At 73.6% G+C, this 57,671-nt stretch carries 50 protein-coding genes and 1 pseudogene (2 of these 51 running past the window's edge); 30 read left to right on the top strand and 21 right to left on the bottom strand.

Translation table 11 applies throughout. The features are described 5' to 3' along the window. The 10 genes from ABZ783_RS16370 to ABZ783_RS16325 form a co-directional block, all read left to right on the top strand. Nucleotides 1-729, top strand: the 3' portion of a protein-coding gene (locus ABZ783_RS16370; protein WP_357438476.1) for an alpha/beta hydrolase. The gene continues 63 nt to the left of window position 1, outside the view; the window shows 729 of its 792 coding nt (coding positions 64-792); its start codon lies beyond the left edge, outside the window; its stop codon occupies nt 727-729. After that, nucleotides 722-1,288 (top strand): WHG domain-containing protein, encoded by a 567-nt coding sequence (locus ABZ783_RS16365; protein ID WP_357438473.1) that lies wholly within the window; start codon nt 722-724, stop codon nt 1,286-1,288. Before ABZ783_RS16370 ends, ABZ783_RS16365 begins: the two co-directional genes overlap by 8 nt. Nucleotides 1,289-1,701: 413 nt before the next feature. Further along, entirely contained in the window at nt 1,702-3,039 is a 1,338-nt protein-coding gene (locus ABZ783_RS16360) for a hypothetical protein (RefSeq protein WP_357438470.1), read from the top strand. Nucleotides 3,040-3,080: 41 nt separating this feature from the next. Beyond that, complete coding sequence (locus ABZ783_RS16355) at nt 3,081-4,466, top strand: HlyD family efflux transporter periplasmic adaptor subunit (RefSeq protein WP_357438468.1); 1,386 nt, start codon at nt 3,081-3,083, stop codon at nt 4,464-4,466. After that, complete coding sequence (locus tag ABZ783_RS16350) at nt 4,463-5,374, top strand: ABC transporter ATP-binding protein (RefSeq protein ID WP_357438465.1); 912 nt, start codon at nt 4,463-4,465, stop codon at nt 5,372-5,374. Before ABZ783_RS16355 ends, ABZ783_RS16350 begins: the two co-directional genes overlap by 4 nt. Next, the gene (locus ABZ783_RS16345; RefSeq protein ID WP_357438462.1) at nt 5,371-6,555 is read left to right on the top strand and encodes an ABC transporter permease; all 1,185 of its coding nucleotides are present in this window, start codon (nt 5,371-5,373) and stop codon (nt 6,553-6,555) included. The genes ABZ783_RS16350 and ABZ783_RS16345 overlap by 4 nt, the downstream gene beginning before the upstream one ends. A gap of 234 nt (nt 6,556-6,789) precedes the next feature. Then, nucleotides 6,790-6,999, top strand: coding sequence for a helix-turn-helix domain-containing protein (locus ABZ783_RS16340; RefSeq protein WP_073834429.1), 210 nt, complete (start codon nt 6,790-6,792; stop codon nt 6,997-6,999). A gap of 221 nt (nt 7,000-7,220) precedes the next feature. Next, entirely contained in the window at nt 7,221-7,322 is a 102-nt protein-coding gene (locus ABZ783_RS16335) for an AURKAIP1/COX24 domain-containing protein (RefSeq protein ID WP_007465623.1), read from the top strand. Between the two features lie 120 nt (nt 7,323-7,442). Next, a complete protein-coding gene (locus tag ABZ783_RS16330; RefSeq protein WP_357438459.1) occupies nt 7,443-8,513 on the top strand; it encodes an NAD-dependent epimerase/dehydratase family protein in 1,071 nt (356 codons plus the stop codon). A gap of 292 nt (nt 8,514-8,805) precedes the next feature. Beyond that, on the top strand, nt 8,806-9,663 hold the full coding sequence (locus ABZ783_RS16325) for a lysophospholipid acyltransferase family protein (RefSeq protein WP_357438539.1): 858 nt from the start codon (nt 8,806-8,808) through the stop codon (nt 9,661-9,663). 10 nt (nt 9,664-9,673) lie between these two features. Here ABZ783_RS16325 and ABZ783_RS16320 read toward each other — a convergent pair whose 3' ends face one another. From ABZ783_RS16320 to ABZ783_RS16310, 3 genes are all read right to left on the bottom strand, one after another. Then, the gene (locus ABZ783_RS16320) at nt 9,674-10,552 is read right to left on the bottom strand and encodes an HAD-IB family hydrolase (RefSeq protein ID WP_357438456.1); all 879 of its coding nucleotides are present in this window, start codon (nt 10,550-10,552) and stop codon (nt 9,674-9,676) included. Between the two features lie 318 nt (nt 10,553-10,870). Then, on the bottom strand, nt 10,871-11,740 hold the full coding sequence (locus ABZ783_RS16315) for a DUF5667 domain-containing protein (RefSeq protein WP_357438453.1): 870 nt from the start codon (nt 11,738-11,740) through the stop codon (nt 10,871-10,873). Nucleotides 11,741-12,018: 278 nt separating this feature from the next. Continuing rightward, the gene (locus tag ABZ783_RS16310) at nt 12,019-13,056 is read right to left on the bottom strand and encodes an ECF subfamily RNA polymerase sigma factor, BldN family (RefSeq protein ID WP_357438450.1); all 1,038 of its coding nucleotides are present in this window, start codon (nt 13,054-13,056) and stop codon (nt 12,019-12,021) included. Nucleotides 13,057-13,604: 548 nt separating this feature from the next. Here ABZ783_RS16310 and ABZ783_RS16305 point away from each other — a divergent pair. Genes ABZ783_RS16305 through ABZ783_RS16295 form a run of 3 tightly spaced genes read left to right on the top strand, consistent with a single transcriptional unit; the run spans nt 13,605 to nt 16,155 of the window. Further along, nucleotides 13,605-15,239, top strand: a complete 1,635-nt coding sequence (locus ABZ783_RS16305) for an AMP-binding protein (RefSeq protein ID WP_357438447.1) — start codon at nt 13,605-13,607, stop codon at nt 15,237-15,239. Continuing rightward, on the top strand, nt 15,226-15,483 hold the full coding sequence (locus ABZ783_RS16300) for a glutaredoxin family protein (RefSeq protein WP_357438445.1): 258 nt from the start codon (nt 15,226-15,228) through the stop codon (nt 15,481-15,483). Before ABZ783_RS16305 ends, ABZ783_RS16300 begins: the two co-directional genes overlap by 14 nt. A gap of 21 nt (nt 15,484-15,504) precedes the next feature. Then, entirely contained in the window at nt 15,505-16,155 is a 651-nt protein-coding gene (locus tag ABZ783_RS16295) for an HAD hydrolase-like protein (RefSeq protein WP_357438442.1), read from the top strand. 123 nt (nt 16,156-16,278) lie between these two features. Here the strand turns inward: ABZ783_RS16295 and ABZ783_RS16290 are convergent, their stop codons facing one another. Further along, nucleotides 16,279-16,938: a response regulator transcription factor gene (locus tag ABZ783_RS16290; protein ID WP_357438536.1), complete on the bottom strand. Its 660-nt coding sequence runs from the start codon at nt 16,936-16,938 to the stop codon at nt 16,279-16,281. 52 nt (nt 16,939-16,990) lie between these two features. Further along, nucleotides 16,991-18,295 (bottom strand): sensor domain-containing protein, encoded by a 1,305-nt coding sequence (locus ABZ783_RS16285; protein WP_357438439.1) that lies wholly within the window; start codon nt 18,293-18,295, stop codon nt 16,991-16,993. Between the two features lie 387 nt (nt 18,296-18,682). On the opposite strand from ABZ783_RS16285, the gene ABZ783_RS16280 reads away from it, so the two are divergent. The 6 genes from ABZ783_RS16280 to ABZ783_RS16255 all read left to right on the top strand — a co-directional run bounded on the left by ABZ783_RS16280 (nt 18,683) and on the right by ABZ783_RS16255 (nt 25,594). After that, on the top strand, nt 18,683-19,453 hold the full coding sequence (locus ABZ783_RS16280; RefSeq protein ID WP_357438436.1) for a redox-sensing transcriptional repressor Rex: 771 nt from the start codon (nt 18,683-18,685) through the stop codon (nt 19,451-19,453). Further along, nucleotides 19,450-20,823 (top strand): glutamyl-tRNA reductase, encoded by a 1,374-nt coding sequence (locus tag ABZ783_RS16275; protein WP_357438434.1) that lies wholly within the window; start codon nt 19,450-19,452, stop codon nt 20,821-20,823. Before ABZ783_RS16280 ends, ABZ783_RS16275 begins: the two co-directional genes overlap by 4 nt. Continuing rightward, on the top strand, nt 20,820-21,815 hold the full coding sequence (gene hemC, locus ABZ783_RS16270) for a hydroxymethylbilane synthase (protein ID WP_357438432.1): 996 nt from the start codon (nt 20,820-20,822) through the stop codon (nt 21,813-21,815). The genes ABZ783_RS16275 and hemC overlap by 4 nt, the downstream gene beginning before the upstream one ends. Then, nucleotides 21,812-23,392: a uroporphyrinogen-III synthase gene (locus tag ABZ783_RS16265; protein ID WP_357438429.1), complete on the top strand. Its 1,581-nt coding sequence runs from the start codon at nt 21,812-21,814 to the stop codon at nt 23,390-23,392. Before hemC ends, ABZ783_RS16265 begins: the two co-directional genes overlap by 4 nt. 12 nt (nt 23,393-23,404) lie before the next feature. Beyond that, the gene (hemB, locus tag ABZ783_RS16260) at nt 23,405-24,388 is read left to right on the top strand and encodes a porphobilinogen synthase (RefSeq protein WP_357438426.1); all 984 of its coding nucleotides are present in this window, start codon (nt 23,405-23,407) and stop codon (nt 24,386-24,388) included. Nucleotides 24,389-25,024: 636 nt separating this feature from the next. Then, on the top strand, nt 25,025-25,594 hold the full coding sequence (locus ABZ783_RS16255; RefSeq protein ID WP_357438423.1) for a helix-turn-helix transcriptional regulator: 570 nt from the start codon (nt 25,025-25,027) through the stop codon (nt 25,592-25,594). Nucleotides 25,595-25,627: 33 nt separating this feature from the next. Here the strand turns inward: ABZ783_RS16255 and ABZ783_RS16250 are convergent, their stop codons facing one another. From ABZ783_RS16250 to ABZ783_RS16240, 3 genes are all read right to left on the bottom strand, one after another. After that, nucleotides 25,628-28,900: a lamin tail domain-containing protein gene (locus tag ABZ783_RS16250; protein ID WP_357438420.1), complete on the bottom strand. Its 3,273-nt coding sequence runs from the start codon at nt 28,898-28,900 to the stop codon at nt 25,628-25,630. A gap of 94 nt (nt 28,901-28,994) precedes the next feature. Continuing rightward, a complete protein-coding gene (locus ABZ783_RS16245) occupies nt 28,995-30,011 on the bottom strand; it encodes a GNAT family N-acetyltransferase (protein WP_357438534.1) in 1,017 nt (338 codons plus the stop codon). A gap of 73 nt (nt 30,012-30,084) precedes the next feature. Further along, nucleotides 30,085-31,437 carry a lytic murein transglycosylase gene (locus ABZ783_RS16240; RefSeq protein WP_357438417.1) on the bottom strand — a complete coding sequence of 451 codons (1,353 nt, stop codon included), beginning with the start codon at nt 31,435-31,437 and terminating at the stop codon, nt 30,085-30,087. 56 nt (nt 31,438-31,493) lie between these two features. Here ABZ783_RS16240 and ABZ783_RS16235 point away from each other — a divergent pair, with 56 nt between their 5' ends. Continuing rightward, nucleotides 31,494-31,715: a zinc ribbon domain-containing protein gene (locus ABZ783_RS16235; protein ID WP_073834410.1), complete on the top strand. Its 222-nt coding sequence runs from the start codon at nt 31,494-31,496 to the stop codon at nt 31,713-31,715. Nucleotides 31,716-31,870: 155 nt separating this feature from the next. Further along, nucleotides 31,871-34,672, top strand: coding sequence for an adenylate/guanylate cyclase domain-containing protein (locus ABZ783_RS16230; RefSeq protein WP_357438414.1), 2,802 nt, complete (start codon nt 31,871-31,873; stop codon nt 34,670-34,672). Nucleotides 34,673-34,733: 61 nt separating this feature from the next. Here ABZ783_RS16230 and ABZ783_RS16225 read toward each other — a convergent pair whose 3' ends face one another. The 7 genes from ABZ783_RS16225 to ABZ783_RS16195 form a co-directional block, all read right to left on the bottom strand. Further along, nucleotides 34,734-35,276: a phospholipase gene (locus tag ABZ783_RS16225; protein WP_357438412.1), complete on the bottom strand. Its 543-nt coding sequence runs from the start codon at nt 35,274-35,276 to the stop codon at nt 34,734-34,736. A 166-nt stretch (nt 35,277-35,442) separates the two neighbouring features. Continuing rightward, a complete protein-coding gene (locus ABZ783_RS16220) occupies nt 35,443-37,101 on the bottom strand; it encodes a family 10 glycosylhydrolase (RefSeq protein ID WP_357438409.1) in 1,659 nt (552 codons plus the stop codon). A 304-nt stretch (nt 37,102-37,405) separates the two neighbouring features. Further along, nucleotides 37,406-38,308, bottom strand: coding sequence for a glycoside hydrolase family 43 protein (locus tag ABZ783_RS16215; RefSeq protein WP_357438406.1), 903 nt, complete (start codon nt 38,306-38,308; stop codon nt 37,406-37,408). Between the two features lie 101 nt (nt 38,309-38,409). Then, complete coding sequence (locus ABZ783_RS16210; protein WP_357438403.1) at nt 38,410-39,234, bottom strand: carbohydrate ABC transporter permease; 825 nt, start codon at nt 39,232-39,234, stop codon at nt 38,410-38,412. A gap of 10 nt (nt 39,235-39,244) precedes the next feature. Beyond that, complete coding sequence (locus tag ABZ783_RS16205) at nt 39,245-40,210, bottom strand: sugar ABC transporter permease (protein WP_357438400.1); 966 nt, start codon at nt 40,208-40,210, stop codon at nt 39,245-39,247. 6 nt (nt 40,211-40,216) lie between these two features. Beyond that, nucleotides 40,217-41,548, bottom strand: a complete 1,332-nt coding sequence (locus tag ABZ783_RS16200; RefSeq protein ID WP_357438398.1) for an ABC transporter substrate-binding protein — start codon at nt 41,546-41,548, stop codon at nt 40,217-40,219. A 37-nt stretch (nt 41,549-41,585) separates the two neighbouring features. Further along, nucleotides 41,586-43,097 carry an alpha-N-arabinofuranosidase gene (locus ABZ783_RS16195; protein WP_357438395.1) on the bottom strand — a complete coding sequence of 504 codons (1,512 nt, stop codon included), beginning with the start codon at nt 43,095-43,097 and terminating at the stop codon, nt 41,586-41,588. A gap of 138 nt (nt 43,098-43,235) precedes the next feature. On the opposite strand from ABZ783_RS16195, the gene ABZ783_RS16190 reads away from it, so the two are divergent. Further along, complete coding sequence (locus ABZ783_RS16190; RefSeq protein WP_357438393.1) at nt 43,236-44,237, top strand: LacI family DNA-binding transcriptional regulator; 1,002 nt, start codon at nt 43,236-43,238, stop codon at nt 44,235-44,237. 142 nt (nt 44,238-44,379) lie between these two features. Here the strand turns inward: ABZ783_RS16190 and ABZ783_RS16185 are convergent, their stop codons facing one another. The 3 genes and pseudogenes from ABZ783_RS16185 to ABZ783_RS16175 all read right to left on the bottom strand — a co-directional run bounded on the left by ABZ783_RS16185 (nt 44,380) and on the right by ABZ783_RS16175 (nt 47,255). Further along, nucleotides 44,380-45,105, bottom strand: a complete 726-nt coding sequence (locus ABZ783_RS16185) for a methyltransferase domain-containing protein (protein WP_357438391.1) — start codon at nt 45,103-45,105, stop codon at nt 44,380-44,382. Nucleotides 45,106-45,333: 228 nt separating this feature from the next. Continuing rightward, nucleotides 45,334-45,579, bottom strand: a pseudogene (locus ABZ783_RS16180) (hypothetical protein); the annotation flags it as partial. Nucleotides 45,580-45,617: 38 nt separating this feature from the next. Further along, nucleotides 45,618-47,255, bottom strand: a complete 1,638-nt coding sequence (locus ABZ783_RS16175; protein ID WP_357438389.1) for an ABC-F family ATP-binding cassette domain-containing protein — start codon at nt 47,253-47,255, stop codon at nt 45,618-45,620. Nucleotides 47,256-47,345: 90 nt separating this feature from the next. Here ABZ783_RS16175 and ABZ783_RS16170 point away from each other — a divergent pair, with 90 nt between their 5' ends. From ABZ783_RS16170 to ABZ783_RS16160, 3 genes are all read left to right on the top strand, one after another. Beyond that, nucleotides 47,346-48,116, top strand: coding sequence for an ROK family protein (locus tag ABZ783_RS16170; RefSeq protein ID WP_073834397.1), 771 nt, complete (start codon nt 47,346-47,348; stop codon nt 48,114-48,116). Nucleotides 48,117-48,207: 91 nt separating this feature from the next. After that, on the top strand, nt 48,208-48,576 hold the full coding sequence (locus ABZ783_RS16165; protein ID WP_357438385.1) for a tetratricopeptide repeat protein: 369 nt from the start codon (nt 48,208-48,210) through the stop codon (nt 48,574-48,576). A 91-nt stretch (nt 48,577-48,667) separates the two neighbouring features. Continuing rightward, a complete protein-coding gene (locus tag ABZ783_RS16160; RefSeq protein ID WP_013736060.1) occupies nt 48,668-48,922 on the top strand; it encodes a Smr/MutS family protein in 255 nt (84 codons plus the stop codon). An 82-nt stretch (nt 48,923-49,004) separates the two neighbouring features. Here ABZ783_RS16160 and ABZ783_RS16155 read toward each other — a convergent pair whose 3' ends face one another. The 3 genes from ABZ783_RS16155 to ABZ783_RS16145 all read right to left on the bottom strand — a co-directional run bounded on the left by ABZ783_RS16155 (nt 49,005) and on the right by ABZ783_RS16145 (nt 52,880). Further along, nucleotides 49,005-49,751, bottom strand: a complete 747-nt coding sequence (locus ABZ783_RS16155) for an MBL fold metallo-hydrolase (protein ID WP_357438382.1) — start codon at nt 49,749-49,751, stop codon at nt 49,005-49,007. A 107-nt stretch (nt 49,752-49,858) separates the two neighbouring features. Next, entirely contained in the window at nt 49,859-50,308 is a 450-nt protein-coding gene (locus tag ABZ783_RS16150) for a hypothetical protein (protein ID WP_357438380.1), read from the bottom strand. Nucleotides 50,309-50,501: 193 nt separating this feature from the next. Next, on the bottom strand, nt 50,502-52,880 hold the full coding sequence (locus ABZ783_RS16145; protein WP_357438377.1) for a M28 family peptidase: 2,379 nt from the start codon (nt 52,878-52,880) through the stop codon (nt 50,502-50,504). A 276-nt stretch (nt 52,881-53,156) separates the two neighbouring features. Here ABZ783_RS16145 and ABZ783_RS16140 point away from each other — a divergent pair, with 276 nt between their 5' ends. The 5 genes from ABZ783_RS16140 to ABZ783_RS16120 all read left to right on the top strand — a co-directional run. Further along, entirely contained in the window at nt 53,157-54,317 is a 1,161-nt protein-coding gene (locus tag ABZ783_RS16140) for a fused response regulator/phosphatase (protein WP_357438374.1), read from the top strand. Further along, nucleotides 54,314-56,050: an ATP-binding protein gene (locus ABZ783_RS16135; protein ID WP_357438371.1), complete on the top strand. Its 1,737-nt coding sequence runs from the start codon at nt 54,314-54,316 to the stop codon at nt 56,048-56,050. Before ABZ783_RS16140 ends, ABZ783_RS16135 begins: the two co-directional genes overlap by 4 nt. Beyond that, complete coding sequence (locus ABZ783_RS16130; RefSeq protein ID WP_357438367.1) at nt 56,047-56,499, top strand: response regulator; 453 nt, start codon at nt 56,047-56,049, stop codon at nt 56,497-56,499. Before ABZ783_RS16135 ends, ABZ783_RS16130 begins: the two co-directional genes overlap by 4 nt. Then, a complete protein-coding gene (locus ABZ783_RS16125; RefSeq protein WP_357438365.1) occupies nt 56,492-57,301 on the top strand; it encodes an inositol monophosphatase in 810 nt (269 codons plus the stop codon). The genes ABZ783_RS16130 and ABZ783_RS16125 overlap by 8 nt, the downstream gene beginning before the upstream one ends. Nucleotides 57,302-57,553: 252 nt before the next feature. Further along, nucleotides 57,554-57,671, top strand: the 5' end (the start) of a protein-coding gene (locus tag ABZ783_RS16120; protein WP_357438532.1) for a hypothetical protein. Its footprint extends 872 nt past the window's final position; only the first 118 of its 990 coding nucleotides appear in the window; the start codon lies at nt 57,554-57,556; the stop codon falls past the right edge of the window.

Raw genomic sequence — 57,671 nt, 5'->3', positions numbered from 1 at the left:
CCGCTGGTGGTCCTCTCGCACGGTATGGGGGAGAACCGGGCGGCCTTCCGGCACCTGGTGCCCCGGCTGGTGGCGGCCGGCTACCGGGTGGCCTCGGTCGACGTCCGGGGGCACGGCGACTCCAGCGCCCACTGGCCCACGTACGCCCCGGCCGAGGTGGGCGCCGACCTGCTCGCCGTGGTCCGGGCGCTCGGCGGCCCGGCCACCCTGGTCGGCAGCTCGTCCAGCGCGGCGGCCGTGGTCTTCGCTGCCGCCGACGCGCCCGAGCTGGTCAACGGCATCGTGCAGGTCAGCCCCTTCGTCGCCCCGCCGAACCCTAACCCGGTCATGCGCCTGGCGCAGGCGGTCGTCCTGCGCAGCCCCCGACTGTTCGGGATGTTCCACCGCACGCTCTTCCCGTGCGGGCGGCCGGACGACGACGCCGCGTACCGGAAGGAACTGGTCGCCAAGCTGCGCGGCCGGATGGCCGCGGTGCGCGGCGTGATCGCGCCGGTCGAGCCGCACTGGACCGCGCGGACCCGGGACGTGCGGCAGCCGGTGCTGGTACTGATGGGTACGAAGGACCCGGACTTCCCGGACCCGGGCGCCGAGGCGCGGGCCGCCCGGCGGCTGTTCGCCACCGCCGAGGCGCGCATGATCGCCGACTCCGGTCACTACCCGCACGCCGACCAGCCCGACGCCACCGCCGCCGACCTGGTCGAGTTCCTGGCGGTGACGTTCCGTGCCTAGGGCCGGCCTCACCCCGGCGGCCGTGGTCCGGGAGGCGGCCGTGCTCGCCGACGAGGTCGGCTACGACCGGCTCACCCTGGCCGCGCTCGCCGGCCGGCTCGGGGTCGCGCTGCCCAGCCTCTACAAGCACGTCAAGGGCGTGGACGACCTGCACCGGAAGCTGGCCGTGCTGGCGACCGCCGAGATCGCCACCGAGCTGACCGCCGCCGCCGCGGGCCGGGCCGGCGACGACGCGCTCCGCGCGGTGGCCGCGGCATACCGGGGGTACGCCCGCCGGCACCCCGGCCGCTACCCGGCCATCCAGCGGGCGCCGGATCCCGCCGACCCCGAGCATGTCGCCGCCGCCGAGCGGGCCGTCGGCGCGATCTACGCGATCCTGCGCGGATACGACCTCACCGGCGGCGCGGCCGTCGACGCCACCAGGATGTTCCGGGCCGCTGTGCACGGCTTCATCACCCTCGAGGCGGCCGGTGGGTTCGGCCTGCCCCGGGACATCGACCGCTCCTTCGACCAGATGGTGGCCGCGCTGGACACCGCGTACCGGGGTTGGCGGCCCTGATGAAGGCGCCGCTGCTGATCGCCGTGGTGTGGGGCCGGCGACCCGGTCTGAGCCGGCCCGCATGCTGCCCGCTGCCGGCGCGCCTCGCGGGCGGGCTCTGCGCCCGGCAGCACCATCGCCCCGCACCGCGGTCTCCCGTGGTGGCCTGGCTCGCGCCGAGCGGGGGCGTGACCGGGTCGGCGGAGGCCCGGCGGAGCGGGACGACACCTTCGGGTGCCTACAGAGCTGATGTCGAAAACGACTCACGCGCGGGTCGGTCGGGGGCGGTCACCCACGAGGCGGGTGAATCGTCTGCGACATCAAGTTCGTAGGTGTCGGGAACACTTCGTTCGGGCGGACAGAAAGTGGGGTGGAACCGTCGCCGACGCGCGGGGCCTCTGGCCGGAGCCCCCGATTGGTCGTACCCTTCGCCGGTGACCGACGGTGACGAGCAGGCCCCGGGCCCGGCGGTGAGCGACGGCGAGCAGCCCGATCCGGCCGTCGCGGCGAGCAGCGGAGCGCTGCGTCGTCGTCGGGGCTGGCCGCTCTGGACCGCGCTGGCGCTGGTGCTCGCCCTGGTGGCGTGCGGTGTTCCGGGCGTACTCCTGCTCGGTCTGGTGGGGGATGCGGCCGGGCGGCCGGCAGCGGGCCGGGACGATCCGGCCGCGGCGGCGGCGCGGCGACTCGGCGTGCGGATGACGGCGCAGCTCGACCGTCAGGCGAGCGCGCTGCTCGGCGGCGACCGGGCCGGCTTCCTCGCCGTCGCCGAGCCGGCCGCCCGCCCCGACCTCACCCGCCGGTACGCCGCGCTGCGCGCGCTGCGGGTCACCGTGTGGCAGCCGACGGCGGACGGGGTGCCGGCGGCGGTCGACGGGCGACCGGGGGAGTGGCGGCTGGCGGTGACGGTCCGCTACTGCTTCGTGGTGCCCGGCTGCACCCCGAGCACGGTGGAGATCGGCACCCGGTGGCACCTGGTCGGGGAGGAACCCCGACTGCTCGCCGTCGAGGAGTCCCGGGCGAAGCCCGCCGGTGCCCGGCCCTGGGAGGTGAGTGACCTGGCCGTGGCGGTCGGGAAGCGGACCGTCGTCGCCACCACGCCGGCGCTGCGGGCCAAGCTTCCCGGGCTGCTCGCCCAGGCCGAGGCCGCCGCGACGGTCGCCGACCGCTACGCGGTCACCGGCACCCCACCGGACCGCTACCTGGTCTTCTACGCCGGCCGGGCGGAGTGGCAGCGCTGGTACGGCGGTGGCCGCCCGAAGTGGACCGCCGGGTACGCGGTCGGCGTCGGCGGTGGACACCACGACGTCGTGCTGAACGCGCCGAGCCTCACCTCGGCCGGGGTCGACGAGCTGCTCCGGCACGAGCTGACCCACGCCGCGTCCCTGCCCGACCACGGCTACTCCGACCGGTCCAGCTGGTGGCTGGTGGAGGGGCTGGCCGAATACGCGGGTGCGGACGGCCAGCCGGTGGGCCGCTACGAGGGCCTGGCCGAGGTGCGCACGCTCGTGCACGGCGGGTGGACCGGCCGGCTCGACTCGCTGGCCCCCGCCGACGACGCGGCCGACGACCGGGTCGGCGGCAGCTACGGTGTCGGCTACCTGGCCGTACGCCACCTGGTCGACCGATACGGGGAGCAGCGGGTGCTCGACTTCTTCCGGACGGTGGTGCACGAGCACCGCTCCTTGGACGACGCCGCCGACCAGATGTTTGGTGAGCGGTGGTCCGCCCTGCACGACGACTGCGTCGCCTACGTCCGCGCCGTGGCGGGTTGAGCGGCGGGTCGGCGGTCGACGTCGGCTCGTAGCATGGGCCGGTGGCCCGCCCCGACCCGCCGCGGCTGCCCGCGGCCACCCGCCCCCGCCTCGTCACCGCCCTGCTCGCCGTCGTCGTCCTGACCGGCACCACCGCCGCCTCGTGCGGCGACGACAACTCCCCGATCGCGGTGGCCCAGGTGGGCCGGTCCCCGGTCGCCGAGGTGATCGACGCGCCGGCCACCGTGACCGCCCGGGCCGCCGCCACGCTCACCGCGCCCGCCGATGGCACCCTGGCCAGCCTGCGCGTCCAACCCGGGCAGCGGGTCAGCCGCGGCCAGGTGCTCGCCGTGATCGACTCGCCGTCCGCGCAGGACCGGCTCCGGCAGGCCCGCGCGGCGCTGCGGGCGGCGAAGCAGGCCGGCCGGGGCGTCGGCGTCGGTGACCTGGGCGGCAGCCGGCGCGGCACCGACCGCGCCGCCGCCGAGGCGTTCGACGCCGCGCGCCGGGCGGCCGGGAAGATCGGCGATCCGCAGCTGCGGTCCGCGCTGCTGCTCCAGGTCGAGTCCGCCCAGCGGCAGTACGAGTCGGCCGCCCGCGCCGCCGACCGGGCGGTCGCCGCCGTGCAGCGCGGGATGGCCGGGCTGAACAGCGCCGTCGGCGCCCTGTCGACCGCGCAGCGCCTCCAGGCCCAGCAGGCGTACGACCTGGCGAAGGCGACCGTCGACGCGTTGACGCTGCGTGCCCCGATCGGCGGGGTGGTGCAGCCGGGCGGCACCCGGGCCGCGGCGCCAACCGACCTCACCGGCCTGCTCGGGGCGGCCGGTGGTGGCGCGGCGGGGATCGACCCGTCGGCGTTCGGGTCCACCGGGCAGGGCGGCCCGCCGGCGGGCGTGGACGACGCGGTGCCGGCGGGCGGCCGGGTCACCGCTGGCACGCCGGTCCTCACCATCGTGGACACCGGGCAGCTCGGCCTGCTCGCCGAGGTCGACGAGACCGACGTGCTGCTGGTCCGGGCCGGTCTCACCGCCGCCGTGGAGTTGGACGCGGTCACCGGGGCGACGTACGACGCCACCGTCCGCTCGGTCGACGTGCTCCCCACCAGCTCGGCCCGCGGCGGCGTCACCTACCGGGTCCGCCTCGGCCTCGGCGCCGGGCGGCTCGGCGAGGGCGAGTCGGCGCCCACGCCCCGCCCCGGCATGAACGCCGTGGTGCACCTCCGGGTCCGCGAGGCCGCCGACGCGGTGGCCGTACCCGCCTCCGCGGTCTTCTCCGCCGACGGCCGGGACGCGGTCTGGGTGCTGCGGGACGGCCGGGCCGACCGGGTGCCGGTGACCGTCGGCGTGCAGGGGCCGGATCTGGTGCAGATCGTCAGCGGAGTGCAGGCCGGCGACCGGATCGTGGTACGCGGGACCGACCAGGTCCGCGACGGCCAGGAACTGAAATGACCCTGCCCGCCGGGGTGCCGGCCATCGAGGCGGTCGACGTGTCCCGGACGTACCAGCTCGACGGGGTGTCCGTGCCCGCGCTGCGCGGGGTGTCGCTCACCATCGACCCCGGCGAGTACGTGGCGGTGGTCGGGCCGTCCGGCTCGGGCAAGTCGACGCTGATGCACCTGCTCGGCGGGCTGGACCGACCCACCGACGGCCGGCTGGTGATCGGCGGCCGGGACGTCGCCACGCTCTCCGCGCCCGAGCTGGCCACGCTGCGCAACGAGACCATCGGCTTCGTCTTCCAGGCGTTCCACCTGCTGCCCCGGACGTCCGCGGTGGACAACGTGGCGCTGCCCCTGGTCTACCGGGGGATCGGGGCGCGGCAACGGCGCGACCGGGCGGCGGCGACGCTCGGCCGGGTCGGGCTCGGGCACCGGCTGCACCACCGGCCCAACCAGCTCTCCGGCGGTGAGCAGCAGCGGGTGGCGATCGCCCGCGCCCTGGTCACCGACCCGGCGGTGCTGCTCGCCGACGAGCCCACCGGCAACCTGGACAGCGTCACCGGGGAGGCGGTGCTGGAGCTGCTCGAACGGTTGAACGCCGAGTCCGGGGTGGCCCTGGTGATGGTGACCCACGACCAGGAGGTGGCCGCCCGGGCCCGCCGACAGATCGCCGTACGCGACGGCCGGGTGCGGTCGGACGTCGTTCATGATCGGCCGCTGTCCGGTGCCGCCGGTCGACCTGCGACACTGGACGGCGCTCCCAGCGCGGGGCCCCGGTCCGTGTCCGGAAGCGGCCCGGGGCACCCGTCCGGTGGCTCCGGTGGCGCCGCCGGAGCCACCGGACGCCTTTCCCGCCCGCCCTCGGGCCGTACCGCCGAGGGCGCCGGCGGCGACGAACCCCAGGCTGGAGGCGGGTCGTGAGGCTCGCCGAGGCGTGGCGGGTGGCGCTGGACGCGCTGCGGGCCAACCGGATGCGCAGCGTGCTGACCATGCTCGGGGTGATCATCGGCGTCGCGTCGGTGGTGCTGCTCGTGGCCATCGGCACCGGCACCAAGCAGAAGGTCGAACAGCAGGTGGAGGGGCTCGGCTCGAACCTGCTCCTGGTGGTCCCCGGCAAGCTCGACGTCGGCACCGCCCCGGTGGTCTCGCCGCTGACCCTCAAGGACGTGGACGCGGTCTCTCGGGTGGTGGGCGACCCGGGACGGGTGGCCGTCACCATCGCCTCCGGCGCGACCGCCCGAGCCGGCGCCCGCTCCGACTTCACCACTGTGCAGGGCGTGCTGGAGACCACCCCGACCGTCTTCACCCGCTCGCTGGCCCGGGGCCGCTACCTCACCGGCGCCGACGTGGACACCAGCCGCCGGGTCGCGGTGCTCGGGGCGTCGGTGGCCCGCGCGCTCTTCCCCGACCGGGACCCGCTCGGCCAGCAGATCGCCCTGGCCGGGGTCCGGTTCCGGGTGATCGGCGTCTTCACCCCGCTCGGCCAGAGCCTCGGGGTGGACCGGGACGGCGAGGTGCACATCCCGGTGACCGCCGCGCAGCGGCTCTGGGGCACCCAGCGGGTCGACGGCATCGCGGTCAAGGCCCCCGACCGGGAGCGGATCGACCAACTCGGCGACCGGATCGTCGCCGAGTTGTCCCGCCGGCACCCGGACACCGAGTTCAGCGCCGTGACCCAGCAGCAGATCCTCGGCGTGCTCGGCGACATCCTCGGCGTGCTGACCGGCGTACTGGCCGCCATCGCCGGCATCTCGCTGCTGGTCGGCGGCGTCGGGGTCTCCAACATCATGCTCGTCTCGGTACGCGAGCGGACCCGCGAGATCGGCCTGCGCAAGGCGGTCGGCGCCCGGCCCCGGGACATCGGGGTGCAGTTCCTGCTGGAGGCGGTGCTGCTCACCTCGATCGGTGGGTTGACCGGGATGGCGCTCGGCGTGGGCACCGCGCTCCTGGTCGACGCGGTCTCGCCGATCCCGGCCGCGATCACCTGGTGGTCGTTGGCGCTCGCCTTCGGAGTCTCGGCGGCGGTCGGCATCGTCTTCGGGGTGGTTCCGGCCCAGCGGGCCGGCCGGCTGGATCCGGTGGTGGCGCTGCGGGCCGAGTGACGCGTGCGGCGCCCCGGCCGCGGGCTGGCTGCAAGGAACCGGACGTGGCACCCGTACGGGCGGAAAACGGCAGGTCAACGGCGGTAAAACGGCGAGCGGCCCATGATCAAACGGAGGAAGGGATCGCGCCGGTCACAGCCGTCCCGCTACCGTACTGGTAACACGCGCGTCGCTCGCCCGGCCGGATCAACCGGCCCGGCGGCACGCGCCGGGCATGGGATTGGTCGGTGAGCCATGGCCGGGTCGCAGTCCGACGGTCGGCTGTCGGATGTCAGGTTCCTGACCGTCGCCGAGGTGGCGACGGTGATGCGGGTGTCCAAGATGACGGTCTATCGCCTCGTGCACAGCGGTGAGCTGACCGCGGTCCGGGTCGGCCGCTCGTTCCGGGTGCCCGAGCACGCGGTGCACGAGTACCTCCGCGGCGCGTTTCAGGAGAGCGCCTGACCGCGGCGCCGGCCGCGCCGCCGAGTGCGACGTAACGGGCATCGACGGGGGCGCGTTGGTCCTGCTGACGCACTCCGGCTACCCTGGACCCCGACCGTGACCGCACCCTGGTGTGCCCTGCCCACCACGCTGGTCCGGTCCATTGTCCGCAAGCGGTCACCGACGCCACCCGCGGTGGTGTCATCCGGTCCGCCCCGCACGTTGCATCGAAAGGCTGTCGTATGGGCTCGGTGGTCAAGAAGCGCCGCAAGCGCATGGCTAAGAAGAAGCACCGCAAGCTGCTGCGCAAGACCCGCGTCCAGCGTCGCCGTCTCGGCAAGTGACCGGGGCCGGGCCCCGGCCCGGCGCTCGGCAGCACTTGCCAACTGTCGACCCTCGGAGGCTCAGGTGATCAGGCCGTGGATGTCCCGGCTCGATCCCGCCTGCCGCGCAAGGCGCACGACATGACCCCCGGTGGCACCTCGGGTGCTCCGGGGGTCGTCGTCGTGACCGGGGTCGGCCGCTACCTCGGCGCGCACGTGGCCGCCCGCCTCGCCGCCGACCCCCGCATCGACCGCGTCATCGGGGTCGACCCAACCCCCAACCCCGAGTTCGCCGACCTGCTCGACGGCGTCGAACGGATCCGTCTCGATGTCGACTCCCTCGGCGGTCTCCTCGCCGACCTCGATGTGGACGCGGTCGTGCACCTGGCGCTGGTCACCGCCCCTGACCCGCAGCACGGCGGCCGGGCGGCGATGAAGGAACAGAACGTCATCGGCACCATGCAGCTGCTCGCCGCCTGCCAGCGGGCGCCCCGGCTGCGCAAGCTGGTGGTCCGGTCGTCGACTGCCGCGTACGGCGCGTCGTTCCGCGACCCGGCGGTCTTCACTGAGGAGACCGAGCCGCGTGAGGTGCCGCGCGGCGGGTTCGGCCGCGACATCCTCGACATCGAGGGGTACGTTCGCGGGTTCCGCCGCCGCCGGCCCGACGTCACCGCGACCGTGCTGCGGTTCGCGCCGTTCATCGGCTCCACCGCGGACACCACCCTCACCCGTTACTTCGCGCAGCCGGTCGTGCCCACGGTCTTCGGCCGGGATCCCCGGCTCCAGTTCGTCCACATCGACGACGCGCTGGAGGTGCTTCACCGGTCGGTCGCCGAGGAGCACCCGGGGACCTACAACGTCGCCGGGCCGGGGGTGCTCTCCCTCACCCAGGCCATCCGGCGGGCCGGTCGGGTGGCCGTACCGGTGCTGGAGCCGGGCCTCTCCGGGGCTGCCGCGATCGCCCGCAGCCTGGGCTTCGGCCGGTACGGGTTGGACCAGGTCGACCTCTTCGTGCACGGTCGGGTGGTGGACACCAGCCGACTGGAGCGCGAGTACGGCTTCACGCCCCGCTCGACCGCCGCCGCCTTCGACGATTTCATCCGCGCGCACCACGGCGGCGTCGTGGTGACCCGGGCCCAGCTCGCCGCGGCCGAGGAGCTGGTGCTGGAGAGCATCCGGCAGGTCCGGTCCGCCGTCCGGGAGCGGCCGTGAGCGAGCGGAGCGAGCGAACCATCAGGCGCAGTAGCGCGGCGCCTCGCGCCGCCGCGGAGCAGAGCGAGGCGGCGGCGTGAGCGGCGCCGAGGAGCGGGGCGAGTCCCGCTACGACGTACCCCTGACCGTGCCGAGGCCGGACGGGGAGCCCGCGCGGCGCAACGGGCACCGGCGCTCGACGGCGGCCGCCACCGACCCGGTGTCGCTGGACGAGCCGGACACCTCCGCCGACGAGCCGGCCGCCGCCGGGCCGGGCGAGGGGGCCGGGGCGGTCGCGAGGCCGGGGCCGGCCGTGGCGGACCGGCCCGGGGACCACTGGGACGGGAAGGTCGCCAAGGGGCTCGCCTTCCTGCGGCGGCGGCTCTCCGGCGACTACGAGGTGGACGAGTTCGGCTTCGACCCGCACCTGACCGACGCGGTCTTCCACCCGCTGCTGCGGGTGCTCTACCGGGACTGGTTCCGCACCGAGGTCAGCGGCGTCGAGCACGTGCCGGACGCCGGCGCCGGCCTGGTGGTCGGCAACCACTCCGGCACGGTGGCGCTGGACGCGCTGGTGCTGTCCGCCGCGCTGCACGACCGGCACCCGGCGCACCGCTACCTGCGGCTGCTCGGGGCCGACCTGGTCTTCCGGATGCCGCTGGTTTCCGAGATCGCCCGCAAGACCGGCGGCACGGTGGCGTGCAACCCGGACGCCGAACGGCTGCTCGGCAACGGCGAACTGGTCGGCGTCTTTCCGGAGGGCTTCAAGGGGGTCGGCAAGCTCTACGCCGACCGCTACAAGCTGCAGCGGTTCGGCCGGGGCGGCTTCGTCTCGGCGGCGCTGCGTACCGGCACGCCGATCGTGCCGGTGGCGATCGTCGGCGGCGAGGAGATCTACCCGATGCTCGCCGACATCAAGCCGCTCGCCCGGCTGCTCAAGCTGCCGTACTTCCCGGTGACCCCGACCTTCCCCTGGCTGGGTCCGCTGGGCATGGTGCCGCTGCCGAGCAAGTGGCTGATCGAGTTCTGCCCGCCCATCCCCACCGCGCACCTGCGCGAGTCGGCCGACGACCCGCTGGTCGTGTTCAACCTCGCCGACCAGGTGCGGGAGACCATCCAGCAGACCCTGCACAAGCTGCTCGAACGCCGCCCCGATCCGTTCGGCCCCTGACCCGGCGGGTTCAGCCGGTGCGGTGGCGTCGGCGGTGCAGCGCCAGGCCGGCGGTGACCGCGCCGGCGACCAGCCCGGCGGCGGCCGTCGACGGTACGGCGATCTTGACTGCCCGGCGCCCGGTGCGGAAGTCGCGGACGACCCAACCACGCTGGCGAGCCTGCCGCAGCAGCGCCGGGTCCGGGTTGACCGCCACCGGGTGCCCCACGATGGACAGCATCGGCAGGTCGTTGGCGGAGTCGCTGTAGGCGGTGCAGCGGCCCAGGTCCAGCCCCTCGACCCCGGCGAGCTGCGTGATCGCCTCGGCCTTGGCCGGGCCGTGCATGAGGTCGCCGGCCAGGCGGCCCGTGTACGCCCCGTCGACCACCTCGGCGACCGTGCCGATCGCCCCGGTCAGCCCGAGCCGGGCCGCGATCACCCGGCCGATCTCCACCGGGGCGGCACTGACCAGCCACACCCGCTCACCGGCGTCGAGGTGCCGCTGGGCCAGCCGGCGGGTGCCGGCCCAGATCCGCGGGGCCATCAGCTCGTCGAAGATCTCCTCGGCGAGGCGTTCCACGTCGTCGACCCGCCAGCCTTGGACGAAGGCGAGCGCCGCCTCCTTCGCCTGGGACATGTCCCCGGCGTGCTCGGTGGCGAGCAGCCGGAACTTCGCCTGCTGCCAGGCGAACCGGGCCAGGTCACCGGTGGTGAAGTACTTCCGGGCGGCCAGCCCCCGGGCGAACCAGTAGATCGACGCGCCCTGCATCATCGTGTTGTCCACGTCGAAGAAGGCGGCGGCGGTGGGGTCGGGCGTCGGGGTGGCCGGGGCCGCCCCCAGGGTCTCCGACCAGCCGGCGGTGTGGCCGTGGACGTCGGTGCTGATCGTCACCTTCCGGGCCCGGGCCATGGCGACCTCCCTCCCGTCGGCGACCGCGAACGTGCTCCCCGGCGAGCCTATCCGGCGCGCTGTGACGGCCGGGTGTCCGCGCGGCGAAGTGTGGCGCGAGCGGCTCCGGCCACCACGCGGGAGCGCTTACGGCTCAGCGCGGTGGCGCGGCCGGCTCAGCGTGGTGGCGCGGTCGGCTCGGCGGGGTAGGCGCGAGACGGCTCGGCGCGGTAGCGCCAAACGGGTCGGCGCGGTGGCGCGAAACGGCTCCGCGGGGGAGCGAACGGCTCGGTGCGGTGGCGCCGGTTGCCGCCGCCGCGCCGGACCGGCCGCCGGCGGTCAGCGGTCGCCGGGGCAGCTGACCGGGGCGGGGCCCAGCGCGTCGCTGGCGGCCGGTGCCGGAAGCCCGCAGGCGATCGCCGCGCGGAGCCCGTCAGCGCGCCGGCCCACCACGTCGAGCAGGGCGAGCGACCGGCGGGTGCGGTCCTGGTAGGTGTGATCCACCCGGTCGAGCAGGCCACTGACCGCGTGCCGCTGGCCGGTCAGGAACGCGTCGATCGCGTCCAGCGGGGCCGGGTCGGAGCGTTGCGCGGCCACCGTGGTCAGCAGGCGGATGCCCTGCCGGGTGTCGGCGTCCATGTCGTCCAGGACGGTGCTGAAGCCGAACCGGTCACCGTGGACGGTGGCCGCCTCGTCGAGCCGGGTCCGGGCGAAGTCGAGGAAGAGCTGTCCGCGGCTGATGTCCGAGCTGGTCAGGGCGAGCTGAGCGCGTTCGGTCGAGCGCTTCATGCCGTAGAGGGCGTCGCCGGGCAGCGCGTTCTCGCTGGCGAAGGAGATGCCGGAGAGGGCGATCGCCCCGGCGGCCACGCCGACCAGGATGGCCCCGCGGGCGCGGACCCGCCGGCCGGTCGCCGCCGGCAGCAGGGAGCCGCGAGCGCCGGTGCTCGCCGGGGCGGTCCCGGCCTGCGCCGGAGTGCCCACGCCCTCCCGCTCGGCGGTGGCGACCAGCATCGCGCGCAGCCCGGCGCGGAAGTCCGGGTCGACCTCCACGGCCGGCCGGTCGGTGGCGAGCCGCTGGCCCACCGCGACGAGTGGGGCGAGTTCGTCGTCGGCCCGGGAACGGACGTGGTGCCGCCGGCCGCCGTTGGCCTCGTCGAGGAGTTGCGCGAAACGCTCGGCCCGCCGACGGGAGAAGAGGTTGCTGTCCACCGCAGGCACCCCCTCTCACTGGTCACGGCCGGACGGCCGTCGTCGTCACCAGCGACCGGTGGCAGCGAACGCTGACGGCTGGCCCAGCGGGCCGACCGTGCGCACCGGACCGGGTGGCCCGGGGGACGCCGGACAACCACTGGTCGCACCCGGAGAAACGGACCGCGCCGGTCGGCGGTTACGGGGCGGCCGGTGGCGAAATCACAAAGCGTGATCGTCGTCACGGGCAGCGGAGCCCCGCGGCACGGTGTCCCGCCGGGGCGGGGGAGCGGGCTGGATCAGGGCTGGAAGCCGTCGGGCAGCAGCCGGGCCAGGGCCCGCACCGCCCGGTACTGCAACGCCTTGATGGCGCCCTCGTTCTTGCCCATGGCACGGGCGGTCTCGGCCACCGAGAAGCCCTGGAGGAAGCGGAGCACGATGCACTCCTGCTGCTCCGGGTTGAGCTGCTTCACCGCGGTGAGCAGCGCGACGTTGGTGATGTGCTCGACGACTGCGGCCTCCGGGCTGCCCTCCGGCCCCCGGTCCTCCCGGTCGGCGTCGAGCACGTCCCCCGTGGTGACCTCCAGCCGGTAGCGGCCGGACTTGAAGTGGTCGGCGACCAGGTTGCGGGCGATGGTGACCAGCCAGGCGCCGAGGTCACGCCCCTGCCAGGTGAAGCTGCCGATCCGCTTGAGCGCGCGGAGGAACGTGTCCGAGGTGAGGTCCTCGGCGAGCTGACGGTTGCCGACCCGGAAGTAGACGAAGCGGAAGACCGTGTCGACGTACCGGTCGTAGATCAGGCCGAACGCCTCGGTCTCGCCGGCCTGCGCCCGCTCGACCAGGGCCCAGACCTCGGTGGCCGGGTCGGACGGGTCGGGGCGGCTCGGGTAGCCGGTGGCCGGGGCCGCGGTGGCTGGCACCGCGGGCAGCACCGCGGTGTCGGCGGCTGGCACCGCCGGCAGGATGGCGGTCTCCCCGGCCGACGGGTCGGCGGTGGTCGGGCCGTCGCCCGGGCGCCGGCCCTGCGCCGGCATGGTCGGCCGGGACGGGGCGCCGAGCCGGCCGGCGGCCGGCTTCGCGTTGCCGCCGGGCACCGCAGGGCGCGGCGGCGCCTCGTTGTGGTGGGAGCGGTTGCGGACCCGCCGGGCCTCCTCGCCCCGCACCGCGAGGCCCCATCCGTCGGGCGCGGTGCGTGGGGCCTGCGACAGCTCCAGCTCGGCGCGCCGGACGCCGCGCGGGGACCGGGCGCCGTCGGGCTCCAGCCGCTCGTTGACCGGGATCCGCTGGGTCGGGCCGGTCACCCCGGTCGGTCGTTCCGCGTAGCCGAAGGTGGTCACCGCGCCTCCCCGATCCAGGCGGGGCACGGCCGCACCGGCCGCCGCGGCGTCGCGGCGGGACCGGGTACGCCCCGGCCGGGCAGGGTCGTCCCGGGACGTGCCGACGGGCGGCAGATCCCCTTGAGGTGCTGGTCCAATGCGCTCACAGGCACGGGGGCCTCCTCGGGCTGAGGGGTGTCGACTCACGGCAAATCGGGTGAGCCGACCCGAGTGATGATAGGGCCAACGTCACCCGCGCGTGGCAAGTCCGTTACACAGGGCGGAAGTATTTCCGCTCGGGTCGCACCGATGGCGGACCCGTTGTCCGTCGTGTGCGGTTGACTTTCGCATCGGAACCTGGTTCTGAGTGGAAAGTCCTGGTCGGAGCGGTTTCATACCGCCCTCGGCGTGTCGCGGCGGCCGTCCGGAGGGGACGTCCCCGCGTGCCCGGACAGCGGGCCGGACGGCCACCGTGCGGTCCCGTCCGCAGGACCGGGGTGGGCGGGCCGGCGCGGGCCGGCGTTCAGGGGCGTGGCCGGGTGGACGTGGCTGTGCCAGACTCAGCCACCGTGCAGGACGCAGTCGACAGTTCCGCGCCGAACCTCGCCGACCGGCTCCGCCGGGCGGCCGTCGCTCACGGTGACCGCCCCGCGTTGCACTGGCGCGACCGGACCCTGACCTGGTCCCAACTGGACACGGCGGTCACCGCCACCGCCCACGCACTGGCCGGAGCGGCGCGGCCGGTCGCCGGCGACGAGCACCCGCCCCGGATCGCGGTCGCCTTCGGCAACACCCCCGACTTCGTGGTCACCTACCTCGCCGCGCTCCGGGCCGGCCTGGTGGCGGTGCCGGTCAACCCGGGCCTCACCGCCCGGGAACTGCGGCACGTGCTCGCCGACTCCGGGGCCGCCGTGCTGGTCTGCGCGGCCGAGGTCCGCGACCGGGTGAACCGGGCCGACCTGCCCGCGCTGGCCGCCGTGTACACCGCCCCGCCGGTCACCGACGGTGACGACCCGGTCGACCTCCCCACCCGGGGCGGGGACGACCTCGCCGTCCTGCTCTACACCTCCGGCACCGAGGGCCGGCCCAAGGGCGCCATGCTGTCGCACCGCGCCCTGGCCGCCAACCACGGGCAGGTCGGCCGGATCGACCCGCCGGTGGTCGGCCCCGACGACACCGTGCTGCTCGCCCTGCCGCTGTTCCACGCGTACGGCCTGAACTCCGGGCTCGGGGCCGTGCTGCACCACGGGGCGACCGGGGTGCTGGTCGACGAGCTGGGCCCGGACGGGGCGCTCGCCGACCTCGCCCGGCACCGGGTCAGCGTGCTGGTCGGCGTACCGTCGATGTTCCTGACCTGGGCCGAGGCGGGCGCGGCGGGGGCGGCGGCGCTGGCCTCGGTGCGGGTGGCGGTGTGCGGGGCGGCCCCGCTGCCGCCGGCGGTCGCGGCGCGCTTCACCGAGACCACCGGGCACCGGGTGCACGTCGGGTACGGCCTCACCGAGACCGCTCCCGTGCTCACCTCCACGCTGGTCGGCGGCCAGCCGAAGGCCGGGTCCATCGGCCGCCCGCTGCCCGGCGTGGGGCTGCGCCTGGTCGGGCCGGACGGCGTGGACCTGTGGCGGGACGGCGTGCCCACCGTCGAGGCGGACGTCGACGAGCTGGACCTCGCCGACGGCGCGGAGGGCACCGACCCGGGGCAGATCGTGGTCCGGGGCGACAACCTGTTCGCCGGCTACTGGCCGGACGGGCGAGGCGGGCCGGACGCGGACGGCTGGTGGGCCACCGGCGACGTGGCGTACGCCGACGCCGACGGGGACCTGTTCCTGGTCGACCGGCTCGGCGAGTTGATCCTGGTCAACGGCTTCAACGTCTACCCGCACGAGGTGGAGTCGGTGCTCCAGGCGCATCCCGGGGTGGCCGAGTCGGCCGTCCTCGGGGTGCCGCACCCGCGAACCGGCGAGACTGTCCGGGCGTACGTGGTGCGGGCGGCCGGCTCGACGGCGACGGCGGAGGAGCTGCTCGGCCACTGCGCGCGTAACCTGGCCCGGTTCAAGTGCCCGACCGCCGTCGAGTTCGTCGACAGCCTGCCTTACTCGGCGATCGGCAAGGTACGCAAGACCGAGCTCCGCCCGGCGGCGCCCCCGGTGCCGTCACCGGCCCCGCCGACCGAGAACCGCACGGAGGTACCCGATGTCCAGCCGTGACGCCCGGCTCACCCTGATCACCCGGCCCGGCTGCCACCTCTGCGAGGACGCGAAGGCGGCGCTCGACCGGGTGGTGGCCGTCACCGGCGACCGCTGGATCGAGCGGGACGTCACCGACGAGATCGAGCTGGAACGCGAGTACGGCGACCGGCTGCCGGTGGTGCTGCTCGACGGCAGGGAGCACGGCTACTGGCGGGTCGAGGAGGATCGCCTGCTGCGGGACCTGACCACCCCGCAGCTCTGACCGGCCGCTTATCGTGCAGCGATGACCTCGACACGCGGCCACCTGGTGTGGGACTGGAACGGCACCCTCCTCGACGACCTCGACCTGGTGGTCCAGGCCACCAACGTGGCCTTCGCCAGCGCCGGCGGTCCGGCGGTCACCGCCGACGAGCACCGGGTGCGGTTCCGCCGGCCGATCGCCGACTACTACGCCGAGATGCTGGGGCAGGCGATCGACGACGACGCGTTCGGCCGGCTCGACCGGATCTTCCACGACGCGTACCGGGCCGGACTGGCCAGCTGCGCGCTGGCCGCCGACGCAACCACCGCGATCGCCGCCTGGCCGGGCAGCCAGTCCCTGCTGTCCATGTGGTTCCACGACGAGCTGGTCCCGACGGTGCACACGTACGGGCTGACCCCGCACTTCACCCGGGTGGACGGGCTGCGGTCCGCGGTGGGCGGGGGCCGCAAGGCCGAGTGGCTGGAGAAGCACCTGGCTGAGCTCGGGCTCGCCGGCCGCGAGGTGGTGCTGATCGGCGACTCGCTGGACGACGCCGACGCGGCGCTCTCGGTGGGCGCCCGCTGCGTCCTCTACACCGGCGGCCTCTCCGATCCCGCCCGCCTCCGCGCCTCCGGCCACCCCGTGGCCGACACCCTCACCCAGGCCGTAACCCTCGCCCGCACCCTCCCCTAACCCCCACCCCTGCCCCTCCCGGCCCCCGTTGATCATGAGGTTAGCGGCGCGACACGCCGGTGTGGCCGCCGCCAACCTCATGATCAACGCATCGGGCGGGGGAGGGGGCACAGGGGGAGGGGGTTAGGCGCGGAGGTGGGTTAGGACGGCCAGGACGCGGCGGTGGTGGTTCGTGGCGTCCTGGGGGAGGTCGAGTTTGGTGAAGATGTTGCGGACGTGCTTCTCCACCGCGCCGTCGCTCACCACCAGCGTCCGGGCGATCGCGGTGTTGGAGCGGCCCTCGGCCATCAAGGCGAGCACCTCCCGCTCGCGCGGCGTCAGCGCGGCCAGCGGGTCGTCGCGCCGCCGCCGGACCAGCAGTTGGCTGATCACCTCGGGGTCGAGCACCGTGCCGCCGGCGGCCACCCGGCCCAACGCCTCCAGGAACTCGTCGATCGCGGCCACCCGGTCCTTGAGCAGGTAGCCGATCCCGCCGCCACCGGCGCCGCCGGTGGTGGCGAGCAGGTCGTCGGCGTACGACACCTCGACGTACTGGGAGAGCACCAGGACCGGCGTACGCGGCACCCGGCGGCGCGCCTCCACGGCCGCCCGGAGCCCCTCGTCCGTGTGCGAGGGCGGCATCCGCACGTCCACCACCGAGATGTCCGGTTGGTGCGTCACCACCGCCTCGACCAGGGCGTCGCCGTCGCCGACAGCCGCCACCACCTCGTGTCCCGACTCGGTCAGCAGCCGGACCAGCCCCTCCCGGAGCAGTACGGCGTCGTCCGCGATCACCACCCGCATGGGTCCGCTGTCTATCACGTCCTCGGTCACCGGTCCGCCCTCCGGGTCCCCGTCAGCGAGGCAGTTCGGCGTGGACGAGGGTGGGACCGCCGGCCGGGCTGGACACGTCGAGCACGCCGCCGGCCGCCCGTACCCGGTCGGCGATGCCGCTCAGGCCGTGCCCCTTGGCCAGGTGGGCGCCGCCCACCCCGTCGTCCGCCACGCCGATCTCCAGCCGGCCGACCCGGCTGGCCACCTCCACCCGGCAGGCCGTGGCCCGGCTGTGCTTGGCGACGTTGGTGAGCGCCTCGGCCACCACGAAGTACGCGGTGCTCTCCACCGCCGGGTCGAGCCGGCCGCCGGGCGTACCCAGGTCGTCGTCGACCAGCAGCTCGGTGGGGACCAGGGCGCGGGCGGCGAGGGCGGCCAGGGCGCTCGGCAGGCCCCGGTCGACCAGGATCGGCGGGGCGATCCCCCGGGAGAGGGCGCGCAGCTCGTCGAGGGTCTCCCGGGTCTGGGTGACCGCCTCGTCCAGGGTCCGGCGGGCCGCCTCCGGGTCGACGGCGAGCTGCTGGCGGGCCCGGCTGAGGTCCATGGCGAGGCGGACCAGCCGCTGCTGCGGGCCGTCGTGGATGTCCCGTTCCAGCCGGCGCAGCGCGGACGCCTCGGCGGAGGCGGCGGCCCGCTTCTGCTCCTCCAGCGTGGTGATCCGGTGTCGCATCTCGGCCACCCCGGTGAGCAGGGAGCGGGCCAGGCCGGCCTGGAGCCGGGCGCAGCCCCGGGCCACCAGCGGCAGGGTGAGCAGGCAGAACAGCCCGAACGAGGTGTTCAACGCGATCCGCGGGACGGGCCCGACGCCCATCCCGAGCAGTTCGCTGAGGTCCTGCTGGCCGGGGCCGTGCGGGATCGCCCAGTCGTAGGTGAAGTAGAGCGTGCCGCCGACGGCCACCGCCCACCAGACCAGCACGATCACGAAGGTGGGCAGCGTCACCAGCAGCTTGACGAAGGCGTGCAGCAGGTCGAGCCAGGACTGGGCGTCGCGCATCGGCACCAGGAGCCGCCGCCAGTAGCCCGCCCCGGGCGCGGGAGTCAGGTAGACGGGGCGGACCCGGGGTTGGCGGAGCACGGCGGGCAGCCGGAGCCGCTCGAGATCGGCCAGCGCACGGGCCGCGTACAGGGTGCCGGCGAGCACGGGCAGGCCGAGGGTGGTGACCAGCAACCCGGCGGTGAGGGAGATTCCCACCACGGCCAGGACGAACCCGACCAGCGCCAGCGGCAGGCCGGCCAGCACGTAGCCGGAGTCGCGCAGGAGCCGCCGGCCGAGGCCGGGGGCGGGTGTGGTGGGAGTGGGCGCGGTGGCCAGCGGTACTGCGGTCATGCCCCGAGGCTATGGGCCGGGACCCGCCGGACCCATCCCGTGCACCGGCCTCTCCGAGGTGAGGTTCTCCCTACCCCGGGTGGGGAAATCGCCGCCTCGTCCGTGACACAGCGCGACCAGGCGCGTGCGATTGGTCAGAGAAGTCGGGATTGAGCAATAATCGCCGAGCGGCGCCTACCGAGCGCGGTCAATCGATCTTGTGAACTGGAGGGGCAGGTGGAGGCACGTCGCGGGCCAGCAAGATCGCGATTTGTGCACCCCTTCACAAGCGCCTACTCTGTAGTTCCGACGCGCCCTGCTAGCACAGCCGGCACCATCGGTCGCCAGCGGGAGTCCCGAAACGACCGGCCGCCGACGCTGGTCGAGGATCGCACCGCACGGAGTCTCATGAGTCAGCACCGTCACCCTGGCGCGCCCGGTCGCGCTGGTGCCGTACCGGCGCTCCCGGACCTGCCCGAGGCGACCGTCGCTCGGCTCCCGGAATACCTCCGTGCCCTGCACAATCTCGCCGAAACCGGCCACGAGACGGTGTCCAGCGAAGGGCTGGCCAACGCCGCCGGGGTGAATTCGGCGAAGCTACGCAAGGACCTCTCCCACCTCGGCTCGTACGGCACCCGCGGGGTCGGCTACGACGTCGGGCTGCTGATCGACCAGATCGAGTTCGTGCTCGGGCTCACCCAGCGCCGGGCGGTCGCCCTGGTCGGCGTGGGTAATCTCGGTCACGCCCTGGCCGGCTACGACGGCTTCGCGAGCCGCGGCTTCCGGATCGCCGCGCTCTTCGACGCGGACCCGTCCCGGGTCGGCGAGGAGATCAGCGGCCTGACCGTCCGGCACGTCGACGAGCTGCCCCGGGTCGCGGCTGCGGAGTCGATCTCGATCGGCGTGATCGCCACCCCGGCGTCCGCCGCGCAGGCGGTGGCCGACCAGCTCGTCGCTGTCGGCGTGACGAGCATCCTCAACTTCGCGCCGTGCGTACTCTCAGTTCCGGAGGGGGTCGACGTGCGCAAGGTCGACCTCGCGATCGAGCTGCAGATCCTGTCCTTCCACGAGCACCGCAAGGCGTCGCTGACCGCGCTCCCCGCCTCCGGCGGGTCCGCCCTCACCGCTCTGCCCGGCGGGTTCGCGGCCACCGACACCCAGGAGGCGATCGGCACGTGAAACTGCTCGTCGTCGGCGCGTCCTACCGCACCGCCCCGGTTGCCACGCTGGAGCAGCTGGCGGTCCCGCCCGCCGATCTCACCCGCACCCTGGACCGCCTGGTCGCCCAGCCGTACGTCGCCGAGGCCGTGCTCGTCTCCACCTGCAATCGGGTGGAGGTGTACGCAGCCGTCTCCGGCTTCCACGGCGGCCTCGGCGACATCTGTGCGGTCCTGGCCGAGCAGGCCGGCTGCCCGCCGGCGGCGCTCGCCAACCACCTCTACGTGCACTACGACGCCGCGGCCGTCGACCACGTCTTCCGGGTCGCCGCCGGGCTGGACTCGATGGTGGTCGGCGAGGCGCAGATCCTCGGCCAGCTTCGGGACGCGTACCACTCGGCCAGCGGCACCGACTCGGCCGGCCGGCTGCTGCACGAGCTCATGCAGCAGGCGCTACGGGTGGGCAAGCGCGCGCACGCCGAGACCAACATCGACCGGGCCGGACAGAGTGTCGTCACCGCCGCCCTGGACCTGGCCGCCGACCTGCTCGACGGCGACCTGGCCGGCCGGCCCGCCATGGTGGTCGGCGCGGGTGCGATGGGCTCGCTCGGCGTGGCCACCCTGTCCCGGCTGGGCGCCGGGCCGCTGACCGTGACCAACCGGGGCGCCGACCGGGCCGTCCGGCTGGCCGAATCGTACGGTGCGAACGCCGTGCCGATGGCCGAGCTGGTCGACGCGCTTTCCACAGTGGACATCGTAGTGGCCGCCACCGCGGCCACCGAACCGGTCCTCACCCGCGACGTGGTGGCCCGGGCAACGGCCCGGCGGGACGCCGGCCGGTGCCCGCTGGTCCTGCTCGACCTGGCCGTCCCGCGCGACGTCGAGGAGGGCGTCGCCGCGCTGCCCGGCGTCGAGGTGATCGACATCGACCGGATGGCGGCCATCCTCGCCGACGGTCCCGCCGCCGCCGACGCCGCCGAGGTGACCCGGATCGTCGGCGGCGAGGTCGAGGCGTTCCTCAGCTGGCTGCGCGGCGCGGACGTGGCGCCCACCGTGGCCGCGCTGCGCGGACGCGCCGACGACGTGGTCACCGCCGAGCTGCGCCGGCTCGCCCAGCGCCGCCCCGACTTCACCGACGACCAGCGCGCCGAGGTCGCCCGCACCGTGCACCGGGTGGTGCAGCGGCTGCTGCACCAGCCGACCGTACGGGTGCGCCAGCTCGCCGCCGAGCCGGGCGGTGACCAGTACGCCGCCCTGTTGCGCGAGCTGTTCGACCTGGAGGTGCCGCAGACCTCCCCGGTCGACACGGTGCCCGACGTGGTGGCGACCGACACCGACGGTCGCTCGTCGTTCGACGCCCTGGACTTCCCGCCCACCGGAGGTGCGCGATGACCGCTCCCCTGCGCCTCGGCACCCGGGGCAGCGCCCTGGCGATGGCCCAGTCGGGCCATGTCGCTGCGGCCCTCACCGCGGCCACCGGCCGCGAGGTCGAGCTGGTCGAGGTGGTGACCGCCGGCGACCGCTCCGCTGCGCCGGTGCACCGGCTCGGCGTCGGGGTCTTCGTCTCCGCGCTGCGGGACGCGTTGACCGCCGGCGTCATCGACTTCGCCGTCCACTCCTACAAGGACCTGCCCACGGCGGAGGCCCCCGGCCTGCACATCGCGGCGGTGCCGCCCCGGCAGGACCCGCGTGACGCGCTGGTCGCCCGGGACGGCCGTACGCTTGCCGAACTGCCGCCCGGCGCGCGGGTCGGCACCGGCGCGCTGCGCCGCATCGCCCAGCTGCACGCGCTGGGGATGCAGCTCGAGGTCACCCCGCTCCGGGGCAACGTGGACACCCGGCTCGGCCGGGTGCTCGGCCCGGACGCCGACCTGGACGCCGTCGTGCTGGCCCGGGCCGGGCTCGCCCGGCTGGACCGGACCGACGTGATCACCGAGACGCTCGACCCGATGCTGATGCTGCCCGCGCCCGCCCAGGGCGCGTTGGCGGTGGAGTGCCGGGTCGACGACCAGGACCTGATCGAGCTGCTCGCACTGCTCGATCACGCACCGTCCCGCGCCGCGGTCGTCGCGGAGCGGGCACTGCTGGCCACCCTGGAGGCCGGGTGCAGCGCGCCCGTCGCCGCCTACGGCGTCGTCGCCGAAGGCGAGCCAACCGGCTCAACCGCCGAGGGCGATGTTGTCCAGGAGATCTACCTGCGCGGGGCGGTGATCAGCCCGGACGGTTCCCGTGACATCCGGCTGTCCCGCACCGGAACGCCCGCCGACGCGGCGGAGATCGGCAAGGCACTCGCCGCCGAACTCCTCGAACTCGGCGCCGACACGATCCTCGGCCAAGAAGGACACGCCGGTCCGGGGACCCAGCAAATTGGGAGCACAGAATGACCCGCACCCGTAAGCCCGCAGGCCGTATCGCGTTCGTCGGGGCCGGACCCGGCGACCCGGGCCTGCTGACCCGCCGGGCGCACGACGCCCTGGTCGACGCCGATCAGGTGGTGTACGACCGGGGAATCCCCGAGTCGCTGCTCGACCACGTCCGCGCCCAGGCCAAGTCCGACGCCCAGTTCAGCCCGGCCGAGGGCGTACCGGGGGATGTGGCGAAGGTGCTGATCTCCGCGGCCCGCTCCGGGCAGAACGCGGTGCACCTGGTCGCCGGCGACCCGTTCGGTCACGACTCGGTGGTCAAGGAGGTGCAGGCGGTGGCGCGTACCGCCGCGCACTTCGAGGTGGTGCCGGGCGTCGGTCAAGCCGAGGGGGTGGCCACCTACGCGGGTGTGCCGCTGCCGGGGGTGCGGACCGTGGCGGACGTCGAGGACGTCACCGCGCTGGACTTCGACGCGCTGGCCGCGGCCGTCAGCCGGGGCTCGCTGGCCCTGGCCGTGGACGCCGGTGACCTGGCCGCCATCCGCGACGGCCTGCTGGCCGCCGGGGTGGCCGGCACCACCGCCGTCGGGGTGACCGGTGACGGCACCGGCGAGACGCAGTACACCACCACGTCGACCGTGGACTCGTTCGTCGCGGCGGCGCTCGGTTTCACCGGGCGGGTCGTGCTCACCGTCGGGGAGAGCGTCAGCCAGCGCGACAAGCTGAGCTGGTGGGAGAACCGGCCGCTGTACGGCTGGAAGGTGCTCGTCCCCCGGACCAAGGAGCAGGCCGGCGTGATGAGCGCGCGGCTGCGCGCGTACGGGGCGATCCCGTGCGAGGTGCCGACCATCGCGGTCGAGCCGCCGCGTACCCCCGCCCAGATGGAGCGGGCGGTCAAGGGCCTGGTCGACGGCCGGTACGCCTGGGTGATCTTCACCTCGGTGAACGCGGTCCGGGCGGTCTGGGAGAAGTTCGCCGAGCACGGCCTGGACGCCCGGCACTTCGGCGGCGTCAAGATCGCCTGCATCGGCGAGGCCACCGCGGACGCGGTACGGGCGTTCGGCATCCAGCCGGAGCTGGTGCCCTCGGGCGAGCAGTCCTCGGAGGGCCTGCTGGCCGAGTTCTCGCCGCACGACGAGATCCTCGACCCGGTCGGGCGGGTGCTGCTGCCGCGCGCCGACATCGCCACCGAGACCCTCGCCGCCGGGCTCACCGAGCGCGGCTGGGAGGTCGACGACGTGACCGCGTACCGGACCGTCCGGGCGGCGCCGCCGCCGGCCGAGATCCGCGACGCGATCAAGTCGGGCGGGTTCGACGCGGTGCTCTTCACCTCGTCCTCCACGGTCCGGAACCTGGTCGGCATCGCCGGAAAGCCGCACGCGCGTACCGTTGTTGCTGTCATCGGGCCCAAGACGGCGGAGACGGCGACGGAGTTCGGCCTGCGGGTCGACGTGCAGCCTGCGCACGCCTCGGTGCCCGATCTGGTGGAGGCGCTCGCCGCCTACGCCGTCGAGCTGCGCGAGAAGCTCGCCGCCATGCCGGCCAAGCAGCGCCGGGGCTCGAAGGTGCAGGGGCCGACCGCCCTGAGGTTCCGCTGACAGGAGGCTCCCGTGCCGTACCCCGAGATCCGGCCCCGCCGGCTGCGCCATAACGCGGCCGTGCGGCGGCTGGTCTCCGAGACCCGCCTCGACCCGGCCGAGCTGGTGCTGCCGATGTTCGTCCGGGAGGGGCTGACCGAGCCACGAGCGGTCGCGTCTCTCCCGGGGGTGCTCCAGCACTCCCGGGACTCGCTGCGCAAGGCCGCCGTCGAGGCGGTTCAGGCCGGCGTGGGCGGGCTGATGCTCTTCGGGGTGCCCGCCGAGCGGGACGCCACCGGCTCGGGCGGCCTCGACCCGGACGGCATCCTCAACGTCGCCATCCGGGACGTCGTCGCCGAGGTCGGCGACGCCACCGTGGTGATGAGCGACCTCTGCCTGGACGAGTTCACCTCGCACGGGCACTGCGGCCTGCTCGCTCCGGACGGCGCCGTTGACAACGACGCCACGCTGGAGGCGTACGCCCGGATGGCGGTCGCGCAGGCCGACGCCGGGATCCACATGGTCGGCCCGTCCGGGATGATGGACGGCCAGGTCGGCGTGGTCCGTCGGGCCCTGGACGCCGCCGGACACCAGGACGTGGGGGTGCTCGCGTACGCGGTCAAGTACGCCTCCGCGTTTTTCGGTCCGTTCCGGGACGCCGTCGAGTCGGCGCTGGAGGGCGACCGACGCGCCTACCAGCAGGATCCCGCGAACCTGCGGGAGTCCCTGCGCGAGGTCGAGCTGGACGTCGCCGAGGGTGCCGACGTGGTGATGGTCAAGCCGGCCCTGCCCTACCTCGACGTGGTGTCGGCGGTCCGGGCCGCGGTGGACGTCCCGGTCGCCGCCTACCAGGTCTCCGGCGAGTACGCGATGGTCGAGGCGGCCGCCGCGAACGGCTGGGTCGACCGGGAGCGGGTGATGCTGGAGACGCTCACCTCGATCCGTCGGGCCGGCGCGCAGATCATCCTCACCTACTGGGCCGTCGAGGCGGCCAAGCTGCTCCGCGAGCGCTACTGAACGGCGACGGGGTTCGTTCCCCGGCTGTTAGGAAGCGGTACGACCGGGCGGCCGGGCGCGGTGGCTGCGCCGTCGCTTTGGGCGGTGCCTGCGCCGCTCTGGGCGGCGTCTCCGGGGCCCGGAGGCGGCGTCTCCGGGCCCAGCGCGTCTGTGGCACGAGCACGCTCGGCTCAGCGAATCGGCTTGGAGAGTGGACGGGTGCTGCGGCTCAGCGGCTCGTCACCCTCAGTACCGGCCTCCGTGCTCCCTGACCTCCCACTCACTCACTTTGCTCTGCAGCCATCCACGCAGCAATCAACGCACTGTGTCCGATGCGTATGTGGCTGCAGAGCAAAGTTGGGAGGGGGATGGTTCAAGGCGGATGCACCGGCGGGGTTATTTGTCCGATTTAGGGGTTCTGTGGGCATCGGCTGAGGTGGTTCAGGCCTCCGGCGGCCTTGGTGGTGTCACCCAGCGTCACGTTCACGTGGAGTGACGACTGGCGGCCCATCGGCCCATCGGCCCGTCGGGCCGGCTCGGCCGGCGCACCAGCACGGGCCACCGACGCGGTGGCGGGTTGTCCACAGGCACCTTGGTTGTCCACAGCCGAGCAGGTCGGGGTTGTCGCGGTGCCGCCCGCGGCGAGAGCGTGGCGGCGTGACCGAGCCCGACACTCCCGAACAACCCGGCCTGACCGAGGAGGCCGGGGAACCGCCCACGATGCTCACTGAGCCCTTCGACGCCCCATGGCCCGCAGCCGGGATCGTCCGGGCGGTCCGCCGCCGGGCCGACGCCAGCCAGCGGGAGCTGGCCCGATTCGCCGGGGTGCATCCGACGACCATCGGCCGGATCGAGGCGGGCTCTCTGACGCCGAGCATCGCCATGCTGCGCCGGATCATCAGCGTGGCGGGGTTCCGCCTCGCCGTGGTCGACGACGCGGGCCGGGTGCTCAAGCCCATGCGCGACCGCGCCGACCTGCGGGACGGGGCGGAGCGAAGGTACCCGTCCCACCTCGACGTCGTCACCGATCCGGAGCCGGGGAGTGGTGGGCCGACCGGGTACGGCCTCGCCCGGCCACCGGAGACCTTCTATCGCGACCGGGCGGTCCGGGACGCCCTGCGCCGGCGCAGCCAGTGGGAGGTGCGGGTGGCCAAGTACCGGGGCGTACCGCCCCCGCCCCGGCCACGACGGCGCACCCACGAGATCGGCCCGCCGCCCGGCTGGTGAGCCGGACGGCGGGCCGCTACGCGGAACGGACCGTCAGTCGTCGTTCAGGATGGTGCCGACGGCGACCGGGTCGGCGAGCCGGAGCCCCGGCACGCCCGCCACGTACAGGGTGAGCTGCTCGTCCGCCTCACGCTTCTTGTCACCGCGGACGGTCACCGGGAAGGCGAGCGAGGTCTGGCCGGCGGCCAGCGTCAGGCAGCCCACGTACGGGTCGTAGTCCGACCCGGCCTGCGCGGTGGTGCCGTAGGTGGCGGCGCAGATCAGGACCGGCTCGGACAGCGGCCGGGACACGGTCACCGTGAACGCCAGGGTGCTGTTGCCCTTGTTGCCCTCGACCACCGACGCGTCGGCCACGCTCAGCGACGCCCGGGAGCGGAACCGGGCCACCTGCGGGTCGTGGTCGCTGGCGCCCCGGTCACCGAGGCCCTCGGCGTCGGTCGGGTAGTCGGCGTTGATGTGCGCCGCGCGGATCTGCACCAAGTCGCCGTGGAGCTTCCCGTTGGCGAACAGGTTGTCCAGTGTCTGCGCCTGCCCGTTGAAGGTGTACGAGTAGGCCGCCGCCGGCACGTCCGCCGCCAGGTCGTCCCAGAGGTTGTGCATCCCGGCCTGGTAGAGCGGGGCGAGCTGGTCCGACGGGGTCGGGTTCTCCCCGGTCGCGATCGGGTCGTCCGGCCGCGGGAAGACGTTCAGGTCACCGCCGTAGATGACCCGGGCGTCCGGGTCGCTCGCCTCGATGGCCCGCACCAGCGCGGCCCCGTACGCGGCCTGCTCCCGGCGCTGCCCGACCCGTGTGTCCGGCCCGGACGAGTAGTGGTTGCTGATCGCGTAGAGCGGGTAGTGCTCGGCCGAGCCCGGCGCCGCCGCCACGGTGAACGTGGCCAGCTGTGCCGCCCGGGTGTAGACGTTGGCGCCGTCCACGCCGGTGGAGCGGTCCACGTCGGCCGGCAGCACCGCGTTGAACGCCTTCGGGTTCTGCACGTCCGCGTTGGACGGCAGCCCCGCCGAGCGGTATTGCACCGTCGGGGCGGTGCCCAGCAGCGGGTCGGTCGCGGACGCCGGGGCCAGGGTCAGCCGGTCCGTGCGGTAGAGGAACGCCGAGGTGATGCCCCGGGCGTCCGAGCCGGTCCGGTCGTACGCCGCCGCGTAGGCGGGGCCACCGTTGGCCGTGATGGCCAGCGCCAGCTCCTGGACGGTGTCCGGCGCGCCGTCGGCGTTGTTCGTGTCGCCGCAGACCAGCTTGCCGTCGGCCACCGCGCAGATGTCCTGGTCCTCCGCCTCCTGCACCATGATCAGATCCGGGCTGTGCAGCGCGTTGACGATCTGCCGGGCCTCCACGTTCAGCCGGGCGGCGTACTCCGCCTCGCTGGCCGGCACGTAGTCGAACGGCGGGCTGACCCCGGTGCAGCCCGCGTTGCCGGCGAAGTCGCAGCCGTCGAACGGGTCGTCCCGGTAGTCGTACAGGTTCTCCAGGTTGTAGGTGGCGACCGCGACCTCGGCGTGCCGGTCCGCCGGCTGCGGCGGGTTGTTCTTCGCCGGATCTGCCCCACCGGTCAGCGTCAGCTGCTCCGGCTGCACGCTGTATTTGCTGAACGCGTACGAGATGGCCCCGTAGGCGTCCTCGGTGAGTGTGTCGTACGTGCGGGCCTCGGGCAGCAGCGCGGCCGAGTCCCCAGCGGTCGCCTTCACGCCGCCGGCCCCCAGCAGGATGCGCTGGTTGTTGCCGTTGTCGAAGAGCGTGCCCGGGATGTCGTCCAGCGGGTGCGCGTCCCGGAACACCCGGCGGGCGTACGGATCGGTCCGCTGCATGATCGGGTCCTCGCGGTCCACCACGTAGATCTCCGAGTCCCCGGTGGAGGCGAAGATGTGCCGCGGCGCGGACACGCCGCTGCCGGAGCGGACCCGCATCCGGGTGCCCTCGTGCCGTTCCCAGTACCGGGCGGCGGCGGCCGCGTCGGCCGGCGGCAGGGCGTCATCGACCTGCACGACGCTGTCCACGTCCAGCCCCGAGTCGAGCTTGCGGACCAGCGAGGCGCTGGAGAGCTGGGTCTGGTCGAAGAACTCCGAGACCCGGGCGCGCAGCACCACCTCGTCGCCGACGGTCGGCGCGTAGCCGCCGATCAACGTGGTGAACGAGCCCATGAAGACGAAGATGCCGTCCGAGGTGAGCGGGTCGCCGTCCGCGGTGCCCGTGCGGCTCTGCAGGTAGAAGCCGTACTGGTCGGCCCCGGCGGAGCTGCGGGTGAGCGACTTCTGGGTGATCACGCCGCGCACGTCGTAGAGAGCGGAGCTGGTGCCGTTGCCGCTGGCCGGGGCGAGCGGTGACCGGTCGGTGCTGCCATCCTCGTCGTCGCGGGTCTGGCCCTGCACCTCGCCGACCGACAGCAGGGCGGTGGCCTGCACGGTGAGGGTGCAGGTGGCGGTGCCGCCGTCGGCGTCGGTCGAGGTCACGGTGACCGCGTACGAGCCGGCCGGGAGGCCGGTCGCGGTCAGCGTCGCGGAGGCCGTGCCGCCGACCCCGGTGGCCGGGCTGAAGGCGGTACGGCTGATCGAGCCGCTCGCCGGCGCCGGGCTGACCCCGGTGACCGCCAGGTCGGTGACGGTGTCGTCGACGTCGCTGGCGGTGACCTGGCGGCTCGCCGCGCCGCCCGACTCGACGGTCAGCGTGCCGCCGCAGTTCAGCGTGGCCGGCTGGTCGACCGGGCCACCGTCGTCGATGGTGTGGCTGCCCAGCCCGTCGAAGGTGTCGGTGGGGAAGCCGGCCCACTGCACAGCCGGGTCGAACGGGTCCGACGGGTCGGTGTCGCCGGAGGTGACCGAGGGCAGCCGGCGCAGGGTGTTGTCGGCCGTGCTGATGAGCCCGGTGCCCCACTCGGTGCCCGGGTCCACGCCGACCTGCCCGATCGAATCGAGCACGGTGCCGCCCTTGCGCAGCACGATCGCGTCGTCGCCGTTGTAGAGCGAACCGCCGTACGTCTGGTCGGCTTGGGCGAGGATCGCGGGCGCGGCCGTGGCGGCGGCGAAGACGAAGACGTCGCCGGGGGCGACAGTGCCACTCAGCGCGACGTTCGTCGACGTGGTGGCCCCGTTGAAGAAGAACTGGAGCTGGTAGCCGCCGGCGGCCAGGTCGACCGGGGCACCGGTGCCGTTGTAGAGCTCGATGGCCTTGTTGTTGGACAGGCCCTCGACGTACTCGGAGATGAACAGGTCGGTGGGCGCGGCGCTGGCCGCTGGGGGCGCGACGCCGATGGCCGTCGCGGTGACGGCGGCGGTCGTCGCGAGCGCGGCGAAGGTGCGGCGCGGGCGCATGGGGCCTCCACGATGGGTGGGCGGGAACTAACGAACGTTAAGAGTCGACCCGGTCGGACGTCCATCCCCCGGGTGGCCTGTCGGTGAATTTCCGTCAGCGCTGGCTGTCGAGCCGATGCACCAGCTCGGCGACGTCCACGCTGTATTCGCACCACTCGCGGTCCGGGCGGTAGCCCAGCTCCGCGTTGACCTTCAACATCGCCTCGTTGGCCTGCGCGTTCCAGGTCTGCACCTCGGCCAGCTCCGGCTCGGCCGAGCGCAGCTCCAACAGCATCCGCGCCTTGATGGCCCGGTCGATGCCGTAGCCGCGGTGGTCCCGGACGACGATGGTGTCGTACTGGTCGGCCCGGGTCGGGTGCTGCGCCGGCACCACCACCTCGGTCAGCCCGGCCACCTCGCCGGTCTGCTCATGCAGGGCGAGCACGATGTACGGCTTCATGCCCCGCCGGTGCAGCGTGTCCAGGCTGTCCCGCAGCCGCTGCGGGTCGTACGAGCTGGGCCGAAGCTCGCCGTCGTCCACATCGCGCACCTCGGCCTTGGCCCGGGCGTACGCCTCGATCAGGTCGTCCGGCGGGCCGCCCGGGCAGAACTCGAGGTGGTAGCCGGCGCCGACGCCGGTGGCCATCTCGGCCAGCGCCGGCCAGTCCACCGTGCGCAGGTCGAGCACGCTGCGGGTCTCGACGTATTCGCGGGTGAAGCCGAGCGACTCGTAGAACCCCAGCGCCGGGGTGTCGCCGACCACCTCCACGCCGATCGACTGGAAGCCCTCATCCCAGACTCGGCGGCCGGCCACCCGCACCAGCTCGCGGCCCAGCCCGGTGCGCCGGACGACCGGGTGCACCAGCACCTCCAGCACCCCGATACCACCGAGCAGCAGCACGTTGACGTGCCCCAGCAACGGGCTCGGGGTGCCGTCCGGGGCCGGTTCGGCCTGAGCGACCCAGGAGATCCGCCGCTCACCGGGCATGACCTCGGAGAGGTATTCCCGCAGGGAGCTCTCCCGCCAGGGCGGATCCTGCGGCAGGTCGGCCGCCAGGACCGCGTTCAGCGTGTCCAGCAGCGACGCGATCTCGGCGGACGACGCGGTTCGAGGGTCCCACTCGCGCACCATCACCCGTCTAGCTTGCCGGGAACGGCTGCCCGGGGGAAGGGTCCAGTTCTCGAAATGTACGCAACCGGTTACGTCACGTACCGCTCAGCCGTCCGTACTCGTTCGCCTTGTCGAAGACGTCCTGGGCGTACCGGCGCACGTCGTTGTAGGAGAGGATGGCGTTCCACCAGTCGCCCGGGATGGTCATGTTCCGGCCGCCCTTGCACAGGTACTGGCCGGCGGCCAGGGCGGCGTCGTCGATGTCGTGCGGGTTCTTGACGCCGTCGTTGTCGGCGTCCGCGCCGATCTCCTGCCAGGTGCTCGGGATGAACTGCATCGGGCCGAGCGCCCGGTCGTAGACGGTGTTGCCGTCGAGCACGCCCCGGTCGGTGTCGGTGATCCGGGACCGCCCGCCCTGCCCGTCGAGCAGGTCGCCGAGGATGTTGGGCGAGGCGACCCCGTCCGGCTGCAGGGTGGCGCCGTTGGCCGCACCGTGCCGGGACTCGACGTATCCGATCGCGGCCAGCGTGGTCCAGCTGAGCTGGCAGCTCCGGTGGGTCTGTTCGAGCACCAGCTGGGCGTAGCCGTACGCCTGCAACGCGACCACCGGGATGCCGGTCGTCCCGCTCACCCGCTGGGCCCAGGCAGCCAGCGCGTCGGCCGGGCGGCCGGTCAGTGCCGGCCCGGTCGGCTGCCCGACGCCGGGTGGCGTCCCGGTCGGCTGGCCGGTCGCACCGGGCAGCCCAGGGGGCAGACCGACCCCGCCGGGCGCCACGCCGCCCTGGGGTACGCCGCCGGCCGGCGCGGTCGCGGTGGCGTCGACGGCGACCGGCTGCGGTTTGCGTACGGCTGCGGGCACCAGCAGCGCGCCGGCCGCCGCGGTGCCCGCGACCAGGACGAGCAGGAAGATGCCGAGTACGGTGGTGCGCCCGCTGGGGCGGCGCAACCAGTCCCGGGTGGCCCGGGCCGCGCCGACGGCGATTCGCCGGGGCGGCATCCGGACCGCGTGGGCGAACGGCATCCGCCGCCGCCGACCGCCGGTCTTCGATTCGGGGCCGCCCGCGGTGGTGGCGTCGGCCGGGGCCGGCTCGGCCTTCGTGGCGGTGGCGTCGGGCGAGGTCGGCTCCGCCTTCGTGGCAGTGGCGTCGGCCGGGGCCGGCTCCGGCTTCGCGCCCATCGGGATCGGCTGCGGCTTGACGTCGGAGGCGTCCGCCGGGGTGGACCCGGCCTTCGTGCCGGCCGCGGTGTCGGCCGTCGACTGTGGCTTCGTGCCGGGGGCGTCGGCCGGGGGCGACTCCGGCTGGCGGGTGCTCCCGGCGGCGGTGCCGGTGGAACCTGGCTCCGTGGCCGGCCGGGGGCGGGGCACGGGAACCGGCCCGGCCGCCCCGTCGGGCGGTACGGCCGGTCGCAGGGGTCGAACCTTCGATCGCTCCTCGCCGTCCACCACCCGTCGAGTATCACCCATACTCGCCGGGACGTCAGACCCGGTCGTACGCTGGTGGCATGCCCCGGTACGAGTTCCGCTGCCGCGCCTGCGGCGACACCTTCGAGGTCAACCGGCCGATGGCCGAGGCCGGCCAGCCGGCATCCTGCCCGCAGGGACACGCCGACACCGTGAAGCTGCTGTCGACCGTCGCGGTCACCGGCCGCGGTGGCGCCGGCCCGGTCGGCGGGGCGTCCGCCCCGGCCGGTGGGGGCTGCTGCGGCGGCGCCTGCGGCTGCTGACCGCCGGCGACCTCGTCTCGCCGGTCGATCCGTTCGTGCTGCCGGGGCCACCCGGTGGGACCTTGGTCGGGTGCTGCCCGACCGTTCTCACGATGCGTGATCGCCCGAACATAGGGCAGCATGGAGCCCGACGTCACGGGGCGGAGGTTCCACGCATGTCGCCACGGATCGACCTCCCGAGCGGATGGGTGACCTTCGTGTTCACCGACATCGAGGGCTCCACCCGGCTGGCCCAGCTGCTCGGTCCGGGCTACCCGGCGGTGCTGCGGGAACATCGCCGGCTGCTGCGCCACACGCTGGCCGACGGGGCGGAGCTGCTGACCGAGGGGGACTCGTTCTTCCTCGCCTTCCCGGACGCGGCCGCGGCGGTCACCGCCTGCCTGACCGCGCAACTGGCCCTGGCCGGCCACGACTGGCCCACCCCGGAGGCCGCGCCGCGGGTCCGGATGGGCCTGCACACCGGATACGTGGAACCCCGCGACGGCGAGTACGCCAGCCCGGAGGTGCACCGGGCCGCCCGGGTGGCCGCCGCCGCTCACGGTGGACAGGTCCTCTGCTCGGGGGTGACCGCCCGGCACGCCGATCCGCTGCCGGACGGAGCGTCCCTGTTGGACCTCGGGTTGCACCGGCTGCGCGGCTTCGACGACCGGGAGCGGCTGTTCCAGCTGGTGGCGCCCGGCCTGGAACGGAGTTTCCCCCGGCCGCGTACCGCCGACGCGGTGGCGCACAACCTGCCCACCCAGGTCACCTCGTTCGTCGGGCGGGAGGTGGAACGGGGCGAGCTGAAGCGGCTGGTCGAGACGTACCGCCTGGTGACCGTGCTGGGCGCGGGCGGTGCCGGCAAGACGCGGCTGGCGGTGGAGCTGGCCGGCGGGGTCGTCGAGGCGTATCCGGACGGGGTGTGGTTCGTCGACATCGCCGCGGTGACCGACCCGGGCCTCGTCGCGTTCGAGATCGCCGCGGTGCTTGGGCTCCGCCCAGAGCCCGGCCGCCCGATGGTGGACACCCTGGTGGAGTACGCGGCCGCCCGCCGGATGCTGGTCGTGCTGGACACCTGCGACGCCCAGCCGGCGGCCTCGGCCGCGGTGATCTCCCGACTGCTGGCCGGCGCCCGGGACGTCCGGGTGCTCGCCACCAGCCGCGAGTCGTTCGGCCTCCCCGGTGAGGCGGTGTGGCGGATCCCGCCGCTCTCGGTGGAGCCCCGCCCGGACGGCGGGGAGAGCGACGGGGTGGCCCTGCTGCTGGACCGGACGGCGGCGGCCCGGGGCGGCCGAGCGCCGGATCCCACCGAGCAGGTCGACCTGCGCCGGGTGGTACGCCGGCTGGACGGGCTGCCGCTCGCCATCGAGCTGGCGGCGGCGCGGCTGCGGGTGCTCTCCGCCGGGCAGCTCGCCGAGCGTCTCGACGACATGCTGGCCACATTGGACGCCGGGCGGGAGAAGCCGGAGCCGCCCCCGGTGGGGGAGCCCGGGGGGAGCGGCAACCAGGACCCGGTCGACCCGGTGGCGGCCGGGGGTGGTCCGCCCGCCCCGGCGACCCGCGCGGTGCACCGCTCGGCCGCCGAACGGCACCTGACCATGCAGGCCACGGTCACCTGGTCGTACCGGACGCTCGGGGCGCGCTCGGCCCGGTTGCTGCGCTGGCTGGCGGTCTTCGCCGGGCGGGTGGACCTGCCGACCGTGCAGTGGCTGCTCGACGAGGATCCGCTCGACCCGCTCTCGGTGCTGGTGGACAAGTCCATGGTGCTGGCCGAGCCGCACGCCTCGGGCAGCACCTACCGGATGCTCGACCCGATCCGGGCGTACGCGGCCCGGCGGCTGGTGGAGGCCGGCGAGGAGCAGACCGCCCGGGACCGGCACGTCGCCTGGTGCAGCCACACCCTGCAACGCGCCCACCTGGGTTCGGACGGCCACCCGGTCACCCTCTCCCTGTACGCGCTCGACCCGCTCGCCGCGGAGCTGCGGGCCGCGCTGCGCTGGTGCGCCACCGGCGGTAGCCCCCGCACCGGGCTGCGGCTGGCCGGCATGCTGGACCAGTGGTGGCGGGAGCGGGGGCTGGCCCGGGAGGGGCGGCTCTGGCTGTTCCGGCTGTACGGCCGGATCGCCGAGACCGGCGAGGCGATTCCGGAGGCGGAGCTGGCCGCGGCGTACCACTTGCACTCGCTGCACGCCGGCGCGGACGGTGAGTTCGCCGAGGAGCTGCGCTACTCGCAGCGGGCCGAGGCGGCCGCGCGGCAGGCCGGTGACCTGGGGCTGCTCGCCCGGGTGCTAGCGGGCCGGGCCGCGCCGCTGGTCGACATGGGACAGTTCGTGGAGGCGGAACGGGTCTGCCGCGAGGTGATTGACTGGGCGTACGCGCAGGACGTCGTCTCCGACGCCCTGCACGCCATCTACAACCTCGCCGAGCTGCTCTGGCGGCGGGGCGCGCTGGACGAGGCAGCCGAGTTGCTCGGCGCGGCCCGCCCGGTCGAGGCGGCCCGCCCGGTCGAGCGGGGGCGCCGCTCGGTGGACATGCTCCTCGGCATGGTGGCGCTGGCCCGGGACGACCTGGTCGCCGCGCACGAACACCTGCTGGTGGCGCTCCGCTCCCGGATGAACCACGGCTACCTGGGCCGGGCCTGCGACACGGTGAACGCGATCGCGGTGCGCTGCGCGCTGGGCGGGGACCCGGTGACCGCGGCCCGACTCTTCGGCGCAGCCCAGGCCACCCGGGCGAACCTGCGGGCCACCCCCGGCATCTACGGGCCGTACTGGCTGGCCCGGCAGGCGGAGCTGCGCCGGGCGCTCGGCGACGCGGCGTTCGACACCGCGTACGGCGCGGGCGGCGAGCTGGCCTTGGAGGAGGCGGCCGCCCTGGCCCTCGGCGTCGACCACCCCGACCTCGCCCCCGACTCCCCCCGCTTCATCGCCCCCACCCGCTCCTCCGCCCCGTCGCCGCGCCGCTCCACCGCAGGTTGATCAAGAAGTTCGCGCCGGTATGCCGATGCGAACTTCTTGATCAGCCGAGGCGGGGCGGGGGTCAGGAGGGCAGGGCGGCGCGGCGCTCGGCGTCGGCCTTGATCCGGGCGGCGCGGTCGAGGTCCGCCTGCTTGACGGCGGCGACGGAGCCGAAGTTCTTGACCGCCTGGTAGTACGTCCAGGCGAGGCTGGTGCAGGCCGGGCGGACCACCGAGTTGTAGGTGGCGCAGACCCGTTTCAGGTCCTCGTAGAAGGCGCTGTCGAGGCGCGCCTTGTTGGCCGAGAAGATGCCCATCGCCTTGTGGTTGCGGTAGCCGAAGTCGTGCCGGTAGCAGGAAAGCTCGAAGTTGAAGCCGAGCGGGTTGTCCGGGCTGGACGAGCAGTAGTCGGTCGACCAGTCGAAGGCGTACGCGGACCAGGCGGCCTTGTTCAGTCGGCCGGCGTTCCAGGCGTTGTAGCTGGTGGCGCTGGTTTGGGTCCAGCCCGACAGCACGCTGAGCTTCTGCTCACGGCTCACGGCGGCCTGCGCGGGCGAGGCGACACCGAGGGCGGTGAGCAGCGCGAACGCGCCGGAAGCGAGGACGGTGGCGAGGCGACGGGACACGGGATCCTCCGTGGGTCGGGGCTCGGACAAGGAGCACGGGTGATCACCAAGTGTCGACTTTCATCGATGGATGGGCAACGGCGGCCAGGCTACGGTTTGGTGACATACGTCGAAACAGACGAATGCCCCCGGTCGCCGGGGGCGGCCGGGGGCATTCGGAGGTGGGTCAGCGCACGACGCGCGCCGGGCTGGCCGGGCCCTCGTTCCAGACCCGGTCGAGCGCGGTCACGTAGTACGTGTAGCTCTGGCCGGCCGCGGCGTCGGCGTCGACCCAGGACTGCACGTCACCCGCAGTGCCCCGGACGGTCGCCACCAGGTGGGACGCGTCGGCGAAGGCGCACGCCTCGGCCTTCCCGGTGCCGTCGAACCGGTAGACGGCGTACGAGGTGGCGGTGCCGAACGGGCCGTTGCCGTCCGCCGGCTGCCGCCAGGTCAGGTGCACCCCGTCGGCCTGCCGGTGGGCCCCGGTGATCACCGGGAAGAGCAGCGGCTTGGCCGGCAGCTGCGCCATCGCCGGCACCAGCGCCGGGCGGGAGTAGTGCTCGGCCGCGTAGTTGTCGGTGGCGCCGAGCCGGTTGGCCCTCACCTGCACCGCAGAGAAGTGCACGTTGCCGAGCACCTCCGGGTACGACCGGTTGAGCGTCAGGTGGTTCGACAGCTCGTTCGGGTTCATCCAGAACGACCCGTACGCGGGGTCACCGCTCTTGTAGTCGGCCTGGCCGATGTAGAGCTGGACCTTGGTGCCGCGCACCTGCTCGGCCCACCACGGCACCAGCCGGGCGTAGTCGGCGGCCGGGTACTGGCCGATGTACCAGTAGAGCTGCGGCACCACGTAGTCGATCCACTCCTCCTTGATCCACTTACGGGTGTCGGCGGAGATGATGTCGTAGGACTGCGAGCCGGTGGTGTCCGAGCCGTTCGGGTCGGCCGACTTGTTGCGCCAGATGCCGAACGGGCTGACGCCGAACTTCACCCACGGCTTGACCGCCTTGATCTTGGCGTTCATCTCCTGGATGAGCAGGTTGATGTTGTCCCGCCGCCAGTCGGCCTGGTTGGTGAAGCCCCGGTTGTACTGCGCGAAGGTGGCGTCGTCCGGGTACTGGTAGGTGCCGCTCGGGTACGGGTAGAAGTAGTCGTCAAAGTGCACGCCGTCGATGTCGTACCGGTTGACCGCGTCCATCATCGCGGTCTGGACGAACTCGCGGACCTCGGGGATGCCGGGGTTGTAGTAGAGCCGGCTGCCGGCGACCCCGGCCGGCGGGTAGGCGAACACCCAGTCCGGGTGCTGCCGGGCCGGCGAGTTCGGGGCGAGCTTCGACAGGTCGGCGCCGGCGCCGCCCGGGGCCGGCATGGAGACCCGGTACGGGTTGAACCAGGCGTGGAACTCCAGGTTCCGCTTGTGCGACTCCTCGACGAGGAAGGCCAGCGGGTCCCAGCCCGGGTCCTGGCCGCGTACCCCGGTCAGGTACTCCGACCAGGGCTCCACCGGCGACGGCCAGAACGCGTCCGCCGTCGGGCGGACCTGGACGACGACGGCGTTGTGGTTGAGCTGCTGGGCCAGGTCGAGCCAGCCCAGGTACTCCGCCTTCTGCTTGGCGACCTGGTCCGGCGCGGTCCAGGAGGCCTTGCTGGGCCAGTCGATGTTGGTCACCGAGGCGATCCACATGGCCCGGAACTGCCGCTTCGGGGTGGCCGGGTCGGTGGTGCAGGTGGTCGAGGAGGTGGTCGTGGCGTCGGTGTCCGCGGCGCGCGCGGGGGTGCCGGCGACGAGTGCGCCGAGCAGCGCCACGGCCAGCCCGGCGGCGCTGAGCCGAGTTGCCTTCATGCGGTGCGGTTCCCTTCGTTGGGCTCCGGGAGGTGTCGGGTGGCGACGGGCGCCGGGGCGCATCCGGAAAGATTCGCCGCAGAGCATTCGCCGCTGGTAGGAAAATTTCATCAATCGCCAGGCGGCGCAAGACTTCCCGGCGGATCGATGCCCAGGTGGGACCGAACGCCCGAGGGTGACCCGTCGCACACTGCGGATCGTGGCCTCTCCGACACGGCTGGTGTCGGATTACCGCTCCCGGTGCCGGGGTGGAACGTCCCCGCCCTCCGCTGACCCGCGCCCCGCGAGGCTCAGGGTCGCGCGGTCAGGGCCTCGGCTGGGGCTCGACGGTGGGGCCATGGAGAACGGGTCTGCCGTCCTGCCAGACGAGTTCGTCCAGCCAGACCTGGCGGCCGGGGTCGACGCTGCCCTCCTGCCCCGGCGGCCAGGCGTGATAGAGCAGCCAGGTGCGGTCGTCCTGCTCCACCAACGAGGCGTGCCCGGGGCCGGAGGCGACCGCGTTGGACTTCAGGATCGGGTTCTCCGGGGCCTTCACGCACGGCCCGGCCGGGCTCTCGCAGACCGCGTAGCCCTCGGCGTACGTGTCCCGGTCGTAGGCGTTGGCGGCGAAGAAGAGGTAGAGCCGGCCGTCGTGCCGGTGCAGGAACGGCCCTTCCACCAGCGCGCCCTCCCACGCCTCGGTCTGCTTCAGCAACCTGGTCGGCCTGCCCGTCAGCCGCAGCCCGTCCGGGGAGAGGCGCTGCGACCAGAGCCAGGTGTCCACGCCGATCGCGTTGCCGTCGTTCTTCCACAGCAGCCAGAGGCTGCCGTCGGCGTCCCGGTAGGGGCTGGCGTCGATCGAGCCGCCCAGGTCGGCCTGGCAGATCAGCGGCCCGGACGAGTCGTCCCGGTACGGCCCGAGGGGGGTGGCCGCCACCGCGCGGCCCACGCACTGCCGCCCGGAGGCCCGGTCGGCGACGGTGTAGTAGAGGACGAACCGGTCCGGGTCGAGCTGGATCGCCTCCGGTGCCCAGGTCTTCCCGGCGTCGGCCCAGTCGGGCAGCTCGGGCAGGGCGTCCCCGGCGGGGATCCAGTCGACCAGGTCCGGGGAGGTGAGCACCGGGACGTTCCGGCCGCCGCTGTTGGTGTGGAACAGATACCAGGTCCCGCCGACCCGGATCGCCTGCGGGTCGGGGGCGTCGGTCCGGACGACCGGGTTGGTGAACACACGCGCCTCCTCCGGCGTGCTCGACATTGGTTCGCTGCCGCAACCGGCGACGAGCAACGCGGCGGCCAGGGCCGCGCCGCTCCGTCGGGTCCGCCCGCCGATCATCCCTTCAGGCCGCTGCGCGAGACACCCTGGATGATGTGTCGTTGGGCGGCCACGAAGAGGATCAGCACCGGCACGCTGGCCAGCACCGCCCCCGCCATGATCACCGGGTAGTCGGTGACGTAGGCGCCCTGGAGCAGGCCGAGGCCCGCGGGGAGGGTGAGCCGCTCCGGGCTGAACAGCACATAGACCGGCCAGAGGAAGTCGTTCCAGTTGGTGAGGAACGACAGCACCGCCAGGGTGGCCAGCGCCGGCTTCGACAGCGGCAGCAGTACCCGGGTGAAGACCTGCCAGTGGTTCGCCCCGTCCAGCACGGCGGCCTCCTCCAGCTCCCGGGGGATCGAGAGGAAGAACTGCCGGAGGAAGAAGACCCCGAACGCGCTGGCCGCGCCCGGAACCACCACCACGGTCAGCGTGTCGAGCCAGCCCAGCCGATCGGCGATCACGAAGTTCGGGATGATCAGCGAGGTCGGCGGGAGGAAGAGCGTCCCCACGATCAGCGCGAAGCTCAGCGCCCGGCCCCGGAACCGCATCCGCGCCAGGGCGTACGCGGCCATGGCGGCGGTGGCCAGCACCAGCAGGGTGTGCAGGCTGGCCGCCAGCATGCTGTTGACGAACCAGCGTAGCACCGGGTTGGCGGTGTTGTTGATGATCTGGTCGTATCCGTAGGTGGAGAACGGGTTCGGCAGCCAGCTCGGTGGGTCCTGCTGGGCGTCGGCGTAGGTCTTCACCGACGTGAGGGCCATCCAGACCAGCGGGGTCACGAAGACCGCGGTGATCAGCAGCAGGACGGCGTAGCGCACGGCCCCACGCAGACTCGTCATCGTCGCCCCCTCAGTCTTCCCGGTAGCGGAACAGCCGGAAGTTCAGGACGCTGACCACGGCGAGCATCAGCGCGAAGAGCACACTCATCGCGGCCGCGCTGCCGACGTCGTAGTACCGCAGCCCCTCGTCCACGATCCGCCAGACCACCGTCCGGGTCTGCTCGCCCGGCGCACCCTGGGTGATCAGGAAGGACTGCCCGAAGACGTTCGCCGAGGCGAGGATCGTGGTGGTCAGCACGAAGAGCAGCACCGGGCGCAGGCCGGGGAGCGTGACGTGCCGGAACCGGTCCCAGCCGTTCGCCCCGTCCACCCGGGCCGCCTCGTACAGCTCGGCCGGAATGTCCTGCAGCCCGGCCAGGTAGATCACCGCGTTGAAGCCGCAGGTCCACCACACCGTCACCCCGACCAGCGACACCCAGGCCCACGGCACGTCGGTCACCCAGGGCGTGTCGGAGGGCAGGCCGAGCACCCCGAGCAGCCGGTTGACCAGGCCCAGGTTGGCGTCGAGCAGGAAGCGCCAGAGCAGGCCGATCACCGCGACGCCGAGGACGTACGGGGCGAAGAAGGCGGCCCGGAAGAAGGTCCGCCCGGGGAAGGAACGGTTGAGCAGCAGGGCCAGCCCCAGGGGTACGACGATCAGCAGCGGTACCGACAGCATGGTGAAGATCGCGGTGGCTCGGAGGCTGGACCACCAGTCGCCGTAGATCGCCGAGTCGCTGGAGAAGAGGTCCCGGTAGTTGTCCAGCCCGATGAAGGGCCGGTTGGGCAGCTGGAGGTCCCACTGGTGCAGGCTGATCCAGACCCCGAAGAGGATCGGCAGCAGCCCGAACACCAGGAACAGGACCAGGTACGGCGCGAGGAAAAGGTAGGGGGTGGCCCGATGCCCCCGCGCGGTGACGCCGCCCGGACGGCGCGTTCCGCTCGCCGGAGGCGGCGCGTCTCCGCGCGCCGCCCCGACCTCGATCACGTCCGCCACGGCGGATCAGCTCCCGTACTTCTTGCGGTTGTCCTCGAGCTGCTTGTTCGCCTTGGCCACGCCGTCGTCCAGCGCCTGCTTCGGGGACTTCTTGCCCAGCGCCGCCTCGTTGAAGGCGTTGTAGAAGGTGGTCATCACCTCTCCCAGGCCGGGCGCGGCTGGCGGGAACGCGGCGTACGCCAGCTCCGGCGCGAGCGAGCTGATCTCCGGCAGCGCCTTGAACTCGGCGCTCTCCCGGACCGCCTTGCGGGCGGGCACCTGGCCGCCCTTGGCCCAGTCCAACGAGTGCTGGCTGAGCCAGTTGATGAAGACCTTCGCGCCGGCGACCTTGTTGTTGTCGGCGCTGCGCTGCTTGACGATGGTGAAGTTGTGTGAGTTGGCCCAGGCCGCCTGCTGGCTGCCGATCTGCGGCAGCGGCGCGACGCCCCACTGCACGTCCGGGCTCTTCTTCAGGTCGTTGACCTGCCAGATGCCGTTCCAGTTGAAGGCGTTCTTGCCGCTCTTGAGGGCCAGGTAGTCGGCGTCCTGGCCCACGTTGGCCGGCGAGAACCCTTGCTTGATCATGTCCACCAGCCAGGTGCACGCCTCGACCGCGGGATCGGAGTTGAAGGTGGCCTTGGCGACCTCCCCGTCGAAGAGGGTGCCGCCCCACTGGTGCAGCAGCGAGTAGTAGGTCATTCCGCCGGTGAACTGGAACGGGCTGACCCAGAAACCCTGGATCCCCGCCTTCTTCAGCTCGGTCAGCGCCGCCGTGTACTCGTCCTTGGTGGTCGGCGGCTTGTTCGGGTCGAGGCCGGCCCGCTGCATGGCCGCCTTGTTGTAGTAGAGGCCCAGCGGGTGCATGTCGAGCGGGATGCCGTACCGCTTGTCGTGGTAGAGGCCGCCCTTCCAGACGGTCGGCGCGAAGTCCCCCTCGCTGAGTTCCAGCGTTTTCGCCACGTCGTCCAGCTCCATGATCACCCCGCGGGCGGCGAAGGTGGCGAGCTGGTCCATGTGCATGACGGCGATGTCGGGGCCGTTGCCGCTCGAGACGGCACCGGGAAGCTTGCTGTAGTAGTCCTGCCACTCGTAGGTCACCACGCTGACCGCGATGTTCTGGTGTTCGCCGTTGAACTGGGTGACCAACTGCTTGAAGATCTCGCCGTCGCCGCCGGTGAAACCGTTCCACAGCTTCAGGTCGACCTTGGGGCCGGTGTAGTCCTTGCCGCCGTTGCCGGCGGCGCTCGGCTTGTCGGAGATGCTGCTGCCGCCGCAGCCGGCCAGGTTCAGGGTGGCCGCGGCGCCGAGCCCGACGCCGAGGCTGAGCAGGCGCCGCCGGCTCATCTCGTTCTGGATCATGGGTACTCCTTGGGGGACGGGATGCGGTATTTCCTGGTCACGGCTGGGGTGCGAAGCGCAGCAGATTCCAGGAGCAGGCGGGCAGCACCACGGAGCACCGGCCGCCGTCGAGGGTGGGGGTGGGGAGCCCGCGGGTCGTCACCCGCTCGGGCTCGGTCTCGGTGTTGGTGGCCGTCGGGTCGACCCCGGCGGCGAGAGCGCGGTGTTCCCGGGCGCGCAGGCCGGGCAGCCCGCGCAGGTCCAGGTCGACGACGAGGTCGTCCTGGTCGCGGTTGACCGCGAAGACGGCCAGCTCGCCGGCCTCCTCGTCGTGCACCGCGACGGTGTCCAGCACCGGCACGTCGCCGTACTTCCCGGTGGGGTAGGTGGGCGAGACCGGCTCGGTACGCAGCACCGTGCCGCGAGCGTGGCGGGCAGTGAGGGCGAACGGGTGGAAGATGCTCTGCCGCCAGGCCGGCCCGCCGGTGCGGGTACGGATCGGGGCGATGACGTTGGCGAGCTGTGCCTGGCAGGCCACCCCGACGCGGTCGGCGTGCCGGAGCAGGGTGATGAGCAGGTCCCCCACCACCACCGCGTCGACCGCGGTGAAGTCGTCCTCGATCAGCGCCGGCGCCTCGACCCAGCCGCGCCGGTCCAGGTCGGCCTGCAGGCGGGACTCGTACCAGACGTTCCACTCGTCGAAGGAGATCTTCAGCTTCCGCCGCTGGCGCAGCCGGGCGGCCACATGGTCGGCGGTGGCCACCACGTCGCGGATGAAGTTGTCCATGTCCACCGCGGAGGCCAGGAGGCTGGCCCGGTCGCCGTCGGACGGGTCGTAGTAGGTGTGGGCGGAGATGTAGTCGACGTGCTCGTAGGTGTGCTCCAGGACGGTCGCCTCCCAGGAGGCGAAGGTGGGCATCCGCCGGTTGGAGCTGCCACAGGCGACCAGACTGATCGACGGGTCGATCTTCTTCATCGCGCGGGCGGTCTCGGCCGCGAGTCGGCCGTACTCGTCGGCGGTCTTGTGGCCCACCTGCCAGGGCCCGTCCAGCTCGTTGCCGAGGCACCAGAGCCGCACCGCGTACGGCTCCTCGGCGCCGTGCTTGCGGCGCAGGTCCGACAGCTGGGTGCCGCCCGGGTGGTTGGCGTATTCGAGTAGGTCGCAGGCCGCTTGCACACCCCGGGTGCCGAGGTTGACCGCCATCATCGGCTCGACGCGGGCCTCCGCCGCCCAGGCCATGAACTCGCCCAGCCCGAACGCGTTGGTCTCGATGGTCTTCCAGGCCAGGTCGAGCCGGCGCGGCCGGTCGCCGACCGGGCCGACGCCGTCCTCCCAGCGGTAGCCGGAGACGAAGTTGCCGCCGGGGTAGCGCACCACGGAGACGCCCAGTTCCCGGGTCAGATCCAGGACGTCCCGGCGGAAGCCGCCGGCGTCGGCGGTGGCGTGGCCCGGCTCGTAGACACCGCCGTAGACGCAGCGCCCCATGTGCTCGACGAAGGAACCGAAGAGACGGCGGTCGGCCGCTCCGATGGTGAACGACGGGTCGATCGTCAGCTGCGCGCTCCGCACGGGTGCCACCTTTCCTCGTACCGGTCGGGGTGACCTCGGTCACCCCGTACCTCCGGTTTCTACAACGTTGTAATCAACGTTGTAAAGAGGTCTCGGCGCGATACAGTGCCGGCAGAGCCGACAGGGGAGGACGGGCCAGTGCGACACAGGCTCAAGGACGTCGCCGAACGGGCCGGCGTGTCGGTGAAGACGGTGTCCAACGTGGTGAACGGCTACCAGCACGTGCGGCCGGACACCCGGGCCCGGGTCGAGCAGGCCATCGCCGAGCTCAACTACCGCCCCAACCTGTCGGCCCGCAGCCTCCGGAAGGGGCGGACCGGGGTGATCGCCCTGGCCGTGCCGGAGCTGGACATCCCCTACTTCGCCGAGCTGGCCCGGCACGTGGTCACCGCCGCCGCCGAGCACAGCTGGACGGTGCTGATCGACCAGACCGGCGGCGGCCCCGAGCAGGAACGGAAGGCGGCCCGGGGGATCGGCGACCATCTGATCGACGGGCTGATCTTCAGCCCGCTCGCGCTCACCGCCGCCGACCTCGCCGACCTCGACGGCCTGCCCATGGTGCTGCTCGGCGAGCGGGTGGACCACGGCCCGGCCGACCACGTGATGATCGACAACGTGACCGCCGCCCGGCAGATCACCGCGCATCTGGTCGGCCTCGGCCGCCGCCGGATCGCCGCGATCGGCGCCCAACGCACCCCCGAGGGCGCGAGCGCCCGGCTCCGCCTGGCCGGCTACGCCGCCGCGCTGGCCGACGCCGGCCTCGGGTACGACGAGCGCCTGGTGGCCCCAGCGGCCGCCTGGCACCGGGCCGACGGCGCGGCCGCCATGCGTGCCCTGCTGGATTCCGGCGTACGCCCCGACGCGGTCTTCTGCTTCAACGACACCCTCGCCCTCGGCGCCCTGCGCGCACTGCACGTGGCCGGGCTGCGGGTGCCCGAGGACGTGGCGGTGGCCGGGTTCGACGACATCGAGGACGGCCGCTTCTCCATTCCCACCCTCAGCACCGTCGCCCCGGACAAGGAGCGGATCGCCCGCCTCGCCGTCGACCTGCTCGCCGACCGCCTCGCCGCCGACCGCGGCGCGCCGCCCCGGGAACTGGTGGCACCCCACCGCCTGGCCCTCCGCGAAAGCGCCCCCTGACGCCTGCCCCGACGGTCCCGCCGCCCGCACTTCCTGCGTTGATCATGAAGTTGGCGCGTTCTTGATCACTGCGCCCGCCGTCAACCTCATGATGAACGCGTGAGACGGGTGGGAGCAGGTGAGGCGGGTGGGAGCAGGTGGGTCAGTCGAAGAAGCGGGCCAGGTGGTACGGGGGTGGGGGTGGGTCGTCGGGGGCGAGGGGGGTGAGGTCGGCGAAGATGGAGGCGCCGTCGCAGCCCACGTGCAGCGGGTACCAGCGCGGGGTGCCGGGCGGGCGCTGACCGCAGATGCCCTTGAAGGTCTGCACGTCCAGCAGTCGTACGTGGGTCGGGTCGGCGACCGCGTTCACGTGCCGCCACCAGGGGCTCATCACGTGCAGCACGCCCCCCGGCCGCAGCGCCCGGTGGCACTCGTCGAACAGCGGCAGGAAGTCGATCAGGTGCTCCATGATGTGCACCGCGAAGAACACGTCCACCGAGTCGTCGGCGAGTGGCAGCGAGCCGCCGAGGTCGGCCACCGCGTCCACCCCCGGCGCCGGGTAGATGTCCAGCCCCAGGTTGCCCGGCCACTGCTTGGTCGCGCCGCAGCCCAGGTCCACCACCACCGGCGCCCGGCCGGCGACGGCCACCCGGCACCAGACGCCGAGCACCCCGGCGAGGCGGCCCACCATGTCCCGGACCAGACGCAGCTCGGCCGGGTCGGCCACCTCTCCGCTCAGGTGCGCGACGCCCCGGTCGAAGCGCACCTCCACGGTGAGCGGGCGCAGCCGCTCATCGTGGCGGGTCAGATCGGCCCACGCCTCGACGAGGAACCCGTCGATCATCCGCAGCCGCTGGGCCGAGGGTGGGGACTGCGCCATCGTGACCATGCGCCACCTCCGGGCGCGCGATACCCGCATCGCCGCCCGGTATGCCTCGGACCGCCAGACGACACTCGCGGGAGCAGCCCAAACAGCGGCGACCGCCGGCCGGCAACCGCCGAGCGAGCCGGCGGCGGCCGGGCACCGGGTCAGCCGGGCGCCGGGTCAGCCGGAGAGGCTGCGGCGGCCCCGGTTGGCGCCCCGGATCCGCTGGCGGGGCGGCGCCACGGCCGGCTTGGGCCGCTTGAGGTGGTACCGGTGCAACTCGTTGTTGCCCGGCAGCGAGGGGTCCTCGCTCATCGCGACCAGTTCCCAGCCCTGGTCACCGGCCCGGTTGAGGTGGGCCAGCGCGGTGTCACCGTACGGGGTGACGTCGACCATCGAACCGTCCGGGCCGTACCAGACGAACACGATCTCCCACCCGACGTCGCTGGTGGCCGCCTGGCGGCGGCGGACCAGCAGCGCGTACTCCCACTTGAGCATGGGGTCATTGTCACCCGGCGCGACCGGGTCGGCACGGATCAGTCCTCGGCGATCCGTCCGGCGTCGACCCGCAGCCGCCGGTTGACGCTCACCGCGTCCAGCATCCGCCGGTCGTGGGTCACCAGCAGCAGCGTCCCCGGATACGTGGCCAGGGCCGACTCGAGCTGCTCGATCGCCGCCAGGTCGAGGTGGTTGGTCGGCTCGTCCAGCACCAGCAGGTTCACCCCGCGCCCCTGGAGCAGGGCCAGCGCGGCCCGGGTCCGCTCGCCGGGGGAGAGAGTCGCCGCCGACCGCAGCACATGGTCCGCGCGCAGGCCGAACTTCGCCAGCAGGGTCCGCACGTCCGCCGGGCTCAACTCCGGTGCGGCGGCGCCGAAGGCGTCCACCAGGGGCTGGTCGCCGAGGAACAGCCCCCGGGCCTGGTCGACCTCGCCCACCACCACCCCCGGGCCGAGCGCGGCGTGGCCCTCGTCGAGCGGCAGCCGGCCCAGCAGCGCGGCGAGCAGGGTGCTCTTGCCGGAGCCGTTCGCCCCGGTGATCGCCACCCGGTCGGCCCAGTCGATCTGGAGGTTCACCGGACCCAGCGCGAAGCCGCCCCGGCGTACGACGGCACCCCGGAGCGAGGCCACCACGGCACCGGCGCGGGGCGCGGCGGCGATCTCCATCCGCAGCTCCCACTCCTTGCGCGGCTCCTCGACCACCTCCAGCCGCTCGATCAGCCGCGCCGTCTGCTTGGCCTTCGCCGCCTGCTTCTCGGTGGACTCGGTGCGGAACTTGCGGCCGATCTTGTCGTTGTCGGTGGCCTTGCGCCGGGCGTTCTTCACGCCCTTCTCCATCCAGGCCCGTTGCATCCGGGCCCGTGCCTCCAGCTCGGCTCGGGTCTCGGCGTACTCCTCGTACTCATCCCGGGCGTGCCGGCGGGCCACCTCCCGCTCCTCCAGGTAGGCCGCGTAGCCGCCCCCGTAGTGCCGGACCTGCCGCTGGTGCAGGTCCAGCTCCACCACCCGGGTCACGGTTCGGGTGAGGAACTCCCGGTCGTGGCTGACCAGCACGGTCCCGGCCCGCAGCCCGGTGACGAACCGCTCCAGCCGCTCCAGCCCGGCCAGGTCCAGGTCGTTGGTGGGCTCGTCGAGCAGGAAGACGTCGTACCGGCTGAGCAGCAGGGAGGCCAGCCCGGCCCGGGCCGCCTGGCCGCCGGAGAGGGCGGTCATCGGATGGTCCAGGTCGACCGCCAGGCCCAGTTCGGCGGCCACCTGCTCGGCCCGTTCGTCCAGGTCCGCGCCGCCGAGGTCGAGCCAGCGCTCCAGCGCCTCGGCGTACGCGTTGTCGGCGCCCTCGGCCCCGGCGGTGAGCGCCTCGGTGGCCGCGTCCAGCGCGGCCTGCGCTGCCGCCACCCCGGTACGCCGGGCCAGGAAGTGCCGGACCGTCTCGCCCGGCCGGCGCTCCGGCTCCTGGGGCAGATAGCCGACCGTGGCGGTGGGCGGGTTCAACGCCACCGAGCCGTGCTCGCGTGGCTGGAGCCCGGCGAGGGTACGCAGCAGCGTGGACTTGCCGGCGCCGTTCACCCCGACCAGCCCGACCACGTCGCCGGGGGCGACGACCAGGTCCAGGTCGGCGAAGAGCAGGCGGTCACCGTGCCCGGCGGTGAGGTCCTTGGCGATCAACGTGGCGCTCATGAGGAGATCGAGCCTACCGGCGCGGCACTCCGCAGCCGATCAGGATGACCGGGGCTCGGAACGTGACCGAGCTGAGGGAGACTCACTGCCGTGGTGACCACTCTGGCGATCGACTGTGGCGGTGGCGGCATCAAGGCGTCCGTGCTGGACGCCGCCGGGACTATGCGGGCCCGCCCGGTACGGGTGCCGACGCCGTACCCGCTGCCGCCGTCGCTCTTCGTCAAGACGCTGCTGGACCTGGCCGGCAGCCTGCCGGCGGCGGACCGGCTCACGGTCGGGATGCCCGGCATGATCCGGCACGGCGTGGTGGTGGCCACCCCGCACTACGTCACCCGGTCCGGGCCGCGCAGCAAGATCGACCCGGCGCTGGTGGCCGACTGGTCCGGATACGACGCACGCAGCGCACTGGCCGAGGCGTTCGGCATCCCGGCGCTGGTGCTCAACGACGCCGAGGTGCACGGGGCGGGCGTGGTCGCCGGGACCGGTTGTGAGCTGGTGCTGACCCTCGGCACCGGGCTGGGCAGCGCGCTCTTCGACGGCGGGGTGCTCGCCCCGCACCTGGAGCTGTCGCACGCCCCGGTGCGCTGGAACACCACCTACGACACGTACATCGGGGAGCCGGAACGCCGGCGCCTGGGCGACGCGTTCTGGTCGCGGCGGATCCGGCAGGTGGTGGAGGGGCTGCGGCCGGTCTTCCGCTGGGACCGGCTCTATCTCGGCGGGGGCAACTCGCGGCTGATCCGGCCCGAACAACTCACCCGGATGGGCGACGACGTGGTGGTCGTCCCGAACACGGCCGGGATCGTCGGTGGTGTCCGGGCCTGGGAGCTGGTCGGCGACCGGTACGACCCGACGGCCTGAGGCGCAACTTCGACCGGGGGAACACTCGCGGTCCGGCTGATGTTGTGCCAGCGTCGGACAAAGGGCGGTGCGACACGAGGAGGTGGGTCGAGTGGATCTTCTGGCGGAGTACCGGCGGGCGACCATGTTCTTCGAAGCGGGTGACCCGACCGGAGCGGCCCGGCTGCTCGAGCCGATCGTCGAGGCGGAGCCCGGCAACTCCTCGGTGCGGCAGTTGCTGGCCCGGGCGTACTTCCAGTCGGCCCAGCTCAGCCGGGCCGAGGAGCAGCTCCGGGAGCTGGTCGACCGGGACCCGAGCGACCATTACGCCCACCACGTGCTGGGCCGGACCCTGGAACGGCTGAACCGGCCCGCCGACGCCCTGCGGCACCTGCGCATCGCGGCGGCCATGCACTCGACCAACGCCGACTACGCGGAGGCGCTGCGCCGGGTGGAGAGCCGGGTCAGCGGCGGTCGCTGACCGCCACCAGTACGAGACGGCGAAGGGCAGCCCCGGCGGGCTGCCCTTGCCGTCGCCGGGCCCGGCGGCCCGGCGTGCCTACGATGGGCTGGTGAAGCTCAAGCTCGATCTCCACGACATTTTCAACAAGGGGCACGACATCGACCGCGCGCTGCGCGGGATCATGGACGAGGCGGTGGCGAAGAAGGCCACCCTGGTGGAGATCATCCCCGGCAAGGGCTCCGGCCAGCTCAAGAAGCGGGTGCTGCGCTTCCTCGACCAGAAGGACGTCAAGCAGCTCTACCACCGGGTCGAGAAGGACTCGAAGAACTTCGGCCGCCTCTTCGTGCACTTCCGCTGGAAATAGTGACGACCTGCGCTCGGTGCCGTCGTGGCCGCCGATTCGGAGGCTCCCCGGGTGGCGACCAGGAGCGCGATGACGCCGAAGTTCATCCGGATGAGCGGCGGGCCTGCTCCAGGTTCGACTGGTGGGGGCCGGAGAGCCAGTCTTGACCCAGACGCGCGTCGACCGGTTCCTTTCCTCGCCGCAGCGCGTCGATGTAGGCACGATCGGCGGCGATGCGGGCCGCGACCGCGGGACCCTCGGCAACGGCCCCGTGGCCGGGGATCAGGACTTCGATGTGGCTGGCAGCCTCACCCAGCCGGTCGAGTGCCGTCTCGTAGGCGCCCACCTGATCGGGGCGGCGAGGGTCGAGGAGCGGGATCAGGACGTCGGAGAGCATGTCGCCGGCGATCAGGACGCCACGGTCCGCGAGGAGGATCGCGGCGTGGCCGGTGGCGTGCGCCTGATGCTCGACGATCTCGCCCGGCACGGGTCCCCCGTCCGCGGGCAGCGGGGTGAGGAGCCCGATCACCTCGAGCGGGATGCCCGATGCGCTCTCCGCCGCCATCTTCTGCGCCCGCTCTCGGGCTGCACTGGCAGCCTGGGCGCCGGCGGGGGTGGCGTAGCGCGGCACGTCACCGAACCGGGGATGCCAGAGCAGATGGTCCCAGTGGGGATGGGTGGAGAACCCGGCGACCACCGGAATGCCGAGCCGGTCCACGTCATCGGCGAGTTGGTTCAGATCCGAACCGTCGATGCCGGGATCGACCAGGATCAACCCATCCTCGCCGCGCACCACGATGGCGTTGCTCCAGACCCACTCGCTCTGCCGGACCCAGACGCCGTCGGCCACCTGATGCAGCATCGGTTCACATTGTCAGGTGTCTCCGTCCGGCGCTAGTTGCCACGCCCTGCGGGTCCGGATTCGGGACCGGCGGGCGTCAGGTCGGGCTGTGACGGTCAGGAGACCGCGGCCTTCATCAGCTCGACGATCTTCTGCTCCACCACGGGGCTCCACTGCTGGAGCGCGTACGACACCGGCCACATGTCCCCGTCGTCAAGGTTGGCCGCGTCCTGGAATTCCAGGGTCGAGTAGCGGGAGTTGAACTTGCCCGAGTTCTTGAAGGCGACGACGACCTTGCCGTCCGCGTTCGCGTAGGCGGGCATCCCGTACCAGGTCTTCGGCGACAGCTCCGGGGCGGCGGTGGTCACCGCCATGTGCACGCGCTCGGCGAGCTCACGATCCTCCGGCGCCATCTTCGCGATGCTGTCGAGGGCCGCCTGGAGATCGTCGGCCTTCTTGGCGCCCTTCTTGCCCTCGGCGCGCAGCTCGGCGGCGCGCTCCTTCATCGCGGCGCGCTCCTCGGCGCTGAAGCCGGCGGACTCGGTCTGGGTGTTCTTCGCGGGCATTTCCGGGCTGCCTTTCGACGCTCAAGGCTCGGCGCGCTGCCGGCCATAAGGAAGGCTAGGCGCGGCGACAGCCTGGCGCTTCTTGATTCCTGATCGGATCGGGGCCAGCCGAGGCGGCCCGTACCTGCCGTTCGTCGGCGGACGGCCGGAGCCCGGGCGGGCCGCTTTCCGGGTCCCGGCCGCCCGGTCCGCGTCACAGGGGATACGTGCGGGCCACCGCCAGCATCTCGGAGCTGTGCGAGCCGACCACGCCGACATCGGGTGGGCGGGGCCGGAACCCGGGTACGCCGGCCAGGCCGTCGCTGGCGTCCATGACCCGTAGCAGCGGCCGGTGTCCGGGCGCCATCACCAGGGTGATCTCCACGCCCTCCGGTGGCGGCGCATGGAACACCATGCCGAAGCCCCACGGGTGATCCCTGGTGTACCGGCCGACGTCCAGCGCTACCCCGTCGACGGTCGACGACTCCACCACGGTCGTCGAGTCCACGTGCAGCGAGAGCAGGCGGACCGGCCGTTGCGGCGTCACCCGGACCCGCAGGGTGCGCCGCTCCCCGACGGTGGTGTCGGAGAGCACCTGCAACTTCGGGGCGGGCAGGTCGGCCGCCCGCGCCGGGCCGCTGCGCAGCCTGGCGTCGCCCAGCGCGGGGAAGTCGTCGGCCGCGGAAGCCGTCCCGTCGAGGTACCCGGCGGTCCAGGGCTGCGGCTCGTCCTCGCGGCTGAGCCACCGGGCCTCGCCGGTACCGGCGTCCAGGGCGTACATCAGGTGGGTGGGCACGGGGTGGGCGGCGTCGAAGCGGTCCACGGCCAGGCCGACCCCGGCGAGCACCACGGCGGCGAGCCCGGCGGCGGCCGCCGGCAGCGGGGCGAGCCGGCGGGCCCGCAGCGCCAGCAGGCCGCGCTGGCCGCCGGCCTGCGGGTGCAGCAGGTCGACCACCGGCAGCGCGGCCAGGCCGAGCAGCACCGCGAACAGCGCCGCCACCCCGCCCATCGCCATGCCGAGCGCCGGGAAGAGCAGCACCACGGTGGGGAGCAGGATCACCACGGCGACCGCGCCGGCCAGGGTCACCGCGACCACCGGCCCGGGACCGTCCAGCCGGGTGGCCAGCGCCGCCAGCCCGGCGAGCGCGCCGGCCAGCGCGGGCAGGGTGGCGAGGTACGCGCCACCCGGAACCAGCACGGCGAGCAGCACCCCGAACAGGGCCAGCCAGGCCAGCCCGCCGAACGCGAGGGCGGCCGGGCCGACCCACCGGCGGGTCAGCGCGTACCAGGTGAACAGGACCGCTGCGGCGAGCGCCACCACGGCGAGCCGGTACCAGACCGGCCGGTACGGGTCGAGCAGTTCAACGTAACCGGGGCGGATCTTGGTGATCGCGGCCCAGAGCAGCCACGCGCCCAGCGGGGCCACGACGACGGGCACGAGGGCCAGCCCGACGCCGGCGGCGAGCCGGCCGGTGGTGGCCCGGCCGCGCCGGCGCAGCAGCCAGCCGAGCAGGCCGACCGCGACCAGGGCGAGCAGCGCCAGTGGCAGGGTGAGCCAGCCGGGATAGCGAACCAGGCCGCCCGGGACCGGGAAGTAGGTCGCGTCGTGGTCGGCGTGCAGCGTGGTCAGGTCGGTCCGGCCGAACTCGCGGGCCAGCCCGAGCGCGTTGTCGCCGTGCATCTGGAGGCTGCCCCGGTCCAGCACCGCCGGGACGTCCAGCGGCGTGTGGTAGATCGCGCCGCCGTCGATGTACGCCGAGTTCAGCCCGACGAAGTTGTGGTCGAGGAAGGCGGTGAAGTCGGTGTCGTTCGGCAGCGCCCGGTAGATCTCCACGGCGAACGAGGTGCCCACCGGGTGCGGGGCGGCCCGGCCGAAGACGTCCACCAACTTCGCGTTGTCCCGGGACGTCTCGAACATGATCACCGGACCGGTGGAGCCGCGCGCCTCCAGGTTGAGCACCACACCGCCGTCGGCGGCCAGCGGGTGGCTGCCGGCGAACGCCGAGGCGCCGCAGAGGCACGCCTCCTCCGCGTCGGCGAGCACGAACACGATGTCGTTGCGCGGGCGCGGGCCGGCGGTCAGCGCCCGGGCCACCTCCAGGATGCTGGCGGTGCCGGCGGCGTCGTCGTTGCCGCCCGGGCCGGACTGCACCGAGTCGTAGTGCGCCACCAGGAACACCCGCCCGGTGGAGGCGGTGCCGGGCAGCCGGGCCACCACGTTGCGCACCCGGGCCACGGTCGCCCCGCCGGCGGCCCCGCTGAGCTGCCCGGCCTCCGGGGCGACGGTGTCCTGCACCGTGGTCTCCAGGCCGAGGCCGCGCAGCACCCCCACCAGGTGCTCGCGGACCTGGTCGTTGGCCGGGCTCCCGGCCACGTGCGGCCGGGCCGCGACGACCTTGACGTGCTCGTATGCCCGGTCGGCGCTGAACTGGTCCGCCGGGGCGGTGGCGGGGCGGGGCGCCGGGGTGGCCAGGTCGACGAGGACGCCCGCGCCGACGGCCAGCAGTGCCGCGAGCGCCGCGGCGGCGGCGAGCAGCCGGCGGCGCGGCCGGGCCAGCGCCCGGTCGGCCGCCCGGGTGGGGGGTACGCCCACGGGAACTCCTCGGGGTGGTCGGGGTGGGATCATCCTGCCCCCCGGCGGACCGTGGCGACACTCCCCACCTGGGCTGCCGCCGGTGGGCGCTCCAGTCGTGTTGTGTGCGACCGTGGTCTGAGACAGGATCAGCAGGGCACTCGGAAGGAGTCCGACATCACCAGCGAACTCCCGCGTCTCGCGGCGGTGACCCGGCCGCACCGGGGGCCCGGCCTGCCCGGGGCCTCCGTCGCGCCCGGGGCCGTTCCGCAGGGTGGTTTCGGGCATCACGCCAACGTGCCGCCCGGTGAGCGGCTGCGGGTGTTGCTGGTCGAGGACGACGAGGGCGACGCGTTCCTGGTCGGCGAGCTGCTCGCCGAGACCAACGCCAACATCGACCTGCTGGTCGCCGCCAGCCTCAGCGAGGCCCGGCAGCGGATGACCGGGGTGGACTGCGTGCTGCTCGACCTCGGCCTTCCCGACGCGCAGGGCCTGGACGGGCTGCGCCGGGTGGTGGAGATGGCCAGCGGGGCGGCGGTCTGCGTGCTCACCGGCCGTTCCGACGAGCACCTGGGTATCGTGGCGGTCGCCGAGGGCGCCCAGGACTATCTGGTCAAGGGCCAGGTGGACGGGGTCCTGCTGGCCCGCGCCCTGCGCTACGCGGTGGAACGCAAGCGGGCCGACGAGAACGCCCGTCGGCTCCGCGAGGTGGAGCTGCGCCAGGCCGAGTCCGCCCGCCTGGAGCGGGGTCTGCTGCCGCAGCCGCTGATGACCACCGACCAGGTGTCGGTGCACACCTTCTACCGTCCTGGCCGGCACGCCGCGCTGATCGGCGGCGACTTCTACGACGTGGTGCAGACCCGGCCGGACCGGATCGACCTGATCGTCGGCGACGTCTGCGGCCACGGCGTGGACGAGGCCGCCCTCGGCGTCGAGCTCCGGGTGGCCTGGCGGGCCCTCGTGCTGGCCGGGGTGCCGGACGACGAGGTGCTGCCCGCCCTGGAGCAGGTGTTGATGAGCGAGCGCCGGCTCCAGGAGATCTTCGCCACGGTGGCGACCACCCGGCTCGACCTGGCGGCCGACCGGGCCACTGTGCGGCTCGCCGGGCATCCGCCGCCGCTGCTGCTCAGCGGGGGCAAGGTCGCCCCCGTGCCGGCCCGGGGCGGCCTGCTGCTCGGGGTACGACCGCGCCCGCCCGTGGCCTTCGACCTGGAGTTCGACACCGATGACTGGTCCCTGCTGATGTACACCGACGGCCTCATCGAGGGTCGGGTGGGCGCTGGCGACGATCGGCTCGACGTGCCCGGCCTCACCGACCTGCTCGCCGACCCCGCCAACCAGGCGGTGTCCCTGCCCGAGTTGCCCGGGTGGCTGGTCGGCCGGGCCGAGCAGCTCAACGGCGGTCCGCTCGCCGACGACGTCGCCATGCTGCTGGTCACCCGGGGCGATGGCCGGTGACGGCGTACCGGGAGGGCTGGACCCTGCGGCGCCGGGTGGTCGCGCTGCTCGGCGTGGTCCTGCTGCTGCTGCTCGGACTGGCCGCGGCGGAGGCGCTGGTCGCCGAGAAGAACCGGCAGAACATCGACGCCGTCCTGGTCAAGACCGCTCCGCTCCAGTTGCAGAGCCAGGAGCTGATGAGCGCCCTGCTCGACCAGGAGGCAGCTGTCCGCGGATACGCGGTGAACGGCGACCGCAAGGACCTCACCCCGTACGACTCGGGCCGGAAGCGGGAACGCGACACCGTCGCCTCGATGCAGCGGTTGGCCACCGACTACCCGGACGTGCGGCGCGAGCTGGCGGTGGTCGAGCAGCGGGCGGCGCGGTGGCGGGCGGACGTCGCCGAGCCGGTGATCAGCACGATCGAGCGCAGTGGCCCGGCGGCGGGGCAGGCGCTGGTCACCGACCAGAGCCGGCAGCAGTTCGACGGCGTCCGGGCCGCGGTCGACCAGCTCCAGGACGAGATCGGCCTGGTCCGGCAGCAGACCGCCGAGCGGGTCAGCAGCACCAGCAACGTGCTGGTCGTGCTGCTGATCGCCGCGGCCCTGGTGGTGGCGGTGGCCGGTGCACTGCTGCTGCTCTCGCTCGACCGGATCCTGATCCGGCCACTGGCCGCCCTGGCGGGCCAGGTACGCGAGGTCGCCGCCGGCGACTACCGGCACCACATCGAGGGGTCCGGGCCGCCGGAGTTCCGCCGTCTCGCCGAGGACGTCGACGGCATGCGGCAGAAGATCGCCCAGGAGCTGGACGAGGTACGCCAGGCCCGCGAGCGCATCGAGTGGGTCAACAGCCAGCTCCAGAAGCAGGCCGAGGAGCTGACCCGGTCCAACCGCGACCTGGAGCAGTTCGCGTACGTCGCCTCGCACGACCTGCAGGAGCCGCTGCGCAAGGTGGCCAGCTTCTGCCAGCTCCTTCAGCGGCGCTACGCGGGCCAGCTCGACGAGCGCGCCGACCAGTACATCGCGTTCGCCGTCGACGGCGCGCAGCGGATGCAGCGGCTGATCAACGACCTGCTCGCGTTCTCCCGGATCGGCCGCCTCACCACCGGCTTCACCGAGGTCGACCTGAACAAGGTGATGGGCGACGTGGCCGCCCAGACCGAGGCCGCCCGCCAGTTCGCCGACGCCGAGCTGACCTGGGACGAGCTGCCGGTGATCCGCGGCGAGGAGCCGTTGCTGACCAACCTGCTGGCCAACCTGGTCAGCAACTCGATCAAGTTCCGCCGCCCGGACGCGCCGCCGAAGGTGCACGTGTCGGCCCGGCTGGTCGGCGACGAGTGGGAGATCAGCTGCCAGGACAACGGCATCGGGATCGAGCCGGAGTTCGCCGACAAGATCTTCGTCATCTTCCAGCGGCTGCACTCCAAGGACGCGTACCCGGGCACCGGCATCGGCCTGGCCATCGTCAAGAAGATCGTGGAGTACCACGGCGGCCGGGTCTGGGTGGACACCGGCACCGAGGAGGGCACCGCGATCCGGTTCACCCTGCCCGCGCCGCCGGCCGACGTCGAGGCGGCGCCGGCGACGGACGGGGACGAGCCGGCGGCCGGTGAGGAGTCGACCGGGGACCCGGCGGCAACCGGGGACGGTGCGGAGGCGCCCGTCGGCCGGCAGCCGGACGCGGGACCGGGGGAGACGACCCAGGGCGCGGTCCGGGACGGTACAACGGGTGGCATGAAGGAGACGGTGGGATGACGGCGCCGGCAGACGGCAGGAGCCCGATCGAGGTCCTGCTGGTCGAGGACGACCCGGGTGACGTGCTGATGACCCAGGAGGCGTTCGAGGAGCACAAGCTCCGCAACCGCCTCACCGTGGTCTCGGACGGCGCCGAGGCGCTCGCCTACCTGCGCCGCGAGGGCCGGTACGCGGACGCGGTGACCCCCGACCTGATCCTGCTCGACCTCAACCTGCCCCGCCGGGACGGCCGGGAGGTGCTGGCGGAGATCAAGAAGGACGAGCAGCTCTGCCGGATCCCGGTCGTGGTGCTCACCACCTCTCAGGCCGACGAGGACATCCTGCGCAGCTACCAGCTGCACGCCAACGCCTACGTGACCAAGCCGGTGGACTTCGAGCGCTTCATCTCGGTGGTCCGCCAGATCGACGAGTTCTTCGTCACCGTGGTCAAGCTGCCGCCGCGTGGCTGAGCCGCTGCTGGAGGACGTCGGCGACCTGCTGCGGAAGGCCGCAGCCGAGGTCGTGGTGCCGATGTTCCGCCGGCTCGACGACGCCGACATCTCCGAGAAGGCGCCGGGCGAGGTGGTCACCGTCGCCGACCGCCAGGCGGAGGAGCTGATCTCCGCCGGGCTGCGGCGGCTGCGCCCCGGCTCGGTGGTGGTCGGCGAGGAGGCGGTCGCCGAGGACCCGGACCTGCTGCGGCACCTGCGCGGTGCCGGCGACGTCTGGGTGGTCGACCCGATCGACGGCACTGCCAACTTCGCCGCCGGCCGACGCCCGTTCGCCCTGATGGTGGCGCTGCTGACCGACGGCCTGCCGGCGGCGTCCTGGGTGTACGACCCGCTGGCCGGGACCATGGCGGCCGGCCGGGCCGGCGCGGGCACCCGGCTGGACGGCACGCCGGTCCGGATCAGCCGGTCGGCACCGGAGGTCGGTGCCCTGCGGGGCACCGCGATGACCCGGTTCCTGCCGCCAAAGGCCCGGCGGACCGTGGAGGCGGGCGGCGAGCGGTTGGGTGAGCTGCTGCCCGGGCAGCACTGCGCCGGGCGCGAATACCTCGACATGCTCACCGGCGCGCAGCAGTTCGTCCTCTTCTGGCGCACCCTGCCCTGGGACCACGCGCCCGGCACCCTGCTGGTACGCGGGGCCGGCGGGGTGGCCCGCCGCTTCGACGGGACCGACTACCACCCGGCGGACGGCGGCCGGGGCCTGCTGGTCGCGGCCAGCGAGGAGATCTGGGACGAGGTCCGGGCGGCGCTGCTGGGTGGCTGAGCCCCGTTCTGTCGCGGTCCGCGACAGGGTCGGCACCATGCGTCGACGATCCGTGTCGTCCGAGGTCGGGGGCCTGGCGTGGCGCGCGTGGTCCGGTATCGTGACCGGCGGCCTCCGCCAGCAGGCCGCCGTCCGTGGCCGGCGGAGCCGCCGCCGCGCAGCGGTCAACCGGGGGTCGGCGGTCGACGGAAGGACGCTCTCGTGCCCAGGACCAGGCTCATCCGGCGGCGCGCCGGCCGGCCGTTGCTCGCCCTGCTCGCCGCGGCGGCCCTGCTGCTCGGCGCCGGCCTCGCCCCGGCTGGGCCCGCCGCCGCCGCGCCCAGCCCGAGCGCGCCCGACGAGGGCGGCAGCAAGCAGCTCCGGGCGGCCC

Source organism: Micromonospora sp. NPDC047738 (assembly GCF_040642675.1).
Classification (GTDB): domain Bacteria; phylum Actinomycetota; class Actinomycetes; order Mycobacteriales; family Micromonosporaceae; genus Micromonospora.
Note: the sequence above shows the minus strand (reverse complement) of the source record. Positions and strands in the feature narration are given on the sequence as shown.

What these genes read in the sequence shown, in the direction of transcription:
- ABZ783_RS16350 (WP_357438465.1), top strand. Translation starts at nt 4,463, where the DNA reads ATGACCCTGCCCGCCGGGGTGCCGGCCATCGAGGCGGTCGACGTGTCC.
- ABZ783_RS16340 (WP_073834429.1), top strand. Translation starts at nt 6,790, where the DNA reads ATGGCCGGGTCGCAGTCCGACGGTCGGCTGTCGGATGTCAGGTTCCTG.
- ABZ783_RS16335 (WP_007465623.1), top strand. Translation starts at nt 7,221, where the DNA reads ATGGGCTCGGTGGTCAAGAAGCGCCGCAAGCGCATGGCTAAGAAGAAG.
- ABZ783_RS16330 (WP_357438459.1), top strand. Translation starts at nt 7,443, where the DNA reads ATGACCCCCGGTGGCACCTCGGGTGCTCCGGGGGTCGTCGTCGTGACC.
- ABZ783_RS16320 (WP_357438456.1), bottom strand. Translation starts at nt 10,552, where the DNA reads ATGGCCCGGGCCCGGAAGGTGACGATCAGCACCGACGTCCACGGCCAC.
- ABZ783_RS16300 (WP_357438445.1), top strand. Translation starts at nt 15,226, where the DNA reads ATGTCCAGCCGTGACGCCCGGCTCACCCTGATCACCCGGCCCGGCTGC.
- ABZ783_RS16295 (WP_357438442.1), top strand. Translation starts at nt 15,505, where the DNA reads ATGACCTCGACACGCGGCCACCTGGTGTGGGACTGGAACGGCACCCTC.
- ABZ783_RS16290 (WP_357438536.1), bottom strand. Translation starts at nt 16,938, where the DNA reads ATGCGGGTGGTGATCGCGGACGACGCCGTACTGCTCCGGGAGGGGCTG.
- ABZ783_RS16285 (WP_357438439.1), bottom strand. Translation starts at nt 18,295, where the DNA reads ATGACCGCAGTACCGCTGGCCACCGCGCCCACTCCCACCACACCCGCC.
- ABZ783_RS16280 (WP_357438436.1), top strand. Translation starts at nt 18,683, where the DNA reads ATGAGTCAGCACCGTCACCCTGGCGCGCCCGGTCGCGCTGGTGCCGTA.
- hemC (WP_357438432.1), top strand. Translation starts at nt 20,820, where the DNA reads ATGACCGCTCCCCTGCGCCTCGGCACCCGGGGCAGCGCCCTGGCGATG.
- ABZ783_RS16265 (WP_357438429.1), top strand. Translation starts at nt 21,812, where the DNA reads ATGACCCGCACCCGTAAGCCCGCAGGCCGTATCGCGTTCGTCGGGGCC.
- ABZ783_RS16250 (WP_357438420.1), bottom strand. Translation starts at nt 28,900, where the DNA reads ATGCGCCCGCGCCGCACCTTCGCCGCGCTCGCGACGACCGCCGCCGTC.
- ABZ783_RS16245 (WP_357438534.1), bottom strand. Translation starts at nt 30,011, where the DNA reads ATGGTGCGCGAGTGGGACCCTCGAACCGCGTCGTCCGCCGAGATCGCG.
- ABZ783_RS16235 (WP_073834410.1), top strand. Translation starts at nt 31,494, where the DNA reads ATGCCCCGGTACGAGTTCCGCTGCCGCGCCTGCGGCGACACCTTCGAG.
- ABZ783_RS16230 (WP_357438414.1), top strand. Translation starts at nt 31,871, where the DNA reads ATGTCGCCACGGATCGACCTCCCGAGCGGATGGGTGACCTTCGTGTTC.
- ABZ783_RS16220 (WP_357438409.1), bottom strand. Translation starts at nt 37,101, where the DNA reads ATGAAGGCAACTCGGCTCAGCGCCGCCGGGCTGGCCGTGGCGCTGCTC.
- ABZ783_RS16210 (WP_357438403.1), bottom strand. Translation starts at nt 39,234, where the DNA reads ATGACGAGTCTGCGTGGGGCCGTGCGCTACGCCGTCCTGCTGCTGATC.
- ABZ783_RS16200 (WP_357438398.1), bottom strand. Translation starts at nt 41,548, where the DNA reads ATGATCCAGAACGAGATGAGCCGGCGGCGCCTGCTCAGCCTCGGCGTC.
- ABZ783_RS16185 (WP_357438391.1), bottom strand. Translation starts at nt 45,105, where the DNA reads ATGGTCACGATGGCGCAGTCCCCACCCTCGGCCCAGCGGCTGCGGATG.
- ABZ783_RS16175 (WP_357438389.1), bottom strand. Translation starts at nt 47,255, where the DNA reads ATGAGCGCCACGTTGATCGCCAAGGACCTCACCGCCGGGCACGGTGAC.
- ABZ783_RS16150 (WP_357438380.1), bottom strand. Translation starts at nt 50,308, where the DNA reads ATGCCCGCGAAGAACACCCAGACCGAGTCCGCCGGCTTCAGCGCCGAG.
- ABZ783_RS16130 (WP_357438367.1), top strand. Translation starts at nt 56,047, where the DNA reads ATGACGGCGCCGGCAGACGGCAGGAGCCCGATCGAGGTCCTGCTGGTC.